Origin of the sequence: Caenimonas soli (assembly GCF_013155545.1) — a bacterium.
Taxonomy (GTDB): Bacteria; Pseudomonadota; Gammaproteobacteria; order Burkholderiales; family Burkholderiaceae_C; genus Ramlibacter; species Ramlibacter soli.
The window spans coordinates 55839-109645 of sequence record NZ_JABJVV010000016.1; the positions used below are offsets into that span (position 1 = coordinate 55839).

At 65.7% G+C, this 53807-nt stretch carries 60 protein-coding genes and 1 pseudogene (2 of these 61 cut by a window edge); 31 read left to right on the forward strand and 30 right to left on the reverse strand.

Features of this window, described 5'->3' with window-relative positions:
* The 4 genes in view from HNE04_RS21735 to HNE04_RS21745 are tightly spaced (at most 11 nt apart) and all read right to left on the reverse strand, a layout consistent with a single transcriptional unit that may run on beyond the window.
* Window positions 1-981: the 5' portion of an amidohydrolase family protein gene (locus HNE04_RS21735; protein ID WP_172223947.1), read on the reverse strand. 384 nt of this gene lie to the left of the window's left edge; only the first 981 of its 1365 coding nucleotides appear in the window; it begins with the start codon at window positions 979-981; its stop codon lies off the left edge, out of view.
* Between the two features lie 11 nt (window positions 982-992).
* The gene (locus HNE04_RS21740) at window positions 993-2411 is read right to left on the reverse strand and encodes an amidase (RefSeq protein ID WP_328700385.1); all 1419 of its coding nucleotides are present in this window, start codon (window positions 2409-2411) and stop codon (window positions 993-995) included.
* Window positions 2411-3367 carry a D-2-hydroxyacid dehydrogenase gene (locus HNE04_RS28180; RefSeq protein WP_235965286.1) on the reverse strand — a complete coding sequence of 319 codons (957 nt, stop codon included), beginning with the start codon at window positions 3365-3367 and terminating at the stop codon, window positions 2411-2413. Before HNE04_RS28180 ends, HNE04_RS21740 begins: the two co-directional genes overlap by 1 nt.
* On the reverse strand, window positions 3364-4089 hold the full coding sequence (locus HNE04_RS21745; protein ID WP_172223949.1) for a GntR family transcriptional regulator: 726 nt from the start codon (window positions 4087-4089) through the stop codon (window positions 3364-3366). The genes HNE04_RS28180 and HNE04_RS21745 overlap by 4 nt, the downstream gene beginning before the upstream one ends.
* A gap of 100 nt (window positions 4090-4189) precedes the next feature.
* Here HNE04_RS21745 and HNE04_RS21750 point away from each other — a divergent pair, with 100 nt between their 5' ends.
* Together HNE04_RS21750 and HNE04_RS21755 are read left to right on the forward strand one after the other, a co-directional pair.
* Window positions 4190-5554: a glycerate kinase gene (locus HNE04_RS21750; RefSeq protein ID WP_172223951.1), complete on the forward strand. Its 1365-nt coding sequence runs from the start codon at window positions 4190-4192 to the stop codon at window positions 5552-5554.
* A gap of 62 nt (window positions 5555-5616) precedes the next feature.
* Window positions 5617-7311 (forward strand): AMP-binding protein, encoded by a 1695-nt coding sequence (locus HNE04_RS21755; protein WP_172223953.1) that lies wholly within the window; start codon window positions 5617-5619, stop codon window positions 7309-7311.
* A gap of 24 nt (window positions 7312-7335) precedes the next feature.
* Here the strand turns inward: HNE04_RS21755 and HNE04_RS21760 are convergent, their stop codons facing one another.
* Window positions 7336-7716, reverse strand: coding sequence for a hypothetical protein (locus HNE04_RS21760; protein WP_172223956.1), 381 nt, complete (start codon window positions 7714-7716; stop codon window positions 7336-7338).
* Window positions 7717-7854: 138 nt separating this feature from the next.
* Window positions 7855-8480, reverse strand: a pseudogene (locus HNE04_RS21765) (zinc-binding dehydrogenase).
* A gap of 88 nt (window positions 8481-8568) precedes the next feature.
* On the opposite strand from HNE04_RS21765, the gene HNE04_RS21770 reads away from it, so the two are divergent.
* Complete coding sequence (locus HNE04_RS21770; RefSeq protein ID WP_172223959.1) at window positions 8569-9012, forward strand: acyl-CoA thioesterase; 444 nt, start codon at window positions 8569-8571, stop codon at window positions 9010-9012.
* Between the two features lie 13 nt (window positions 9013-9025).
* Here the strand turns inward: HNE04_RS21770 and HNE04_RS21775 are convergent, their stop codons facing one another.
* From HNE04_RS21775 to pyrF, 4 genes are all read right to left on the reverse strand, one after another.
* Entirely contained in the window at window positions 9026-10000 is a 975-nt protein-coding gene (locus HNE04_RS21775) for a M14 family metallopeptidase (RefSeq protein ID WP_172223962.1), read from the reverse strand.
* Window positions 9997-10986 carry a Bug family tripartite tricarboxylate transporter substrate binding protein gene (locus HNE04_RS21780; RefSeq protein WP_172223965.1) on the reverse strand — a complete coding sequence of 330 codons (990 nt, stop codon included), beginning with the start codon at window positions 10984-10986 and terminating at the stop codon, window positions 9997-9999. The genes HNE04_RS21775 and HNE04_RS21780 overlap by 4 nt, the downstream gene beginning before the upstream one ends.
* A gap of 99 nt (window positions 10987-11085) precedes the next feature.
* Complete coding sequence (locus HNE04_RS21785; RefSeq protein ID WP_172223968.1) at window positions 11086-11979, reverse strand: LysR family transcriptional regulator; 894 nt, start codon at window positions 11977-11979, stop codon at window positions 11086-11088.
* An 18-nt stretch (window positions 11980-11997) separates the two neighbouring features.
* Window positions 11998-12822 (reverse strand): orotidine-5'-phosphate decarboxylase, encoded by an 825-nt coding sequence (gene pyrF / locus HNE04_RS21790; RefSeq protein WP_172223971.1) that lies wholly within the window; start codon window positions 12820-12822, stop codon window positions 11998-12000.
* A gap of 52 nt (window positions 12823-12874) precedes the next feature.
* Here pyrF and HNE04_RS21795 point away from each other — a divergent pair, with 52 nt between their 5' ends.
* Complete coding sequence (locus HNE04_RS21795; protein ID WP_172223974.1) at window positions 12875-13759, forward strand: DMT family transporter; 885 nt, start codon at window positions 12875-12877, stop codon at window positions 13757-13759.
* 21 nt (window positions 13760-13780) lie between these two features.
* Window positions 13781-15103 carry a sialidase family protein gene (locus tag HNE04_RS21800; RefSeq protein WP_172223976.1) on the forward strand — a complete coding sequence of 441 codons (1323 nt, stop codon included), beginning with the start codon at window positions 13781-13783 and terminating at the stop codon, window positions 15101-15103.
* A 5-nt stretch (window positions 15104-15108) separates the two neighbouring features.
* Here the strand turns inward: HNE04_RS21800 and HNE04_RS21805 are convergent, their stop codons facing one another.
* Window positions 15109-15945: a M48 family metallopeptidase gene (locus tag HNE04_RS21805; protein WP_172223978.1), complete on the reverse strand. Its 837-nt coding sequence runs from the start codon at window positions 15943-15945 to the stop codon at window positions 15109-15111.
* Window positions 15946-15976: 31 nt separating this feature from the next.
* Here HNE04_RS21805 and HNE04_RS21810 point away from each other — a divergent pair, with 31 nt between their 5' ends.
* Window positions 15977-17335 carry an AmpG family muropeptide MFS transporter gene (locus HNE04_RS21810; RefSeq protein WP_172223981.1) on the forward strand — a complete coding sequence of 453 codons (1359 nt, stop codon included), beginning with the start codon at window positions 15977-15979 and terminating at the stop codon, window positions 17333-17335.
* A 76-nt stretch (window positions 17336-17411) separates the two neighbouring features.
* Complete coding sequence (locus HNE04_RS21815) at window positions 17412-17645, forward strand: hypothetical protein (RefSeq protein ID WP_172223983.1); 234 nt, start codon at window positions 17412-17414, stop codon at window positions 17643-17645.
* Between the two features lie 2 nt (window positions 17646-17647).
* Here the strand turns inward: HNE04_RS21815 and HNE04_RS21820 are convergent, their stop codons facing one another.
* From HNE04_RS21820 to HNE04_RS21830, 3 genes are all read right to left on the reverse strand, one after another.
* Window positions 17648-17833, reverse strand: a complete 186-nt coding sequence (locus HNE04_RS21820) for a hypothetical protein (protein WP_172223986.1) — start codon at window positions 17831-17833, stop codon at window positions 17648-17650.
* A gap of 85 nt (window positions 17834-17918) precedes the next feature.
* Window positions 17919-18125 (reverse strand): hypothetical protein, encoded by a 207-nt coding sequence (locus tag HNE04_RS21825; protein ID WP_172223988.1) that lies wholly within the window; start codon window positions 18123-18125, stop codon window positions 17919-17921.
* 86 nt (window positions 18126-18211) lie between these two features.
* Window positions 18212-19717 (reverse strand): class I adenylate-forming enzyme family protein, encoded by a 1506-nt coding sequence (locus tag HNE04_RS21830; protein WP_172223990.1) that lies wholly within the window; start codon window positions 19715-19717, stop codon window positions 18212-18214.
* Between the two features lie 80 nt (window positions 19718-19797).
* On the opposite strand from HNE04_RS21830, the gene HNE04_RS21835 reads away from it, so the two are divergent.
* Genes HNE04_RS21835 through HNE04_RS21845 form a run of 3 tightly spaced genes read left to right on the forward strand, consistent with a single transcriptional unit; the run spans window position 19798 to window position 22254 of the window.
* Window positions 19798-20286: a Spy/CpxP family protein refolding chaperone gene (locus HNE04_RS21835; RefSeq protein ID WP_172223993.1), complete on the forward strand. Its 489-nt coding sequence runs from the start codon at window positions 19798-19800 to the stop codon at window positions 20284-20286.
* Window positions 20287-20333: 47 nt separating this feature from the next.
* The gene (locus tag HNE04_RS21840; protein WP_172223995.1) at window positions 20334-21047 is read left to right on the forward strand and encodes a response regulator transcription factor; all 714 of its coding nucleotides are present in this window, start codon (window positions 20334-20336) and stop codon (window positions 21045-21047) included.
* A 16-nt stretch (window positions 21048-21063) separates the two neighbouring features.
* Window positions 21064-22254, forward strand: coding sequence for a sensor histidine kinase (locus tag HNE04_RS21845; RefSeq protein ID WP_172223997.1), 1191 nt, complete (start codon window positions 21064-21066; stop codon window positions 22252-22254).
* A 129-nt stretch (window positions 22255-22383) separates the two neighbouring features.
* On the opposite strand, the gene HNE04_RS21850 is transcribed toward HNE04_RS21845, so the two are convergent.
* Window positions 22384-22998 (reverse strand): carboxymuconolactone decarboxylase family protein, encoded by a 615-nt coding sequence (locus HNE04_RS21850; protein ID WP_172223999.1) that lies wholly within the window; start codon window positions 22996-22998, stop codon window positions 22384-22386.
* The gene (locus HNE04_RS21855) at window positions 22988-24193 is read right to left on the reverse strand and encodes a YbfB/YjiJ family MFS transporter (RefSeq protein ID WP_172224001.1); all 1206 of its coding nucleotides are present in this window, start codon (window positions 24191-24193) and stop codon (window positions 22988-22990) included. The genes HNE04_RS21850 and HNE04_RS21855 overlap by 11 nt, the downstream gene beginning before the upstream one ends.
* 66 nt (window positions 24194-24259) lie before the next feature.
* Here HNE04_RS21855 and HNE04_RS21860 point away from each other — a divergent pair, with 66 nt between their 5' ends.
* The gene (locus tag HNE04_RS21860; protein WP_172224003.1) at window positions 24260-25120 is read left to right on the forward strand and encodes a LysR family transcriptional regulator; all 861 of its coding nucleotides are present in this window, start codon (window positions 24260-24262) and stop codon (window positions 25118-25120) included.
* On the opposite strand, the gene waaF is transcribed toward HNE04_RS21860, so the two are convergent.
* From waaF to radA, 5 genes are all read right to left on the reverse strand, one after another.
* Window positions 25097-26104 carry a lipopolysaccharide heptosyltransferase II gene (gene waaF, locus HNE04_RS21865; RefSeq protein ID WP_172224005.1) on the reverse strand — a complete coding sequence of 336 codons (1008 nt, stop codon included), beginning with the start codon at window positions 26102-26104 and terminating at the stop codon, window positions 25097-25099. The two genes, HNE04_RS21860 and waaF, sit on opposite strands and share 24 nt — an antisense overlap.
* A gap of 9 nt (window positions 26105-26113) precedes the next feature.
* Entirely contained in the window at window positions 26114-26341 is a 228-nt protein-coding gene (locus tag HNE04_RS21870) for a zinc-finger domain-containing protein (RefSeq protein ID WP_172224006.1), read from the reverse strand.
* Between the two features lie 2 nt (window positions 26342-26343).
* The gene (locus HNE04_RS21875) at window positions 26344-27279 is read right to left on the reverse strand and encodes a branched-chain amino acid transaminase (protein WP_172224008.1); all 936 of its coding nucleotides are present in this window, start codon (window positions 27277-27279) and stop codon (window positions 26344-26346) included.
* Window positions 27280-27321: 42 nt separating this feature from the next.
* Complete coding sequence (locus HNE04_RS21880; RefSeq protein ID WP_172224011.1) at window positions 27322-27744, reverse strand: glycerate kinase; 423 nt, start codon at window positions 27742-27744, stop codon at window positions 27322-27324.
* A 64-nt stretch (window positions 27745-27808) separates the two neighbouring features.
* A complete protein-coding gene (gene radA / locus HNE04_RS21885) occupies window positions 27809-29185 on the reverse strand; it encodes a DNA repair protein RadA (RefSeq protein WP_172224013.1) in 1377 nt (458 codons plus the stop codon).
* Between the two features lie 80 nt (window positions 29186-29265).
* Here radA and hpaR point away from each other — a divergent pair, with 80 nt between their 5' ends.
* From hpaR to HNE04_RS21945, 12 genes are read left to right on the forward strand one after another with little or no spacing between them, the layout of a single operon-like run.
* Complete coding sequence (hpaR, locus tag HNE04_RS21890; protein WP_172224016.1) at window positions 29266-29697, forward strand: homoprotocatechuate degradation operon regulator HpaR; 432 nt, start codon at window positions 29266-29268, stop codon at window positions 29695-29697.
* Window positions 29694-30317: a fumarylacetoacetate hydrolase family protein gene (locus tag HNE04_RS21895; RefSeq protein ID WP_172224018.1), complete on the forward strand. Its 624-nt coding sequence runs from the start codon at window positions 29694-29696 to the stop codon at window positions 30315-30317. Before hpaR ends, HNE04_RS21895 begins: the two co-directional genes overlap by 4 nt.
* Window positions 30314-31060, forward strand: a complete 747-nt coding sequence (locus HNE04_RS21900; RefSeq protein WP_172224020.1) for a fumarylacetoacetate hydrolase family protein — start codon at window positions 30314-30316, stop codon at window positions 31058-31060. Before HNE04_RS21895 ends, HNE04_RS21900 begins: the two co-directional genes overlap by 4 nt.
* 2 nt (window positions 31061-31062) lie before the next feature.
* Window positions 31063-32520 (forward strand): 5-carboxymethyl-2-hydroxymuconate semialdehyde dehydrogenase, encoded by a 1458-nt coding sequence (hpaE, locus tag HNE04_RS21905; RefSeq protein WP_172224131.1) that lies wholly within the window; start codon window positions 31063-31065, stop codon window positions 32518-32520.
* A gap of 3 nt (window positions 32521-32523) precedes the next feature.
* On the forward strand, window positions 32524-33384 hold the full coding sequence (gene hpaD, locus HNE04_RS21910; protein WP_172224023.1) for a 3,4-dihydroxyphenylacetate 2,3-dioxygenase: 861 nt from the start codon (window positions 32524-32526) through the stop codon (window positions 33382-33384).
* 29 nt (window positions 33385-33413) lie between these two features.
* Window positions 33414-33818 carry a 5-carboxymethyl-2-hydroxymuconate Delta-isomerase gene (locus tag HNE04_RS21915; protein ID WP_172224025.1) on the forward strand — a complete coding sequence of 135 codons (405 nt, stop codon included), beginning with the start codon at window positions 33414-33416 and terminating at the stop codon, window positions 33816-33818.
* A gap of 4 nt (window positions 33819-33822) precedes the next feature.
* Window positions 33823-34623, forward strand: coding sequence for a 2-oxo-hept-4-ene-1,7-dioate hydratase (hpaH, locus tag HNE04_RS21920; RefSeq protein WP_172224028.1), 801 nt, complete (start codon window positions 33823-33825; stop codon window positions 34621-34623).
* Window positions 34624-34634: 11 nt separating this feature from the next.
* Window positions 34635-35444 carry a 4-hydroxy-2-oxoheptanedioate aldolase gene (gene hpaI / locus HNE04_RS21925; RefSeq protein WP_172224030.1) on the forward strand — a complete coding sequence of 270 codons (810 nt, stop codon included), beginning with the start codon at window positions 34635-34637 and terminating at the stop codon, window positions 35442-35444.
* 50 nt (window positions 35445-35494) lie between these two features.
* The gene (locus HNE04_RS21930) at window positions 35495-36238 is read left to right on the forward strand and encodes a class II aldolase/adducin family protein (protein WP_172224133.1); all 744 of its coding nucleotides are present in this window, start codon (window positions 35495-35497) and stop codon (window positions 36236-36238) included.
* Between the two features lie 3 nt (window positions 36239-36241).
* Entirely contained in the window at window positions 36242-37219 is a 978-nt protein-coding gene (locus HNE04_RS21935) for a 2-dehydropantoate 2-reductase (RefSeq protein WP_172224033.1), read from the forward strand.
* A gap of 12 nt (window positions 37220-37231) precedes the next feature.
* Entirely contained in the window at window positions 37232-38371 is a 1140-nt protein-coding gene (locus tag HNE04_RS21940) for a 3-deoxy-7-phosphoheptulonate synthase (protein WP_172224034.1), read from the forward strand.
* A 59-nt stretch (window positions 38372-38430) separates the two neighbouring features.
* Window positions 38431-39273 (forward strand): DMT family transporter, encoded by an 843-nt coding sequence (locus HNE04_RS21945; protein WP_172224136.1) that lies wholly within the window; start codon window positions 38431-38433, stop codon window positions 39271-39273.
* Between the two features lie 89 nt (window positions 39274-39362).
* On the opposite strand, the gene HNE04_RS21950 is transcribed toward HNE04_RS21945, so the two are convergent.
* The 3 genes from HNE04_RS21950 to HNE04_RS21960 are packed head-to-tail and all read right to left on the reverse strand — an operon-like array spanning window position 39363 to window position 43043.
* Window positions 39363-40856 (reverse strand): NAD-dependent succinate-semialdehyde dehydrogenase, encoded by a 1494-nt coding sequence (locus tag HNE04_RS21950; protein ID WP_172224037.1) that lies wholly within the window; start codon window positions 40854-40856, stop codon window positions 39363-39365.
* Window positions 40856-42205, reverse strand: coding sequence for a Rieske 2Fe-2S domain-containing protein (locus HNE04_RS21955; protein ID WP_172224039.1), 1350 nt, complete (start codon window positions 42203-42205; stop codon window positions 40856-40858). The genes HNE04_RS21950 and HNE04_RS21955 overlap by 1 nt, the downstream gene beginning before the upstream one ends.
* Entirely contained in the window at window positions 42147-43043 is an 897-nt protein-coding gene (locus tag HNE04_RS21960) for an SDR family NAD(P)-dependent oxidoreductase (protein ID WP_172224042.1), read from the reverse strand. The genes HNE04_RS21955 and HNE04_RS21960 overlap by 59 nt, the downstream gene beginning before the upstream one ends.
* Before the next feature lie 69 nt (window positions 43044-43112).
* On the opposite strand from HNE04_RS21960, the gene HNE04_RS21965 reads away from it, so the two are divergent.
* Window positions 43113-44378, forward strand: a complete 1266-nt coding sequence (locus HNE04_RS21965; RefSeq protein ID WP_172224044.1) for an alpha/beta fold hydrolase — start codon at window positions 43113-43115, stop codon at window positions 44376-44378.
* Between the two features lie 10 nt (window positions 44379-44388).
* The gene (locus HNE04_RS21970) at window positions 44389-45378 is read left to right on the forward strand and encodes a Bug family tripartite tricarboxylate transporter substrate binding protein (protein WP_235965287.1); all 990 of its coding nucleotides are present in this window, start codon (window positions 44389-44391) and stop codon (window positions 45376-45378) included.
* A gap of 10 nt (window positions 45379-45388) precedes the next feature.
* On the opposite strand, the gene HNE04_RS21975 is transcribed toward HNE04_RS21970, so the two are convergent.
* On the reverse strand, window positions 45389-46285 hold the full coding sequence (locus tag HNE04_RS21975) for a LysR family transcriptional regulator (protein ID WP_235965288.1): 897 nt from the start codon (window positions 46283-46285) through the stop codon (window positions 45389-45391).
* Window positions 46286-46447: 162 nt separating this feature from the next.
* Here HNE04_RS21975 and HNE04_RS28185 point away from each other — a divergent pair, with 162 nt between their 5' ends.
* From HNE04_RS28185 to HNE04_RS22005, 6 genes are read left to right on the forward strand one after another with little or no spacing between them, the layout of a single operon-like run.
* Window positions 46448-46861 (forward strand): carboxymuconolactone decarboxylase family protein, encoded by a 414-nt coding sequence (locus HNE04_RS28185; protein WP_235965289.1) that lies wholly within the window; start codon window positions 46448-46450, stop codon window positions 46859-46861.
* Between the two features lie 2 nt (window positions 46862-46863).
* Complete coding sequence (locus HNE04_RS21985) at window positions 46864-47769, forward strand: NAD(P)-dependent oxidoreductase (RefSeq protein WP_172224141.1); 906 nt, start codon at window positions 46864-46866, stop codon at window positions 47767-47769.
* Between the two features lie 46 nt (window positions 47770-47815).
* Window positions 47816-48262, forward strand: coding sequence for a bacteriohemerythrin (locus tag HNE04_RS21990; protein ID WP_172224051.1), 447 nt, complete (start codon window positions 47816-47818; stop codon window positions 48260-48262).
* A 3-nt stretch (window positions 48263-48265) separates the two neighbouring features.
* Entirely contained in the window at window positions 48266-49231 is a 966-nt protein-coding gene (locus HNE04_RS21995; RefSeq protein ID WP_172224054.1) for a PDR/VanB family oxidoreductase, read from the forward strand.
* A 17-nt stretch (window positions 49232-49248) separates the two neighbouring features.
* Window positions 49249-50541, forward strand: coding sequence for a Rieske 2Fe-2S domain-containing protein (locus HNE04_RS22000; RefSeq protein ID WP_172224056.1), 1293 nt, complete (start codon window positions 49249-49251; stop codon window positions 50539-50541).
* Window positions 50538-51365 carry an N-acyl homoserine lactonase family protein gene (locus HNE04_RS22005; RefSeq protein WP_172224059.1) on the forward strand — a complete coding sequence of 276 codons (828 nt, stop codon included), beginning with the start codon at window positions 50538-50540 and terminating at the stop codon, window positions 51363-51365. The genes HNE04_RS22000 and HNE04_RS22005 overlap by 4 nt, the downstream gene beginning before the upstream one ends.
* Window positions 51366-51688: 323 nt before the next feature.
* Here HNE04_RS22005 and HNE04_RS22010 read toward each other — a convergent pair whose 3' ends face one another.
* The 5 genes from HNE04_RS22010 to HNE04_RS22030 all read right to left on the reverse strand — a co-directional run.
* Window positions 51689-51877 (reverse strand): hypothetical protein, encoded by a 189-nt coding sequence (locus HNE04_RS22010; RefSeq protein ID WP_172224061.1) that lies wholly within the window; start codon window positions 51875-51877, stop codon window positions 51689-51691.
* Between the two features lie 215 nt (window positions 51878-52092).
* Window positions 52093-52476 carry a nitrile hydratase accessory protein gene (locus tag HNE04_RS22015; protein WP_328700388.1) on the reverse strand — a complete coding sequence of 128 codons (384 nt, stop codon included), beginning with the start codon at window positions 52474-52476 and terminating at the stop codon, window positions 52093-52095.
* Window positions 52473-53132 carry a nitrile hydratase subunit beta gene (gene nthB, locus HNE04_RS22020; protein WP_172224064.1) on the reverse strand — a complete coding sequence of 220 codons (660 nt, stop codon included), beginning with the start codon at window positions 53130-53132 and terminating at the stop codon, window positions 52473-52475. Before nthB ends, HNE04_RS22015 begins: the two co-directional genes overlap by 4 nt.
* A complete protein-coding gene (gene nthA / locus HNE04_RS22025) occupies window positions 53129-53755 on the reverse strand; it encodes a nitrile hydratase subunit alpha (protein ID WP_172224066.1) in 627 nt (208 codons plus the stop codon). The genes nthB and nthA overlap by 4 nt, the downstream gene beginning before the upstream one ends.
* Window positions 53752-53807 carry the end of a CbtA family protein gene (locus HNE04_RS22030; RefSeq protein WP_172224069.1) on the reverse strand. 616 nt of this gene lie beyond the right edge of the window, so the window shows 56 of its 672 coding nt (coding positions 617-672); the start codon falls outside the window, past its right edge — the gene reads right to left on this strand; it ends in the stop codon at window positions 53752-53754. Before HNE04_RS22030 ends, nthA begins: the two co-directional genes overlap by 4 nt.

Sequence of the window (53807 nt, forward strand, 5' to 3'; positions counted from 1 at the left end):
GAACTTCCACAGGTCGTTGGAACACCAGTCGGAGCCGAACGACACATTCACCCCGGCCTCGTAGACCTTCTCCATCGGCGGGAAGTAGCCGCGCTTGGGCACGTGGAAGGAGGTGTGCGAGAGGTGCGCCTGAGAGGACGCGAAGATCTCGATGTCGGAGTCCGACAGGAACACGCAGTGGAAGCCGATCGTGTTCGGACCCATGATGCCGAGCTTCTGGCCCAGCTCGATCGGACGCATGCCGTACTGCTTCAGCACGAACTCGGTCTCGCCCGGCACTTCGGCGATGTGGATGTTGAGGCCGACGCCCTGCGAGGCGGCGAGGTCGCGGCACTGCTCGATCGCATCGGCGGAACAGTACCCCGGGCCCGCCGGCGAGATGCGGGTGGTGATGCGGCCGTCGGCCTTGCCGTGCCAGTTCTCGAACAGTTCGCGCGCGTTGTCCAGGCCCCGCGCCACCATCCCCGTGTCCCAGGGGCGATCCATGACCGTGGCGCCCAGCTTGGAGGTGTCGGTCCCCCAGATCATCTCGCTCAGGATGCCGCGCGCGCCCAGGTCGACCAGTGCCGGCGCGGTGTGCTTCTCGTCGTTCCAGGTATTGCTGATGGTCGTGGTGCCTGTCATCACCATCTCCATCCCGTGCGTGAGCGCGGCCCAGTAGAGGTCTTCGCCCTCGGCCCGTGAGGCCACAGGCAACGCCCGCTTGTAGAGGCCGGCAGAATTGGCCTTGCCGGGCACGTCTTCGGTCAGCCCCTTGATATACGCGCCCACCAGGTGCGTATGCGTGTTCACCATGCCGGGGATGACGGCTTTGCCGCTGGCATCGACCGTGCGCTCGGCGCGGAACTGGGCGCGGTCGAAATCGCTCCCGTCACCGACGTAGGTGATGGTCGAGCCGTCGAACGCGACGACACCCTTCTCGATGACACGGTTTGTGTCCACCGGGATGACGTAACCCCCTTCAATCAGTACTCGTGTCATTTACTTCTCCTTCACACGCTTGTTGAAACCGGACGATTGGGCATGGCGAACGGTGCCGCGCTCTCGAAAGCGCGCGCGACGCGCAGGACCAGGTCTTCTCGGTATTTCGCCGCGACGATCTGCATCCCCACGGGCAATCCGCTCTTCGTGAAGCCGCAGGGCACCGAGGCCGCCGGCTGCTGCGTCAGGTTGAACGGATAGGTGAATGGCGACCAAGCGATCCACGCCTGCTGCTCGTCGGCGTAGGGGGTCACCCGGTTCACCTCGAATGGCGGGATCGCGACCGTCGGGGTGAGCAGCACGTCGTACTTCTCGTGGAACAGCGCCATGTGCGTGCCCAGGCTGCCGCAGGCGTCGATGGCCGCCAGGTATTCCATGTGGTCGAACTTCTGGCCGAGGTCGGCGAAGCGCTGCAGGCCGGGGTCCAGTAGGGCCCACTTCTCGCGCGGGATCGAGCGGCGCAGGTTGGCGGCGCCGCTCCACCAGAGCGCCTCGAAGTGGCGGGTGGGGTCCTCGAAGCCGGGGTCTACCTGTTCGACGATGGCGCCCAGGGCCGCCAGCTTTTCCGCGCCGGCCACGACCGCCGCGCGCACCTCCGGGTCCACACTCGCGTAGCCGAGGGTGGGACTGAGCGCGACCCGCAGGCCCGTGATGCCGGCGTCGATGCCGACGCGGTAGTCGATGGGGCGATGCGGCAGGCTGTGCCAGTCCCGGACGTCGGGCTGCGCCATCACCGTCAGCATCGCGGCCGCGTCCGTGACGGACCGCGTCATCGGGCCGAGGTGGGCAACTCGGCCGAACGGGCTCAACGGATAGGCGGGCACCAGGCCGAACGTTGGCTTCAGCCCGAACACGCCGCTAAAAGAAGATGGGATGCGGATCGAGCCGCCGCCGTCGGTGCCAATGTGCAGGCAGCCCATGCCGAGTGCGGCGGCGACGCCCGCGCCGCCGCTGGAGCCACCCGGCGTCATCGCCAGGTTCCACGGGTTGCGCGTGACGCCGTGCTGTGGCGAATCGCAGACGCCCTTCCAGCCGAACTCGGGCGTCGTCGTCTTGCCGAGAAGGATGGCCCCGTTCTCGCGCAACCGCGCGACGGCCGGGGCGTCCTCGGCCCACGGCTGCTTCGCGTCGATCGTCTTGGAGCCGCGCAGTGTAGGCCAGCCCCGCGCGAGGAGCAGATCCTTGACGGTGGTGGGAATGCCGTCGACCAGCCCCGCCGGCTGGCCTTTCGCCCAGCGCGCTTCGGAAGCAACCGCGTCGGCTTGCGCCGATTCGAGGTCAAGGTGACTGAATGCATTGACGGCGCCTTCGCACTGCTCGATGCGTTCCTTGACCGCCGCCAGAACTTCCACCGGTGAAACCTCCTTCCGGCGGTACAGCGTCAAGAGCGTCTGGGCATCGGTATCGGCGAGGGAGGTTCGGCTGTTCACTAGTATTGCCTTTGAGGATCGACCACGTTCTGCAGGGTGCCGCGTTCCAGGTAAGCCTGCAGGTTGCGCAGGAAGTGCGGCGCCACGTCCTCCGGGATCAGGGGCCCCGAGAGGTGCGGAGTCATGGAAACCTTGGGGTGATCCCAGAACGGATGCTCCGGGGGCAGGGGTTCGGTGGCGAAGACGTCCATGGTGGCGTGGCCGACACGGCCGCTGTCTAGCGCTTCCAGCAGCGCGGGCTCGTCGACCAGATCGCCGCGGCCGACGTTCACCAGATGCACGCCGGGGCGCACCGCAGCGAGCGCTTCGCGCCCGATCAGGCGACGCGTCTCGTCCGTCTTGGGCAGCACGAGCACCACTGTGCTCGCGCTGGACAGGAAGTCGCGAAGGCCCTCAGGGCCGACGAAGAGCCGGTCGACTTCCGGCGAGGGCGTGTCCGAGCGGCGCCAGCCGACCACCTTCGCGCCCAGGGCGCGGAAGGCCTTCGCCACTTCGGAGCCGATCTCACCGAGGCCGGCGATCCCTATCGTTTCCTGCCGCACGGAACCGAGTTCGACGTAGCCCCACTCGCGCCTTCGCCGCAGCGAATCGGTGGCTTCGGTCTTGAGCGTCCGGCGCAGGACGGCCGCCAGCACGTACTCCACCATGCGCGGTGCGATCAGCCGCCCGTCGGTCCGTGTGAGGATGACGGAGTCCTTGAACGGCCATTTGACGCCGGAGACGTCTTCCACGCCCGCGCCCATCTTCTGGATCCACTTCAGGCGGGGCATGGACTTCGTCATCGCGAGCGGAAAGCCCCAGCCGTACAGGATTTCCGTCGTCGGCAGATGCGGCGCGGCCTCCTCCGGGGTGGTCGCGAACGCGAAGTCGGCTTGCGCTGCGTCGGGCGAAAGCATCTCGACGAAGCGGGGAAGGTCGGTCGAGTACTTCGTGTACACCAGCACGCGGGGCTTCATGAGTCAGCCCCCGCTTTCCGACGCTCAGACACGGCATCGGCGCCCGGCCCCGCCTCGTGGCTCTGCAGGTTGGCGACGAGCAGCTTGCCTTCCTCGAGGTTGTGGCGTTGCGCCTCGCGCTCCGCCGCGTCGGGGTCTCCAGAGATCAGCGCCTGCACGATAGGCTCGTGCTGTTTCAGGATCGCGGCGCAGTCCACCGTCAGCGCGTTGGAACAGGCGATGTAGCGCCGCGTCTGCTGCTCGATGATCGTGTACTGCTGCTGCAGCCGGCGATGGTCGGCCAGCTTCACGATCAGTGAATGCAGCTCGGCATCGCGCTTATCGACGGCGCCCCGGTCATCCCGCTCAGCCGCATCTTGGATGCGCTGCAGCGCGCCCGACAACTCCGCCGCCTTGGCGGGCGTCATCCGCTCGGTGACCAGGCGTGCCGCCAGGCCTTCCAGCGAACTGCGCAGCGTGTAGAGCTCCCAGGCGTCCTTCGCGGACAAGTTCGGCACGGCCCAGCGCGTATAGGCCACCTGCTCTACCAAGCCTTCGTGAACCAGTAGGCTCAGCGCCGCGCGCACCGTGCCGCGGCTCAACTGGAATTGATCGGCCAGCCAAGTTTCGACCAGCCGGTAACCCGGCGGGAATTCGCCTGACAACACCTTGGCCCGCAGCGCGGCGGCTGCCTGGCGCTCCAGGGGTGCTTTCTTGATTTGCTGTGCGAGTCCGGTTTTCATGTTTGATATGTTTCAGGCCCTATTTTTAGTCAACTTTTGCTGATTGTCAACAATCAATCATTGATAATCGACACCGGAACATACATACCAGGGACACGCCTTGAAAACCACCAATTTCCGGTACGTGAAAAATGCGGATGAGCTGTTGTCGCACGGCCATCCTGAGCTGAGGCTCGATGCCCTGCGCATCCTGGAGCGGGTGCTTGGCGAGGTGAATCCCTACGCCCGGTCGCTGGCCTTGTTGCGGCTCGAGGAAGATGCACTGGTCGTCGGCGGCCGGCGTCATGCCTTGGCGCCGCATCAGCGGGTGTGGTTCATCGGCGCCGGCAAGGCGTCATTCCCGATCGCCAGGGCGGTGGAAGACATACTCGGCGCGCGCCTGGCGGGCGGGCTCGTCGTCTGCAAGGGCGAACAGGAGCGCGGGCTGGAACGCATAGCGATGCTGCGCGCGGATCACCCGGTTCCTTCCGCGGCAAGCGTCGCCGGCGCGAAGCAGGCACTGGCGCTGTGCGCCGGCGTCGCGGCGGGCGACATCGTCATCAGCGGCATCACCGGCGGCAGCTCCGCGCTGTTGACGCTGCCGTGCGAGGGCCTTGAACTGGATGACGTCCAGGAACTCACCAAGCTGCTGCTGACCTGCGGCGCCAACATAGTCGAGATCAACGCGGTCCGCAAGCATGCGTCGCAGGTGGGCGGCGGCCGCCTGGCGATGGCGCTGGATCCGCAGGTGCGCATCATTAACATCACGGCTTCGGACGTGATCGGCGACGCGCTTGACTACGTGACCGACCCGACCGTGCCGGACACTTCCACCGTTGCCGACGCTCGCGCCACCTTGACGCGCTACGCGCTGTGGGACCGGGTTCCGGCCCGCGTCGCCAGCTTCTTCGGCGAAGGCGGACCGGTGCGGGAAACGCCGAAGCAGCTGCCGCACCCCATCCAGAACGAACTGCTGCTGTCCGCCTCCAGTGCCGCTGACGCCGCGCTGATGGCGGCGTCGCAGCTAGGCTACAGCACCCTGCTGCTGTCCTCTTGCTTCGAGGGCGAGAGCTCCAGCCTTGGGCACGTATTCGCTTCCATCGCGCGCGAGATCGTCTACCGCGAGGGGCCTGTCCGCCCCCCCTGCGCCGTCATTGGCGGAGGCGAGACGATCGTGACGATGGGCGGCTTCGGCGGCCGCGGCGGCCCCAACCAGGAATTCGCGCTCGCGGGCGCGATGCACCTGCCGGACGCGCAGGTGGTCCTGCTCGGCGCCGACACCGACGGCACGGACGGCCCGACCGATCTGGCCGGCGGCTTGTGCGACGCGCTGACCCGCCAGGACGCCGCTGCCCGCCACATCGACGTGGCGAAGGCGCTGCTGGAGCACCGGGCCAGCGACGCGCTGCAGGCGCTATCGGACGCAGTGGTCACGGGCGCCACAGGGTCTAACGTGAACGACCTCAAGCTGATGCTCATTCGCTAGCCGCGCCGCGTTCCTCTAAGCTGCACGGATCAAAGACCGCAATTTACCCTCCAAGGAGAAGTATGCGAAAACTGGAGACCAGTCACGATGCAGGGAGCACGGCGGTGCCGCTCATCGAAGAGACGATCGGGCGCCACTTCGAGGCAATGGCCCGTCGCTTCCCCGACCGCGATGCGCTGGTGTCGCGACACCAGCGCAGGCGCTTCACGTATCGCGAGCTCGACACGGCATCGAGCCAATTGGCCAGCGGCCTGATGCGCTGCGGCCTTGCGGCCGGCGCCCGCGTCGGCATCTGGGCGCACAACAGCTATGAGTGGCTGCTCATGCAACTCGCGACGGCCAAGGCCGGCCTCATCCTCGTCAACATCAATCCCGCCTACCGCGTCACCGAGCTCGAGTACGCGCTGAATAAGGTGGGCTGCAAGCTGCTGGTGACGATGACGGCGTTCAAGACCAGCGACTACCTCGCCATCGTGCGCGAGCTGGCGCCTGAGCTGGCGACGGCGACGCCCGGCAGGCTCCACTGCGCACGCGCGCCGCAACTGCAATGGGTTGTGCAACTTGGGGAACGGCCCGAGCCGGGCATGCTCAGCTTCGCGGAGCTCATGGCCAAGGGGGATGAGGCGGACCCGGCGGTGAAAAAGGTCGGTGCAGCCTTGAAAGCGACCGACCCGATCAACATCCAGTTCACGAGCGGCACCACGGGATTCCCGAAGGGCGCGACCCTCACGCACCGCAACATCCTGAACAATGGCTTTTTCATCGGCGAGGCCATGAAGCTGTCGGAACACGACCGGCTCTGCATCCCGGTTCCGCTCTACCACTGCTTCGGCATGGTGCTCGGCAATCTTGCCTGCCTCACCCACGGCGCCGCCATTGTCTATCCCAATGACGGGTTCGATCCGCTGGCCGTGCTGGAAACGGTGCAGGCCGAGCGGTGCACGGGCCTGCACGGCGTGCCGACCATGTTCATCGCCGAGCTCGCGCACCCGCGGTTCGACGAGTTCGACCTGTCTTCGCTCCGAACCGGCATCATGGCCGGCTCCCCTTGCCCGATCGAAGTGATGAAGCAGGTGGTCAGCCGCATGCGCATGAGCGAAGTCACCATCGCCTACGGCATGACGGAAACGAGCCCCGTCAGCTGCCAGAGCACGACCGATACGCCGTTGGAGACGCGCGTTTCTACGGTCGGCCGGGTGCACCCGCACCTGGAGATCAAGGTGGTCGATCCAGAAACCCGTGCGCTGCTGCCGGTGGGCGCCACCGGAGAGTTCTGCACCAAGGGGTATTCCGTCATGCATGGCTACTGGGGCGATTCAGAGAAAACGGCCGAAGCCATCGATGACGAGGGCTGGATGCACACCGGTGACCTGGCGACCATGGATGGACGCGGCTACGTGAACATCGTGGGCCGCATCAAGGATATGGTGATCCGCGGCGGCGAGAACGTGTACCCGCGCGAGATCGAGGAATTCCTGTACTGTCATCCCGCCGTGTCCGACGTGCAGGTCGTCGGCGTCCCCGATGCCAAATACGGCGAGGAGCTGTGCGCCTGGATCGTGCTCAAGCCTGGTCACCACGTGGAGGCAGAGGACATACGCGCTTTCTGCAAGGGGCAGATTGCGCACTACAAGGTGCCGCGATACGTGAGGTTCGTGGACCGTTTTCCCATGACGATCACCGGGAAGATTCAGAAATTCGTCATGCGGGACATCATGAAGGCGGAGCTCAACATCGCCGAGCAGCGGACCGCGTAGCGGCAAGCGTCAGGGACCGCCACCTCAGCGGTTACACCCCAGGCGCGACTTGCGCGGCAACAGCAGCACCGGTATCAGGAGCAGCAGCGCCAGCGCGAGCAGCGTGGCGAACCCCGGCATGTGGCCGAAGCCGCGCCCGTGCACGTACGCGCTGGCGATCCGGAAGATCTGGTAACCCGCAGACGCGATGCCCAGCCACCAGGCCCAGGCATGGCGCTGCCACAAGCCGAAGGTCACCAGCGCGGCGATCAGCAGCGCGATCCACAGGGTGGGTTGCGCCAGGCTGTGCCCCAGGGCGCGGAAGCTGCCGGTGCGCTGGAAGTGGTAGACGGTACCGCTCACGAGCAGCGCACCATAGGCGGCGCAAGACAGGGAGGCGAGGCGGATCTGGGTATGGGCGGACATGCGGGCAATATAGTGGAGGCGCAGAGGGAAGTGAACCCAGCGCGGCCATTCGCTCGCTTGTTGTTGGAGAAACTCGACACCTCAGCCCCGCGCGTTCTCGCGCAACGGCGCAATCACAAACCGGTACTTCACATCGCTTCACAGCATGCGTTCGTAAGCCTCGTTGATCTGAGCCATCGCGATCGGTTCGATGTCGGCCACGATGCCGTGCTCGGCGCAGAAGTCGAGCATCTGCTGCGTCTCGGGGATGCCGCCGATCAGCGAGCCGGCCAGGCGGCGGCGCTTCATGATCAGGCCGAACACCCCGGGCCAGGGATGGGGCGAGGACGGCGCGCCCACCAGGGTCATGGTACCGTCCAGCTTCAAGAGGGTCAGGAACGGATCGAGGTCGTGCGGGGCGGCCACGGTGTTCAGGATGAAGTCGAAGCTGTTGAGGTGGGCGTTCATCTCATCGCTGTTCTTCGAGACCACCACCTCCTTGGCGCCGAGCCGGAGCGCGTCGTCCTTCTTGCCGGGCGAGGTGGTGAACAGCACCAAACGTCGTCGGCGACAGCCGTGACCCGGCCGACGATCTCATGGCCGGGCACGCAGGGATAGTTGGCCTGTCCCCATTCGCTGCGCACGGTGTGCAGGTCGGAATGGCAGACGCCGCAATGCAAGATTTGGATGGCCACGTCGCGCGCCTGCGGCGCCCGGCGCTCAAAAGTGAAGGGGGCGAGCGGCGTGGTCGCCGACCGCGCGGCGTAGCCGTAGGCGATGCTCATGCAGGGACTCCTCGGGGAAGAGCCCAGTCTAGGCCGCGGGGCGATCATCGGGGGGCCTTGACCCTATCCGTTACACGATAATTCAGCCATGTCTTCCATCACCCTGCGCTTTCTCGCCGAACCCAGCACCGTCAACTTCGGCGGCAACGTGCATGGCGGCACCGTCATGAAATGGATCGACGAGGCCGGCTACGCCTGCGCCACCAGCTGGGCCAAGCGCTACTGCGTCACGGTGTTCGTCGGCGGCATCCGCTTCCATCACCCGGTTCGCATCGGCCACCTGGTGGAAGTGGAGGCCCGCCTGGCCTACACCGGCTCCACCAGCATGAACATTTCGGTAGAGGTGCGCAGCGGCGACATGAAGGCGGGCCAGCTGCAGACCACCACCGAGTGCCTGATCGTCTTCGTCTCGGTCGACGAGAAGGGCAAGCCGGTGCCGGTGGCGCCCTGGAAACCCGAGACGCCCGCCGATGTGGCGCTGGCGCAGCGGGCGCGCGCCCAGCTCGACGCGTCGCGCGCAGCGGGCAAGTGACCGCGCGCGGCGCTCAGAGCGGGCGCCGCCGGGCCCAGCGCACGACGGTCACGCCGGACTGGGCTTGCCGGATGGAGGGCATGACCAGCACGCAGTCGTCGTAGGGCGTGAGCACGGGCTCGCCGTCGTTCCAGCCGATCACGGTGCCGGCGCGCGCGATCACTTCGAGACCGCTGAAGGGCTCGGCGAATCGGAAATTCGCGCTGCGCGCGACCACCGCGCCGGTCACTTCCAGTGCCCACTGGCGCGGTGCATCGGGCTGTCGCCAGCCCGGCAGCAGACGCTCGCACTGCGCCGCCTCCAGAACGCCGGAGGCCTGCAGAAAGCGCACGCAGAGGTCTTGCGCCACGGTACGGCTTTCGAGATGGCCATGAAAACCGCATTCGATCAGAAGCGATCGGGTGCCGTTGTCGCTTCCGTCGGCGCACAGGTCACCGAAGCGGCCGTAGTCGCGCATGCGCACACCGTCCTTGTGGCCGGGGTCCACCACGATGTGCTCGGGGCTGCGCAGTGTGCGCGCCAGCGCCAGGTTGCGCGCTTGCATGCCCGTGAGCAAAAGCGGCGCGGCGGGTTCGTGCATGCTGTGCAGATCGAGCAGCCAGTCGGCTTCGGCGACGAAGGGACGCAGCGCGGCCGCGCGCCGACGCTCCTGCGTGCCCCCGGCCTGGATGCGCTCGGGCGACCACTGGCGGTTGAGGTCCTCGTCCACGAAGCGCGAAGCGTCATGATTGCCGGGATCGAAGCGGTCGAACGCGGCGAGGTTGCAGAAGGCCAGAGTCAGCCGCCCCTGATGCGGCCGTACCTGCGCTTCCAACAATCCCTTGAGCGCCCAGGCACCGCACAGCTCGTTGCCGTGGATCAACGCGGTGATCAGCACATGACGGCCCGGTCGGCCCGAGTCGAACTGCCAGACGCCCTCGACCCCGGTGTTGCCGGCGCGCCAGGCGGCGATATCGGGCTTGGGTAACTGAAATTCCAGGCTGGTCATTCCTTGATCTTCGCGAAATCCACAATGCGCTTGTACTTGGCGGTTTCCTGGTTCAGGAACTTCGTCATGTCCACGTTCGGAGACGAGACGGTGGAGCCCGAGTCCTCTAGTTTCTTGCGCAACTCGGGCGTTTTCAGTGACTCGTTCAAGGCCGTCTTGAGCTTGGCCACCACCGGCTCGGGCAGGCGCGCCGGCCCCATCAGGGCAAACCAGATGTTGATGTCCAGGTTCTTGAGCTTGGGGTGTTCGGCAAGGGCGGGGATGTCGGCCGTCAGCGGCGAGCGTTTCGCCTCGGTTGTGCCAAGTGCCACCACCTTGCCGCTGCGGATATGCGGCAGGCCGCTGGACAGCACGAACACGCCGAAATCGATGTTGTTGCCCAGCAGGTCGTTGGCGAGCGGCGCCACGCCGCGGTAGGGAATATGGGTCATGAACAGGCCACCCTGGTCCTTGGCCATCTCGCCGGCCAGGTGCAGGGCCGTGCCCACGCCCGAGCTGCCGTAGCTGTACTTGCCGGGGTTCTGTTTAACCAGGCTGATGAACTGGTCCACGGTCTTGACGCCGGATTTTTGCGAGGCCACCAGCACCATGGGCTGGGCCGCGATCAGGCCGATCGGGGTGAAGTCCTTGAGGTCGTACCGGACTGCGCTCGACACCAGGCGGTTGATCGCGATCTCGTTGCTCGCGCCGACCAGCAGGGTGTAGCCGTCGGGTGCGGCGTTGGCCACCTTCTGCGCGCCGATCGCTCCGCCGGCGCCGCCCACGTTGTCGATGATCACCGGCACGCCGAGCTTGCGCGACAGCTCGGCGCCCAGGGTGCGGCCATTGAGGTCGGTGCTGCCGCCAGGCGGGTAACCGACCACGATGGTGATGGGCTTGCTGGGATAGGCATCGGGTTGCGCCGCACATGGCAGCGCCGCCAGCATCGGCAGGGCGGAGAGGGCGAACAGGCGAGCGGCGCGGCGCGCGGGAAAACAGGCAGGCATTGCAGCTCCTGAAAGCGATGTGAATGACTGGATTATTCCTCTCGAATCCTGGCACCCTGTGCCATTTCGGCACACTTCAGGACTTTTCCGGCACGCGGCTCAGCGCTGCTCGAGTATCTGCCACAAGCGCTCGGCCGGTGGACTCAGGCGACGCTTGGCACGATAGGCGCGGACTTCAAAGCCGACCTCTACGTGCGCGTCGCCCAGCACGACGAGCCGGCCGGCCTTGCAGGCGCCCGACACCATGGACCAGGGCAGCCATGCCACGCCCAGACCCTTGAGTGCGTATTCGAAGACGGCATCCGCCGAATCGCACTCGATCACGCGCTTCAGGCGCGGCGCATGCGGATTGTTCGCCAGGTGATCCTCGACCAGCCTGCCGAGCGCGAGCGTGCCGCCATAAGCCAGGTAGGGCGCGGCGGTCCTGGCTCCAAAGCCGTGCTGGCCTCGCCCCTGGGCATTGGCCCGCGACACGGGCACCAGTTTGTCCTGCGCCAGCGTGAGGTGCGCGTACTGTTTGGCGCTGAGCCGCAGCGCCAGCAGGGGGTGGTGGTAGATGAGCATGAAGTCGGCTTCGCCACGTTCCAGCATCTGCACCGTATCGGTCAGCGAACGGGTCAGGATGCGCAACTCGCCCTGTGCCAGCACCGGCCTCAGGTGCAGCAGCAGATCGGCCAGCAGGGTGCGCGCCAGCGTGCGTCCGGTGGCCAGGGTGACGGTGCCCGCCTGGCGCCCCGCGGCATCGAGCAGCGCATTGCGCGCGTGGCCCAGGCTGCCCAACATCTGCTGCGCGTTGTCCAGCAGACTTGCGCCCGCTGCGGTCAGGGTGACGGGCAGGCTGCCGCGCTCGATCAGCGGCGTGCCGGCCCAGGCCTCCAGCGCTTTGATGCGTCGCCCGAATGCCGGGTGCGTGACGTGACGCAGTTCGGCTGCACGTCCGAAGCTGCGCATCTGCGCCAGGGCCATGAAGTCTTCCAGCCATTTGAGCTGCATGGCGCCAGGCCTACCTGGTTAGGGACGCGCGGCCTGCAACAGATCCCGTGTCCTGCGCGCCTCGCGCCGCGCCGCCTCGGCGAAACCTTCCCCATCCGAGGCATAAAGAATCGCCCGAGAAGAACTCACAACGATCGGCGCATCTGCACGCCAGCCCGCTTTCACGGTGGCAATCGCATCCCCGCCTTGCGCGCCAATGCCGGGAATCAAGAGGGGCACGCTCGGCGCGACTTTGCGCACACCTTCGATTTCGGCCGGATAAGTCGCTCCGACCACCAGCCCCAACTGCCCGTTCAGGTTCCAGGGCCCTTGCGCCAGCCGCGCCACATGCTCGTACAGCAGCGGCTCGCCTGGAATCGACGACAGCCGCTGGTTCTGCAGGTCATCGCCACCGGGATTGGAGGTGCGGCACAGCAGGAACGCGCCCTTGCCCTCGAATCTGAGATAAGGCTGCACCGAATCGAAGCCCATGAAGGGCGACAAGGTCACCGCGTCGGCGCCATAGCGCTCGAAAGCCTCCTTGGCGTATTGCTCCGCGGTGGAACCGATGTCGCCGCGCTTGGCGTCCAGGATCACCGGGACATGGGGCGCATTGCGGCGCATGTGTTCCATCAACTGCTCGAGCTGGCCTTCGGCGCGGTGCGCGGCGAAGTACGCGATCTGCGGCTTGAAGGCGATGGCCAGGTCGGCCGTGGCATCGACGATGCGGGCGCAGAAGTCGTAGATCTTGCTGGCATCGCCCTTGAGGTGCGCCGGAAAGCGGGCGGGCTCGGGGTCCAGGCCCACGCAGAGCATGGAACCATTGCGGCGCTGTGCGTCCTGCAGCATTTCGATGAAGGTCATGGGTGGATTGTAGTAAGCGGGCTTTTGCTTATCAGTCCACAATGCGCAGCCTATGCAACGGCTGACCCAACAACAACTCGTCACCCTCATCGTTCTCACCGTGGTCTGGGGCTTCAACTGGCCCGTGATGAAGCAGGGCGTCAGCGTCTTTCCCCCCTTGAGTTTTCGCGCGCTGTCGATCCTGCTGGGCATTCCCGTGCTGGGCTTGGCGCTGGTGTTGCTCAAGGTCCCATTCCGGGTGCCGCGGCGCCACTGGCCCGAGTTGGCCTTGCTCACCGTGAGCAACATGCTGATCTGGCATGTCTGCATCATCCTGGCCGTCAAAGCCCTGTCCAGCGGACGCGCTGCCATCCTGGGCTACACCATGCCGATCTTCTCGGCCCTCATCGGAGCCATGGTCTTCTCGGCCGTGATGTCCAAGCGCACCTGGCTGGGCGTGGCGGCTGCGGCGCTTGGCGTCAGTCTGCTGCTGTGGCACGAATTCACCGGCCTGGCCGGTCGCCCCGGTGCCGTGGCGCTGGCATTGTTCGCGGCCGCCGTCTGGGCGCTGGGCACGCAGCTGCTACGGCGCAGCAAGATCGGCTTGCCGACGCTCACGCTGTCGTTCTGGATGACCGTGGCCGCCGGCCTGGTGCTGAGCGTGCTGGCCGCGGTGTTCGAGCGCGACCAGTGGCAGGTGCCGAGCGCGCCGGCGGCCTGGTCCATCGGTTACAACGCCGTGCTGATCTTCGGCTATGCCCACGCCGCCTGGTTCTATCTGGCCCGCTCGCTGCCGCCGGTCGCATCCACGCTGAGCGTGATGTTCATCCCCGTGCTCGGCGTGTTCAGCGGCGCCCTGTGGCTGGGCGAAGTGCTGAACTGGCAGGACTGGGCCGCGGTGCTGCTGATGGTGATTGCCATCGCTTCCGTGCTGTGGCCGGCCAAGGAAACTGCCTAGCCCTTTGCCGGTCCAAGGGCCATGCACGCACTAGCACTGCGCCGGCTTCTCGCAATCGTTCTGCTGCTGCCGGCGATATCGAGCGCGTGGGCGGCGGCGCCCCTGGTGTGGCAAGCCAGCACGGAGATCGCCAGGGGCGGCGGCGTGCGCGGGCCCTGGCAGCAGAACGATTCGCGTTATGACTTCGTGGACGACCCGTCGGTCGCCATCAACGGCCGGGGTGAGGTGGCGGTGGTCTGGGTAGACCAGGCCAGCAAGGCCGTGCTGTTCCAGCGTTTCTCGGCGGACGGCAAGAAGCAGCTGGAACGGGCTAGCGATGTGTCGCGCCTGCCGCTGACTTTTTCCTGGCTGCCGCGCGTTGCGATCGCGCCCGACGCGCCGGATGCGGTCTTCGTGTTGTGGCAGGAGATCATTTTCTCGGGCGGCTCGCACGGCGGCGACATCCTGTTCGCGAAGTCCGATGACGGCGGCAGATCGTTTTCGAAAGCCGTGAACCTTTCAAGATCGCTGGGCGGCGACGGCAAGGGGCGCATCAACCGCGAGATCTGGCACAACGGCAGCCTGGATCTGGTGGCAGGCCCACATGGAATGCTCTACGCAGCGTGGACCGAATACGACGGCCCCTTGTGGTTGAGCCGTTCCGCCGATGGGGGCCGCAGCTTCTCGCCCCCGCAACGCATCGCCGCCGGCGGCAAGCCCGCAAGGGCACCGTCGCTGGCGCTGGGGCCCGATCGCGCCGTGTACTTGACCTGGACGACCGGCGAGGACGCGGGCGCGGATATCCATTTGGCGAAGTCCTTGGATGGCGGCGCCAGCTTCAGCCGGCCCGAGCGGGTGGCGCCCAGCAAGAACTATTCGGATGCGCCCAAGCTGGCCATGGGCCCGGGCGGAGTGTTGCACTTGGTCTATGCTGAAAGCTCGGGCGGCCCCTTCGGCCGCTATCACATCCGTTACACACGGTCCACGGACGGCGGGCGCAGTTTCGAAGCGCCGCGCGAGATCTCCAGTCCGATGCCAGGATCGTTTACCGGCGCGGCCTTCCCGGGGCTGAGCGTCGATGCGCAGGGACGGGTCTATGTCTTGTGGGAGCTCTATGCCGACGAGCGGCAACCGCCGCGCGGCTTGGCGCTTGCAACATCGGGCGACGGTGGACGTAGTTTTTCGAATCCCACCCTGGTACCGGACAGCGCGGACGCGGCCGGCGGTTTCAATGGCAGCAGCCAAGGCTTGCTGATGAGAAAAATCGCGGTGAGCGCCGGCGGCCAGTTGGCGATCGTCAACAGCAGCCTCAAGCAGGGATCGCACAGCCGCGTCTGGCTGATGCGTGGCTCCCTGCCGCGCTGAGTCGCTTAGCGCCGGGCGATCGCCTGCTGGTACAGGGCGCGCACCTTCGGCACGTTTTCCTGCAGGCGCTTGATGCGGTCGGGCCCGGTCGGGTGGGTGGACAGGAAAGTCGGGCCGCCGTTGCCGCCTTTGGCCTGGCTCATCTTCTCCCACAGCCTGATGGAGGCGTCGGGATTGAAGCCGGCTCGCGCCGCCAGTTCCAGCCCCACCAGATCGGCATCGATCTCGTCCTCGCGGCTGAACCTCAAGGTGAGCAGCTGCGTGCCGATGCTGGCCGCAACGTCGCCCAGCTGGCCCAGGCCCAGCAGCGCGGCGCCCAGCGACAGGAACGCACCCGTGCCCTGGCTCTTGGCGATGCGTGCCCGCGCGTGCTCGCGCAGCGCGTGTGCCATCTCATGCCCCACCACCATGGCCGTCTCGTCGTCGGTCAACTGGAGCTGGTCCAGGATGCCGGTGAACACGGCGATCTTGCCGCCCGGCATGCAAAAGGCATTGATTTGCTTGCTGCCGATCAGGTTGACCTCCCAGCGCCACTGCCGCGCGCGGTCGTTCCACTTGGCGGTGTGTGCGATCAGGCGCGAAGAAATCGCGCGCAACCGCTGGAGCTGGGGGTGGCTCTCCGGCGCCAGGGCCTTTTGTGCGCGGGCCTTTTCCATCATCTGGGTGTATTGCTGGGTCGCTACGGCCTCGATCTCAGCCGCAGGAACCAGGCTGCGCATGCGGGATGCATCGCCCACATCGACCTGGCCGAACACCGGCGTGACGGCGGCCGCACTGGCGGCCAATAAAAAGCCGCGGCGCGGCATCCAGGCAGATGACTTGGCGTAGCAGTGCTGGCACATGAACCCATCATAATGACGCACCCTTTCGCCCATGTCAGACAAGACCAATACACTGCCTCAGACCGAGCCCCCAAGCTGGGGCGAGACATTTCGGGTTTACCTCGAGCCCGCCACGCTGCGCATGTTGTTCCTGGGCTTCTCGGCCGGGCTGCCGCTGCTGCTGGTGCTGGGCACGCTGAGCTTCTGGTTGCGCGAAGCCGGCATCGATCGCACCACCATCGGTTTTCTCTCCTGGGTCGGACTGGCCTATGCCTTCAAGTGGGCCTGGGCGCCGCTGGTGGACCGGCTGCCCATTCCCATCCTGTCGCGCTTGCTCGGCCGGCGGCGCGCCTGGCTGCTGCTGGCGCAGGCCATGATCGTCACCGGCCTGATCGGCATGGCGCTCTCCGATCCCAAGCTCTCGCTGGAGACCATCGTGTGGTGCGCCCTGCTGGTGGCTTTCGGCTCCGCCACACAGGACATCGCGCTGGATGCCTTCCGCATCGAGTCGGCCGACATGCAGCGCCAGGCCGCACTGGCGGCGGCCTACCAGACCGGCTACCGGCTGGCGATGATCTGGGCCGGCGCGGGCGTGCTATGGATCGCGGCCCGCGCCGAAGTCGTCAGCGCCGCAAGCTACCAGCACACAGCCTGGCAAACGGCGTATTTCGTGATGGCGGCCTCGATGGCGGTGGGCGTCCTGACGGTGCTGCTGTCGCCGGAACCGCTGCGCAAGATCCTGCCGCCTTCGCGCAACGCCGCGGCCTGGCTGCGCGAAGTATTGGTCGAGCCCTTCGCCGACTTCCTGCGCCGCTACCGCTGGCAGGCAGCGCTGATCCTGGCATTGATCGCCGTGTATCGCATCAGCGACGTGGTGATGGGCATCATGGCCAACCCGTTCTACGTGGACATGGGCTACACCAAGGACGAGGTTGCGGCCGTCACCAAGATCTACGGCGTGATCATGACGCTGGCCGGCGCCTTCCTCGGCGGCGCACTGGCCATCCGCTTTGGCGTGATGCGGGTGCTGATGCTGGGCGCGGTGCTGAGCGCGGCGAGCAACCTGCTGTTCGCCTGGCTGGGCTCGCGCGGCCACGATGTGCAGTCGCTAGTGTTCGTGATCTCGGCGGACAACCTGTCCAGCGGCATCGCCTCGGCCGCCTTCATCGCGTACCTGTCGAGCCTCACCAACGTCAACTACTCGGCCACGCAGTACGCGTTGTTCAGCTCGATGATGCTGTTGCTGCCCAAGTTCCTGGCCGGCTACTCGGGCAAGTATGTCGACGCCTTCGGCTACGGCAACTTCTTCACGGCCACCGCTTGCCTGGGCGCTCCGGTGCTGCTGCTGGTGTGGCTGGCCTCGCGCATGAAAACGCCGGCCCGTACAGTGGATGGGCAGCAGCAGGAATAGGCAAGCTCCTACCGCCTGCTTCGCGCGAACCCTACACCGCAAGCCGGTGCCATCCCCTAGTCTCGGTGCTGAACCCATGAAGCCCAAGCCGACAAGCGACACCGACAAGACGCCCTCGCGTGATGAGAAGCGCCAGGATGCGCCGGCGCGCCAGCAGCAAACGGGTGGTGGGGCGCCGGCGGGCAGCGAACGCCGGGGACGTCACAGGGTCGCCGACGACCAGCAGTCGGGCAACGGCTCGCAGAGCGCGTTGTCGAAACTCATGATGCTGGAGCGCAAGCGGGCGGCGCTGCTGCCACCCAAGGAATGACGCTAGTCGGCTGCTTCGGGACGCTCTTCGCTCGGCTGTAGCCGGATGCGGCTGGTTTCCACCTTCTTCAAGGCCTTGAGCGCGCTCGCCGCTCCTTCACCTGAGGCGGCACCGTCCCAGGACAGCTCCGGCTCGCCTGGGGTGCCAGGATCTTCTGGATTCTGCGCAAGCTGGGTCTGTTGCTGCATGAGCGCAGTTTCGGCCGCTTGAATGGTTGAGCGTGTCAGTCGCTGCTGAGCTCCACTGTAGGACGCGGTCGCGTCACGGCCGGGCTCAAGGCAGCTTGGGCTCGTCGGTACGGAGTTTTTCCCGCTCGATCAGGTGCAGCAAGGCGGCATCGGCACCTTCACCGGAGAGACGCGGACGCGAATTCTTGTGCGTGATCGGTTGAGGCGGCTGTACCGCGGCTTCGCCCTGCTGCGTTGCTTGCGGAGGATGGTTGCCCTCGGCTGGTGATTTTTTGGGTTTCTGCGCGTTCATCGATATCCAGGCGCGTCGACAGGACGCAATGCTGGGCTGAACGCACATTAGATGTTAATTGCTCGACCTCATGTAGGACAAGGTCGCTAGCCTGTAGGACTAGCCTGACCGTCTGCAGCATCACTTCGGATCAGCTGAGCAAGAGCTTGCCGCTGGACCTTCCCTAGCGCTGTCTTGGGCAGCCCCGCCAGCCAGAGCCAGTGGCGCGGCAGTTTGTAGCGCGCCAGCCGCCCGGTCAGGTAGGAGCGCAATTCCTGTTCGGACACCGCCTGCCCCGGCTTGAGCACAACGGCCGCCGCAACCACTTCACCCCACTCATCGTCGGGCAGGCCGAACGCCGCGCATTCGGCGACGGCGGGGTGTTCGGCCAGCAAGCTCTCGATCTCGGCGGGGTGGATGTTCTCGCCGCCCGAGATGATCAGGTCCTTGGCGCGTCCCACCACCGTGTAGGCACCATCTCTTGCCCGGGTCGCCAGGTCGCCGGTATGGAACCAGCCCTGCGGATCGCAAGCCGGCAGGTCCGGCCAATAGCGGCTGATCACATTCGGTCCACGGATGAGCAACTCGCCCACTCCGGCCTGTTCGTCGCCCAGCCGCACTTCCACACCGGGAGCCGGCCACCCGCACGACCCCGGGTGGCTGCGGGCCTGCTCGGGCGCAAGGGCAATCGAGAACGGCCCGGTCTCGGTGGCGCCGTAGACATTGCACACCGTCAGCCCGCGCGCGTGGAAAGCCTGGACCAGGCCGGCGGGCAGCAGGCTGGAGCCGGCCCAGACCGCGCGCAGGCTGGCCAGGTCGGCGCTGTCCCAGCGCGGCTGCTCGATCAAGGCCTTCATCGTGGCGGGCACCTGCAGCGTCAGCGTCGGGCGGTCGCGTTCGAAGCAGTCCAGCGCCGCCTCTGCCGCGAACCGCGCGTGCAGGATCACCCGGGCGCCCACGTACAAGGCCGGCAGCGTCTGGATGCACAGGCCTCCGACATGGAACAGCGGGAGCATGGTGGCAACGACGTCCTGCGCCGTCATCTTCTGCACCTGCGCGGCGATCGCCATGTTCGCCAGCAGATTGGCCTGCGTATGGACCGCGGCCTTGGCGCGGCTGGTGGTGCCCGAGGTGTAGACCAGCAGGACCGGCGAGCGACTTTCGGCCCCGCACGGTGGGCTCGGCCAATCGCCCTCGTCCGTCAACGCTTCCGCCGGATGCACGGCCAGGCCATGCCGCGCCGCCAGCTCCTGCGCGGCGGCAGCCCAGGCATCGTCGTGCACCAGATGAGCAGGCGCGCAGTCCACCATCAGGGCATCCCATTCGCCCGGGGACAGCCGGAAGTTCAGGGGCAGCAGGATGGCGCCGATGCGGGCCAGCGCGAACAGCAGCACGAGCTGGCCGGGATGATTGGCCCCCAGCCAAGCCACCCGGTCGCCGGGGCGCACGCCCCAGCCATGCCACAGCTGGGCAGCCAAGCGCTCGCAGCGGCGGCAAAGCTCGCCATAGCGCAGCTGCCCGCCTTCGAAACTCAGGGCCACGGCATCGGCTCGCGCCGCAGCGTGGGCCGCCAGTACGTCGGCGAGCACCAAGGGGGGTGAAGGCACAGCCATTTACCTAACTTTACCGCCGCTTCAAGCTCGGGTGATGGGCGCTTGCCACTATCGATGCAATCCCCCGACAGGAGATCGCCATGAACCCCACCCCCCCTCCCGACAACTCCCGCCGCCGCTGGTTTTCCGGCCTCGCCGCCCTGGGCGGCCTTAGCTTGCTGGGCGCAAAGGCCCATGCCCATGGCTGGCGACGGGGCGAAGCACTGGACCCCGAAGAAATGGCGCGTCGGCTGGATTGGCGTATCGGCCGCATGGTCAAGGATGCAGGCGGCACGCCGCAGCAGAAAGACCGCCTGGTCGCCATCGCCGCCGCCGCCCTGGCCGACCTCAAGCCGCTGCGCGAACAGGCCCGCACCGCGCGCCGTCGCGGCCTCGAGCTGCTGGCCGCGCCTTCCGTGGACAGGAACGGCCTGGAACAACTGCGTGTCACCCAGATGCAGCTTGCCGACACCAGCAGTCGCCGCGTGCTGCAGGCCATGGCCGATGCCGCCGACGTGTTGACGCCGGAACAGCGGACCAAAGTGGCCGAGCGCCTGAAGCAGCGCATGGACCGCCGCTGGCGCGGTTGAGCGGGCCGACGGCCCCCGCCGGACCGCGAAGTCATTACCATGCTCAGATGCAGCAACTCCTGATGATCGAAGACGACGCCCGCCTGGCCCAGATGGTGGGCGAGTACCTGGAACGGTCCGGCTTCGGCGTGACCCACGCCATCGATGCGAAGGCAGGCCTGGCGCTCTTGCAGGATCCGCCCACCGGCGCGAACCCCGACCTGGTAATCCTGGACTTGATGCTGCCCGACATGGACGGGCTGGAAGTGTGCAGGCGCGTACGTGCCCTGCCCGGCGAGATGGGTCAGGTTCCGGTGCTGATGCTCACCGCCAAAGGCGACCCGATGGATCGCATCGTGGGCCTGGAGCTGGGCGCCGACGACTACCTGCCCAAGCCGTTCGAGCCGCGCGAGCTGCTGGCGCGCATCCGCGCGATCCTGCGGCGCCGCAGCGAAGGCACGCCGCCGGCGGCCAAGCTGATGCGCTTCGGCTCGCTGGAAATCGACCGCGACGCCCGCAGCGTGACGGTGGGCGGCAAGCCCTGCGAACTCACCTCTTACCAGTTCGACCTGCTGATCACGCTGGCGGAACGTGCCGGGCGCGTACTGACCCGCGACCAGATCATGGAGGCGGTGCGCGGCCGCGAACTCGAGGCCTTCGACCGCTCCATCGACGTCCACATGGGACGCATCCGGGCGGCGATCGAAGTCGATGCCAAGAACCCCAAGCGCATCCTCACGGTGCGCGGCGTCGGCTACGTCTTCGCCAAGCAGCAAGACTGAACACTGGAACAAACCCATGGTGTCCTGGCACGCGCGCTTCCGCGTACCCCTTTACTTCCGCATCTGGCTGGCCGTGGTGCTGGCCGTAGCGGTGCTGACGCTCGCCTTCGGCTGGCTCTGGCGCCTCAACAACGAGCAGATACCCGAGCGCGAGGTGATCATCCGCAATCAGGCCGGCGAAGTGATCGGGCAGGACAAAACGCGGCCGGCGCGCGACCCGATCCGCGGGCTGGAGTTCACTGTGGACATGATGGACGGCAGCCAGCTGATCGTGCAGTTGCCGCCGCGCCGCCGCTCGCCCGGCGAACTGCCGGCCGGGGGACGGTCCTGGACCCGCGGGCCGGGCGGATTGCTTTGGATGCTGGGAATCGTTGCGCTCGCGGTGGCGGTGGGCAGCTACCCGATCATCCGGCGGCTGACGCTGCGCCTGGACCATCTGCGCCAAGGTGTCGAGCGCTGGGGCGAAGGCGACCTGTCCACGCGCATCGAGGAGTCGGGCTCCGACGAACTGGCCTTCCTGGCGCAGCGCTTTAACCACGCGGCCGAGCGGGTCGAAACGCTGCTCAAGTCGCACAAGTCGCTGCTGGCCAACGCCTCGCACGAGCTGCGCTCGCCGCTCGCGCGCATCCGCATGGGACTGGAGCTGATGGAGCCGCAGGCCTCGCCGGCTTTCAAGGAAGAGATCCTGCGTAACATTGCCGAGCTCGACCAGCTGGTGGACGAGATCCTGCTGGCCAGCCGGCTGGACACCAAGGAAAGCGACATTGGCACCATCGAGCCGGTGGATCTCACCGGCCTGGCCGCCGAGGAATGCGCGCGGGCGGGCGCGGAGCTGGTGCCCACCGATGACGGCAAGCCGTTGGTCGTGCAAGGCGTCGCCAAATTGCTGCGGCGCGCGGTGCGCAATCTGCTGGAAAACGCTCGCCGCTACAGTAACGGCCCTGTCACGGTCGAACTGCGGCGGGAAGGCGAGCATGCGGTCGTGCGCGTGCGCGACGAGGGGCCCGGCGTGCCGGCGGAAGAGCGCGAGCGCATCTTCGAGCCCTTCTATCGCCTGGCCGGCGCCAGCGAGCGCTACGGCGGCGTCGGCCTGGGCTTGGCGCTGGTGCGCTCGATCACCCAGCGCCACCACGGCTCGGTGCAGTGTGAGGACCAGGATGGAGTGGGTGCCTGCTTCGTGGTGCGCATCCCCTGCCACCAGATGTAGCCGTCCTGCGGCTCCTCCTCCGATTGGGGGATGCCAAGATGGGCTGGGACGCTTAAAGTTAAGCCTCCCAACGACGTCCTTCCGAGGACTTTCACACAGCCACCGCAAGGTGGCTGTTTTTTTGGGTGCTCACAAAGGGAAGGCCTCCAGCGGCGCTGCCGCATTCGCCTGCGCGGGCGTATGGGCCACGTTCATCAACCAGGACACCATGACGAAGTAGCCCACCAGCGTGGTCAGCTCCACCACCCCTTGCTCGCCGAACCGGGCAACGGCAGCGAGGTAGGTGGCCTCGCTGGTGCCGTGCCTGTTCAGCAGTTCGGCCGTGAAGTCGAGCGCAGCCTCTTCGTCCGCCGGCAGGCCTTTCGGCCGGGCACCGGCGCGCAAGGCGTCCAACGTCGCCTCGGAAACGCCGGCCTTGAGGGCGAGCGGCGCGTGCATCAGCCACTCGAACTGATTGGTCACGTGGCGCGCGGCGGCGCAGGTCACCAGCTCGCGGATCCGGGCCTCGAGCACGCTCTCGAAACGCAGGTACTCGCCCAGCTTGGCCACCCGGTCCAGCAGCTGCGGGCTGCGCAGCAGCGGCAGGAACGGTCCGTAGACACCTTTGCGCGGTCCGGCGATCAGCGCCTGGGCGGCTTCGCGCTGTTCCGGGCTCATGGCATCGGCCGCCGGCATGGGAAGGCGTTCGCGCCAGGGCTCACTGAAGCCCTGGCGGGCGCCGGAGACGGTTGTGTCAGCGGGCATGGGAAATCTCCTTTTCAAGCACGGGTTGATGGGTCTGGCGCCATAGCCACGCTGCACTGAGCAGCAGCGCCACAGCACCCGCCTGCAGAGCCAGATTCAGGCCGTTGGCCGCGAACGCGGGCACGCGCAACAACAGGGAGGACGCTATCGGCCCGGCGATCTGCCCCAGGGCGAAAGCGGCCGTCATGCGGCCGACCAGCACCGTCGGGTCGCCGATCGCACGGGCCCGGATTTCCTGCAAGCCGGCCATGGTGATGATCATGAAGGTGCCGCCGACCAGCAACGCCGACAGCGCGACCGTGAGGCCGCTGAGCCAAAGGCCGGGCAGCAGCACGCCGATGCCCATCAGCAGATGGGAGGCGGCCCAGACCTGCAGCCGCGAAGCCCGGCGCATCCACCACCCAGCCATGAAGGTCGAGAGCGCCGCCGTGAGGCCGAACAGCGGCCAGGCCAGGCCGAAGAGCCTGGGGTCTTCCACGACCGAGCGCGCCAGCACCGGCAGGAACGTTGCGGGCAGGATGTAGCCGAAGCCCAGCACGCCGTAGCAGACCACCAGGCCCGTCGTTCGCGCCGGCGCTTTGCCGCTGACCGCCGGTGCCGCAACCGGGCTGGCCAGGCCGAGGCTGCGCAGGACTGGGGCGACTGGGACCAACAGGACGAGGGCCAGCACAGCGAGCATCAGCCACAGGGCCGGCGCCGAAACACCGGCGGCCGCACCGGCCAGGCAGAAGAGCCCGGCAAGCGCGATCCCCGCGCCCACCCCGGCGTACAGGCCGCTGCCCCACGACGGACGTTGCAGGCGGGACAGTGCGCCCAGGCACCACACGCTCGTGCCGACGAAGGCCCAGGCGCTGCTGATGCCGGCGGCCAGCCGCAGGACGAGCCAGAGCCACGTCGGCCCCGGCAACGCCATCGCGGCGGTGAGGCCGGCCGTCAGCAGCAGCGCAACGGCCGCCAGGCGCGGCGCCGGCCAGCCCATGCGTGACGCCGTCATTGCGCCCAGCAGGTAGCCCGCATAGTTGGCGGCAGCCAGCCAGCCGCCGGCCGCGACGTCGAGCTGCCCGCCCTGGATCATCAGCGGCAGCATGGGCGTGAAGGCGAATCGCCCTATGCCCATGGCCACGGCCAGCGACAGGGCGCCCGCCAGGCAAACCGTGATCGGCGAAGGTCCGGATGGGTGGTTGTCGATTGCCATGGGGAATGATTAGACCGAGAATGGCACCAACCGACAAATGAATTATTCTGAATCTTCATTCTCGCCATGAGAACCATTGATCTGGACTCGCTGGAGATATTCCGCGCCGTGGTGCAGGAGGGCGGCATCGTTCGGGCGGCCGGCAAGCTCAACCGCGTGCAGTCCAACGTCACGACCCGCATCAAGCAGCTCGAGGAGCGCCTGGGTCTGCAGCTGTTCCGCCGGCAGGGACGATCGCTGGTGCTCTCGCCCGAGGGCGAACTGCTGCTGTCGTATGCGCAGCGGCTTTTCCGGCTGGCCGACGAGGCCGAGAGCGAGCTGCGCAACGGCAAGCCCATGGGCGTGTTCCGCATCGGCTCGCTGGAGAGCACGGCCGGCAGCCGGCTGGCGCCCATCCTGTCGCGCTTCCACAAGCTCTACCCGGGTGTGGTGGTCGAGCTGGTGACCGGCACGACGGGCGCACTGGTCCAGCGCGTCACCAACTTTGAAATCGAAGCGGCATTCATCTCCGAGCCATTCACCGCGCCGGGCCTCGAGGCGCTCAAGGTGTTCGAGGAGGAGCTGGTGCTGATCACCGCCAAGGATGCGCCGGAGGTGACGCGTCCGGGCGATCTGGCCGGCTCGACCCTGATCGCCTTCGCCAACGGCTGCTCGTATCGCAAGCGGATGGAAGAATGGCTCGGCACTTCCGGCGTCATGCCGGCACGCACGCTGGAATTTGCTTCGTACCAGGCGATGATCGCCTGCGTGGCAGCGGGCACGGGCTTCGCCATGGTTCCCAAGTCGCTGCTGTTCGCGCTGCGCGCAGCCAGCGATGTGAAGCAGCATGAGCTTCCGGCCCGGGTTCGCCGCAACCACACCCACCTGGTGTGGAACGGCACTCCCTCCACCGCGCTGCTGCGCCTACAAAGCCTGGTCGCGCCTTAGCGCCGCCAGCACAAGCTCGGGCGTGATGTCGTAGAGGCAGCGGGTGTGGCCCAGCGGGCATTCGCGCTGGAAGCAGGGCGCGCAGTCCAGCGGCGGCTGGTAGGAAGCATCGTCCTTGAGCCACAGCACCCGCGCCTGGTCGTTCAACGGCGGCGTGTGCAGCGGGCTCGACGAGCCGAACACCGCCACCTGGGGCACGCCGAAAGCCGCGGCCACGTGCATCAAGCCGGAGTCGTTGCTGATCACGGCCTGGGCTGCCGCGATCAGCGCAAAGGCATCCATGAGGGAAGTCTTGCCGGCCAGGTTGATGCACTTGTCCGGCCCTGCCGCACCGGCGATCTCCTCGCACAGCTCGGCCTCCTTGCCCGAGCCCAGCAGCACCGCCGGCCGATCGAGGGCGCGCGCCAGTTCGGCGAAATGGATGGCGGGCCAGCGCTTGGCGGGGCCGTACTCTGCGCCCGGCGCGAAGACGTAATAGCCGCCGGCTTGCAGGCCAAGTGCTGCCAAGGCTGCGTCGGTTTGTGCCGGCGCCAACCGCAGCTGCGGGCGGTCGGCCTCCAGGCCTTCCTTGTCCCCGCTGAGCGCGGAATAGAAGGCCACCATCGGCGGCTTATTCTTGGGATTTTTCAGGCGGTGCGTGAGCAGGCCCACGCGCGCCTCGCCCAGGTAGCCGACCCGCTTGGGGATGCTGGCCAGGAAAGGCAGCAGTGCACTCTTGAGCGAATTGGGCAGCACGTAGGCCGTGTCGAAGCGCCCTTCCACTTTCTTGGCGATGGAACGGCGGGCCTTGAATTGCAGGCCGCCATGCTGGAAGGGAAACTCGATGACCTCATCGACCTGCGGCATGGCGCGGTACACCGGCGCCACCCAGGGCAGCGCGCCCACCGCCAGCCGCTCACCGCGCGAGTGCAGCCGCCGCAGCAGCGGCTCGGTCATCACCGCATCGCCGATCCACTGCGGCGCGATGATCAGCGAACTAGACATCGACAGGCCCTAGTGGCCCCCACCGAAGTGCTCGCCCTCTTTGAGGCGGTACACCGTGCCGCAATAGGCGCATTTGGCTTCGCCGGTACGCGCCACGTCCAGGTAGATGCGCGGGTGGCTGTTCCACAGCTTCATGCCGGCGCTGGGGCTGGGGCAGAACACCTGGCCGTTGGCGTTCAGGTCCTTGGCGAGCAACTCGACGACGGATTCTTTTCTTGCGGGCGCGTTGGGGGCCATGTTCAAACCTTGGTGAGCCAGTGGGCGTACTTGGGGTTGCGGCCGTTGACGATGTCGAAGAAGGCGCTCTGGATCTTCTCGGTGATGGGGCCGCGCGAACCGGCGCCGATCTCGATGCGGTCGAGTTCGCGGATGGGCGTGACTTCGGCGGCGGTGCCGGTGAAGAAGGCCTCGTCGGAGATATAGACCTCGTCGCGGGTGATGCGCTTTTGCACGATCTCGATGCCGAGATCCTTGCAGATGTGGAACACCGTGTTGCGGGTGATGCCGTTGAGGGCGCCTGCCGACAGGTCGGGGGTGTAGATCACGCCGTCCTTGATAACGAAGATGTTCTCGCCCGCGCCTTCGCTGACGAAGCCCGAGCTGTCCAGCAGCAGCGCCTCGTCGTAGCCGTCGTCCAGCGCTTCCATGTTCGCCAGGATGGAGTTGGTGTAGTTGCTCACCGCCTTGGCCTGCGTCATGGTGATGTTGACGTGGTGGCGGGTGTAGCTGGAGGTCTTGACGCGGATGCCGCGCTTCATGCCCTCCTCGCCCAGGTAGGCGCCCCAGGCCCAGGCCGCGACCATCAGGTGGATCTGGTTGCCCTTGGGGCTGACGCCCAGCTTCTGCGAACCGATCCAGGTGAGCGGGCGCAGGTAGCAGCTTTCCAGCTTGTTGGCCTTCACCACGGCGCGCTGCGCCTCGTTGACCTGTTCCTTGGAGAACGGAATGTTCATGCGCAGGATCTTGGCGCTGTTGAACAGGCGGTCGGTGTGCTCCTGCAGCCGGAAGATGGCCGTGCCGTTGGCCGTGTTGTAGGCGCGGACGCCCTCGAATGCGCCACAGCCGTAGTGGAGGGTGTGGGTCAGCACGTGGATCTTGGCGTCGCGCCATTCCACCATCTCGCCATCCATCCAGATCTTGCCGTCGCGGTCGGCCATGCTCGGTACAGCGCTCATGAATTTTCCTTTGGAGTCGTGGGTTCGCTCGAACCCGCGATTTTAAGGCGTGGGCGCGGCGCCGCCCTCGTCCGGGGCCGGCGGCCGGAAAAGCGTCCATTTCACCAGCTTGCCGTTGGCAAACTCGCAGGTGACATGGGAGTCGGTGCCGTCGGTCCAGCGGTAGACCTCCGGCTGCTCGTCCTTGGGCGAAAGCAGCTCGCCCAGGGCCCCCGTCATGGCGATCACGTGCAGCAGGTTGACTCCGGGTTTGAGCTTGGCATTGAACATCACGGCGCTGCCCACATAGCCCTTGGGCCGGTTGGCCGCGCGCTTGAGCACGTGCGTAAGCCGCGTGAAATGCAGCAGCGCCCACATCACGATCCCGGTGACCGCGACGGCAATGCCGGCCCACCCGTAAGCGCGCCAGGCCGCCGCCACGACGACCACGCCCAGGATGGGCACGATGATTTTCTGCAGATTCATGCGGCGATTGTCGCGGGTTCGGCGGGCATGCCGCCTGCGGCAAGTGCGTAGCTCGATCGGCTCATCATGCCAGGCTGCGCACCACTTCCATGGCTTCCTCGATGCGTTCGACCGGGTGGATGGTGAGCCCTTCGATCTCGCGGCTGCCCTTCTTGGGCGCGTTGGCCTTGGGAACCACCGCCACCGAAAAGCCCAGCTTGGCAGCCTCACGCAGCCGCTCCTGGCCGCGCGGCGCGGGCCGCACTTCGCCCGCCAGTCCCACTTCGCCGAAGGCGATGAAGCCCTTGGGCAAGGGCTTGCCGCGCAGGCTGGAGGTGATCGCCAGCATCACCGCCAGGTCGGCCGCCGGCTCGCTGATGCGCACGCCGCCTACCGCGTTGACGAACACATCCTGGTCCATGCAGGCAATGCCGGCATGACGGTGCAGTACGGCCAGCAGCATGGCGAGGCGGTCGCGGTCCAAGCCCACCGACAAACGCCGCGGGCTGGGGCCGCCGCTGTCGACCAGCGCCTGGATCTCCACCAGCATGGGGCGCGTTCCTTCCAGCGTCACCAGCACGCAGCTGCCCGGCACCGGCTCGCTGTGCTGCGACAGGAAGATCGCGCTCGGATTGGACACGCCCTTCAGGCCCTTCTCGGTCATCGCGAAGACGCCGATCTCGTTGACGGCGCCGAAGCGGTTCTTGATGGCGCGCACCAGGCGGAAACTCGAATGGGTATCGCCCTCGAAATACAGCACCGTGTCCACCATGTGCTCCAGCACGCGCGGGCCGGCCAGCGCGCCTTCCTTGGTGACATGGCCGACCAGCACGATGCAGGTTCCGCCGGCCTTGGCCGCGCGCGTGAGATGGGCTGCGCATTCGCGCACCTGCGCCACCGACCCCGGCGCGGAAGTGAGCTGGTCCGAGTACACGGTCTGGATCGAGTCGATCACCGCCACGGCCGGTTGGGTGGCCGCAATGGTGGACAGGATCTTGTCGAGCTGGATCTCCGCCAGCACCTTCACCTGCGAGTTGTCCAGGCCGAGGCGGCGCGAGCGCAGCGCCACCTGGGCGCCGCTTTCCTCGCCGGTCACGTAAAGCGTGGGCACCTGAAGCCGCTGCAGCCCATCCAGGGCCTGCAGCAGCAAGGTGGACTTGCCGATGCCCGGATCGCCGCCGATCAGCACCACCCCACCTTCGACGATGCCGCCGCCGAGCACACGGTCGAGCTCGCCGATACCGGTGGGCGTGCGTTCGATCTCGCTGGCTTCGATGTCGGCCAGCGCCGCCACTTCGGCGGTTTTGGCCAGGGAGGCAAAGCGGTTGCGCACGGGCGCGGCCGACTCCACCACCGTTTCGATGAGGGTGTTCCACGCCTCGCAATGAGGGCATTTGCCCAGCCATCGCGGACTGGTGCCACCGCATTCGGTGCAGGAGTAGCTGGTCTTTTCCTTGGCCATGAGCGGCCGACTATAGCCGGGCAGCCGATGCGGGTTTGCGGCGAACCGCCAAATCATTTAATATATTAACTAATTAAGCCATGAGCACGACATTCATCCACCGCAACCTGCCGCGGCTGCTGCTGCAAGCCCGCGAATCGGTCATGGCCCATACGCGCCCCAGCCTGCGCGAGCATGGGCTGTCGGATCAGCAATGGCGTGTGTTGCGTGTGCTCGGCGAGCACGGCACGGTGGAAACCGGCCGCGTCGCGCGCGAGGCCTACATCCTGGGACCCAGCCTCACCGGCGTGCTGGCGCGGATGGAGCGCGACGGCCTGATCCGGCGCGAGCGCGACCCGGCGGACCAGCGCCGCACGGTGGTCGAGGCCACGCCCAAGGGCCTGAAGCTGGTGGAAAAACTGTCGCGCACGGTCGAGGCGCACTATGAATGGATGGAGAAGTCGCTGGGCAAGCAGAAGCTCGCCGAGCTCTATGAATTGCTCGACCAAGTGATCGACCTGGAGCAACCATGAGTTTTGTCCCGACGGGCACGGTCTACGGCACGCTGCTGAACTTCCGCGGCGAGTGGAAGGCCTGGGCGCCGAAGATGAACGAGGCGCCGTACAAGGCGCCGCCGAAGGCGCCGGTGCTGTACATCAAGCCGGCCAACACCTGGAGCGCCGACGGCGCCGATATCCCCGTCCCGGCGCGCGTACCCGAGGTCGAGGTGGGCGCGACGATCGCAATCGTGATGAAGGCCGCCGGCGAGGTGGCCGGCTATGTGCTGATGAACGATCTCTCGATTCCGCATGCCAGCTTCTTCCGCCCGCCCGTCAAGTTCAAGTGCCTGGACGGCTTCCTCGGCGTGGGCAATGCGCTCCTGCCCGCAGGCCCGAGCATCGATCCGTCGCAATTCCAGCTCGAGGTCCGCGTGAACGGTGACCTGAAACAGCGCCTGGACTTTGCCGAGCTGGTCCGACCGGCGGCGCAACTGCTTGCCGACGTGAGCGAGTTCATGACGCTGGGCGCGGGCGACGCGCTGATGCTGGGCTGCGACATCGGCCGGCCGCTGGCCCGAGTCGGCGACCGGATCGATATCAGTGCGAAAGGACTGGGCACGCTGAGCAACATGCTGGTGGGAGAGGCATCATGAAGCGCGCCCGCATCCTCCACCAGGGCGTAACGCAAGGCGCTGCCGAACGCGACGGCCAGCTGCTCCTCGACGACGGCCGGCTGGTGCCTTTCGACGCGGTGACATGGCTGCCCCCGCTGGAACCCACGCCACAGCCGCGCACCATCCTGGCCCTGGGCCTGAACTACGCCGACCATGCCAAGGAGCTGGAGTTCAAGGCGCCGGAAGAGCCCCTGGTTTTCCTCAAGGGCGAGAGCGCGTTGACCGGGCACCGCCGCTTCACCCGCCGGCCGGAGGGCGTGCAGTTCATGCACTACGAATGCGAGCTGACCGTGATCGTCGGCAAGACCGCTCGCAATGTGAAGCGCGGCGACGCCTATGACTTCGTCGCCGGCTATACCGTCGCCAACGACTACGCCGTGCGCGACTACCTGGAAAACTGGTACCGGCCCAACCTGCGCGTGAAGAACCGCGACAGCACTACGCCCCTCGGGCCCTGGTTCGCCCCGGCCCGCGATGTGCCGAACCCGATGGCGCTGGCCTTGCAGACGACGGTGAACGGCAAGCTCACGCAGTCGGGCAACACCCGCGACATGATTTTCGACGTGCCCTTTCTCATCGAATATTTCTCCAGCTTCATGCAACTTCGCCCCGGCGACCTGATCCTGACCGGCACGCCGGATGGGGTGGTGGACTGCCGGCCCGGCGACGTGATCGTGACCGAGATCGAGGGCCTGGGCGCCCTCATGAACACCATCGAATGAATATGCGAATCGATCACCTCATCAACGGCAAGCCGGTCGCCGGCCGCGACTATCTGGAAACCGTGAACCCGGCGACACAGGAGGTACTGGCCGAGGTCGCCTCAGGCGGCGAAGCCGAGGTCAACGCCGCGGTCGCGGCGGCCAAGGCGGCCTTTCCGAAGTGGGCTGCCACGCCCGCGCCCCAGCGCGCCAAACTCATCCGCAAGCTGGGCGACCTGATCGCAGCCCATGTGCCCGAGCTGGCGCAGACCGAGACCAACGACACGGGGCAGGTGATCGCGCAAACTGGCAAGCAGCTGGTGCCGCGCGCGGCCGACAACTTCTACTACTTCGCCGAGATGTGCACCCGCGTCGACGGCCACACCTACCCGACCGAGACGCACCTGAACTACACACTGTTCCATCCGGTGGGCGTGTGCGCGCTGATCTCGCCGTGGAACGTGCCGTTCATGACCGCCACCTGGAAGGTCGCGCCCTGCCTGGCGTTCGGCAACACCGCGGTGCTGAAGATGAGCGAGCTCTCGCCCATGACGGCAGCGAGGCTGGGCGAGCTCGCATTGGAAGCGGGCATTCCGCCGGGCGTGCTCAACCTGGTCCATGGCTATGGCAAGGACGCGGGCGAGCCCTTGGTGAAGCATCCGGACGTTCGCGCCATTTCCTTCACCGGTTCCACGGCGACGGGCAATCGCATCGTGCAGCAAGCCGGGCTGAAGAAGTTCAGCATGGAACTGGGCGGCAAATCGCCGTTCGTGATCTTCGAGGATGCCGACCTGGACCGCGCGCTCGATGCGGCCGTGTTCATGATCTTCTCCAACAACGGCGAGCGCTGCACGGCCGGCAGCCGCATCCTGGTGCAGCAGTCGATCTATGCCGACTTCGCCCAGAAGTTCGCCGAACGGGCAAAGCGGATTGCCGTGGGCGACCCGCTGGACGAGAAGACCATCATCGGCCCGATGATCTCGCAGGCCCACCTGGCTAAGGTCCGCAGCTATATCGAGCTCGGCCCCAAGGAAGGCGCGACGCTGCTGTGCGGCGGGCTGGATGCGCCTTCACTGCCGGGTCGCGTGAAGAAAGGCAACTACGTGATGCCGACGGTTTTTGCCGACGTCGACAACCGCATGCGCATCGCCCAGGAGGAAATCTTCGGCCCGGTGGCCTGCCTGATCCCGTTCAAGGATGAGGCCGACGCGATTCGCCTGGCCAACGACATCCAGTACGGGCTTTCCAGCTACGTGTGGACGGAGAACATAGGCCGGGCCCATCGCGTGGCCGCCGCCGTCGAGGCCGGCATGTGCTTCGTCAACAGCCAGAACGTGCGCGACCTGCGCCAGCCCTTCGGCGGCACCAAGGCCTCGGGCACCGGCCGCGAAGGCGGGACCTGGAGCTACGAGGTGTTCTGCGAACCGAAGAACGTCGCGGTCTCGCTCGGTTCGCACCACATCCCTCACTGGGGAGTCTGAACCATGGGAAAGCTCGCGCTCGCTGCCAAGATCACGCATGTACCGTCGATGTACCTGTCGGAGTTTCCCGGACCGAACTTCGGCTGCCGCGAAGCCGCCATCAACGGCCACAAGGAAATCGACCGCCGCTGCCGCGCGCTGGGTGTCGACACCATCGTGGTGTTCGACGTGCATTGGCAGGTCAACAGCGAATACCACATCAACTGCGGGCCGAAGTTCGAGGGGGTCTACACCAGCAACGAACTGCCCCACTTCATCAAGAACATGCCTTTTGCCTATCCGGGCAACCCGGCGCTGGGGCACATGATCGGCGACATGGCCAACGCCATGGGCGTGAAGAGTCGTGCACATTCCGACACCACGCTGGAGCTGGAGTACGGCACGCTGGTGCCCATGCGCTACATGAACGCCGACCAGCACTACAAGGTGATCAGCATCAGCGGCTGGTGCGACTGGCACGATCTCAACGAGTCGGGCCGCTTCGGGCTGGCCGTGCGCCGCGCGATCGAGGAAAAGTACGACGGCACCGTGGCGGTGTTCGCCAGCGGTTCGCTGTCGCACCACTTCGCCGACAACGGCCGCGCGCCGGAGTTCATGCACAAGGTGTACGACCCCTTCCTGGAACAGGTGGACCGGCGGGTGGTGGAACTGTGGAAGCAGGGCGACTGGAAGACCTTCATCGGCATGCTGCCGATGTACGCCGAGAAATGCTGGGGCGAAGGCGACATGCACGACACGGCCATGCTGCTGGGCCTGCTGGGCTGGGACAAGTACACGGCGCCCGCCGACATCGTGACGCCCTACTTCGGCAGTTCCGGCACGGGCCAGATCAACGCCGTCCTCCCGGTCACGCCGCTCGATTAATTGGAATCTGACCCCGATTTGGAATCCTCATGCCACACGCCGTCATTCAATACACGCTCAACCTAGAACCCCGGGTGGACATTCCGGCCCTTTGCCGGGATGTTGCCGACGCGCTGATCGAGCAGCGGGACGAGAACGGCGGGCCGCTGTTTCCGGTCGGCGGCACCCGGGTGCTGGCGTACCCGGCGCAGGTTTACGCGGTGGCCGACGGCAAGGACGACTATGGCTTTTGCTACATCAACATCCGCATCGCCGCGGGACGCAGCGATGCCAAGAAGAAGCAGACCGGCGACGCGGTGCTGGCACGGGTCCAGGCCCGCTTCGCCTCGGCGTTCGAGACGAAGCATGTGGGGGTAACGATCCAGATCGACGAGAGCCCGGGCCAGGTTTACGATGCCAAGCACAGCAACCTGCATTCGCTGTTCAGCAAGTAGCCCCATGTTCTCGCAAGACCTCATCTCCCAGCTCGCGTCGGAACTGCACCAGAGTGAGAAGTCGCGCGTGCAGGTCGAGCATTTCTCCAAGCGCTTCCCCGGCATGACCGTCGAGGACGGCTACGCCGTGTCGCGCGCCTGGGTGAAGATGAAGATCGCGGAGGGCCGCGTGGCGCGCGGCCACAAGATCGGCCTGACCTCGCGCGCCATGCAGCAGGCCAGCCAGATCGACGAGCCGGACTACGGCACGCTGCTGGATGACATGTTCTTCGAGCCGGGGGACATACCGGCCGATCGCTTCATCGCGCCTCGCGTCGAGGTGGAGCTGGCCTTCGTGCTCAAGCGCAAGCTGGAAGGCGCCAGCATCAGCGTGGATGAGGTGCTGGAAGCCACGGATTACGTGACACCGGCCATCGAAATCATCGACGCGCGCATCGAGCAGTTCGACCGCCACACCAAGGCCATGCGCCGGGTGCAGGACACGATCAGCGACAACGCGGCCAATGCCGGCATCGTGCTGGGCGGGCGCAAAATGAATCCGCGCGAGCTGGACCTGCCTTGGTGCGGCGCGATTCTGCGTCAGAACGGCGCGGTCGAAGAGACCGGCCTGGCGGCCGGGGTGCAAGGGCACCCCGCCATCGGCGTGGCCTGGCTGGCGATGAAACTGGCGCCCTGGGGCGAATGCCTGCAAGCCGGTGAGGTCGTGCTGGCCGGCTCGTTCACCCGACCGGTCGCCGCCAAGAAGGGCGATGTGTTCGACGCCGATTACGGCCGCCTCGGCCGCTTCGAGTTCCGTTTTGTCTGAAGGAAAGAATCATGCATACCCCCATCAATCCTTTCAAGCAAGCCCTCGCCGAGAACCGCCCGCAGATCGGGCTGTGGTTGGGCCTGGCCGATCACTACACCACCGAGATCTGCGCCGGCGCCGGCTTCGACTGGCTGTTGATCGACGGCGAACATTCGCCGAACGACCTGCGCAGCATCCTGCAGCAGGCCCAGGTGATCGCGGCCTACCCGCATTCGCACGCGATCGCCCGCGTTCCCGTGGGCCACGGCAACATCGGCACGGCACTGATCAAGCAGTACCTGGACCTGGGCATCCAGACCTTGCTGGTGCCGATGGTGGACACGGCGCAGCAGGCGCAGGACCTGGTGCGTGCCGCCCGCTATCCGCCCGACGGCATTCGCGGCATGGGCGGCGCGCGGGCCTCGCGCTGGGGCCGCCTGCCCAACTACGCTAAAGAGGCAAACGAGCAGGTCTGCCTGCTGGTGCAGGCGGAGACGCGCGAAGCCCTCAAGAACCTGGACGCCATCGCTGCCACCGAAGGCGTCGACGGCGTGTTCATCGGGCCGGCCGACCTGTCCGCCGCCCTCGGCCACGTCGGCAACCCCATGCATCCCGAAGTGCAGGCGGCCATCGAGGATGCCATCCACCGCATCAAGCAGTCCGGCAAGGCGGCGGGCATCCTCACGCCTGATGAAACGCTGGCCCGCAAGTACCTCGATCTCGGCGCTGTCTTCGTCGCCGTCGGCCTGGATACCAACCTGCTGATGAAGGCGACCTCGCTGCTCGCCTCGCGCTTCAAGACGCTGGCGGCGGAGGTCCCCGCCAGCAAGACCTATTGAATGGAACAACTGCCGTGAACGCCCTCCTCAAGCCCAGCGCCGCAACCAGCATGCATCCCGACGAATGGAAGGCGCGCGTGCAGCTCGCCGCCTGCTATCGCGTCTTCGACATGCTCGGCTGGACCGAGATGATCTACAACCACATCACGATCCGCCTGCCCGAGAGCGTCAGCGGCGGCGATAAACAATTCCTGATCAACCCCTTCGGCCTGCACTACAGCGAAGTCACGGCCAGCAACCTGCTCAAGATCGACCTCAAGGGCAACAAGCTGGACGACAACCCCTGGCCGGTCAACCCGGCCGGCTTCACGGTGCACTCCGCCATCCACGACAGCATCGCCGACGCGCATTGCGTGATGCATACGCACACCACGGCGGGGCTGGCGGTGGCCTGCACGCAGGGCGGCCTGGCGCAGAACAATTTCTATTCAGCCCAGCTGCATGGCCTGGTGGCCTATCACGACTTCGAAGGCATCACCATCCATGCCGACGAGGCGCCGCGCCTGCTGAAGAACATCGGCGACAAGCCGGCCGTCATCCTGCGCAACCATGGCCTCTTGTCCTGGGGCCCGACGTTGCCGATGGCCTTCGTGCGGCTGTGGACCCTGCAGCGGGCCTGCGAGGTGCAGGCGGGGCAGGCGGCACTGGGCCCGGCGATTCCGGTGCCGGAGGCCGTGGCCGCGCAGACCGTGGCCGACTCGTTCCAGTGGGACCAGCGTTTCGGCGCCGGCCAGGACGTGTTCGATGCACTGGTGCGGCGCGTCGACCGCATCGACGCCAGCTACAAGAACTGAGCGATGAAAGTCTGCATCTACGGCGCCGGCGCCATCGGCGGATGGATGGGCGTGAAGCTGGCCCAGGCGGGCTGCGATCTCAGCGTGGTCGCTCGCGGCGCAACGCTGCAAGCCCTGCAACGCGACGGCCTGCGCCTGCAGCAGCAAGGCGGAGAGGCGGCTTCGGTCAAGGTGCGCGCCAGCGCCAGTCCGGCCGACTTCGGCGTGCAGGATCTCGTGATCGTGGCCGTGAAGGCGCCGGCCATGGCCGAGGTCGCCAAGGCCATCGCGCCGCTGCTGGGCCCGAACACCGTCGTGCTCACCGCCATGAACGGCGTGCCCTGGTGGTTCTTCGAAGGGTTCGGCGGGCGCTACGCCGGCACCCGCCTGAAGTCCGTCGACGCGGACGGCAGCATTGCGCAGGCGGTTCCCGCCAAGCACATCATTGGCTGCGTGGTCCATGCCAGCTGCTCACTCGATGGCCCGGGCCAGGTGCGCCAGCACTTCGGCAACAAGCTGATCATCGGCGAACCCTCCGGCGAAAAGACGGCGCGGGTGCGCGAGCTGGCGGCGCTGCTGGAGAAAGCCGGCTTCGAGGTCGTGCTCTCCGACCAGATCCAGAAGGACGCCTGGTACAAGCTCTGGGGCAACATGACGATGAACCCCATCAGCGCGATCACCGGCGCCACCACCGACCGGGTGCTGGACGACGAGCTGGTGCGCGGCTTCATCCACAGTGTGATGCTGGAGGCCAAGGAGATCGGTGGCCGCATCGGCATCCCGATCGACCAGGTCCCGGAGGACCGGCATGTGGTCACGCGCAAGCTGGGCGCCTTCAAGACTTCCATGCTGCAGGACGTGGAAGCCGGCAAGACGGTGGAGCTCGACGCCCTGGTCACAGTGGTGAAGGAACTGGGCGAGCTGACGGCAGTCCCCACGCCCTTCACCGATGCACTGCTGGGCCTGGCGCGGCTGCATGCGAAGGTGCGCGGCTTGTATTAAGCTGCGCGGGACATGACCACCCGCATCTCCGACTTGCACATCGCGCGCGAAGACGCGCTGCCCAGCCCCGAATCGCTGCACCAGGCCCTGCCCTGCGCCGAGCCGCAGGCGGCCTTCATCGCCCGCTCCCGCGAAGCCGTGCGCCGCATCCTGCGCGGCGAGGACGACCGGCTGCTCGTCATCGTCGGGCCCTGCTCCATCCACGACCCGCAGGCCGCCGTGGAGTACGCCACGCGGCTGCGCGACGCGGCGATGCAACGCCAGGACACTCTGCTGCCGGTGATGCGCGTGTACTTCGAAAAGCCACGCACCCGCATGGGATGGAAGGGCCTGATCTACGACCCGGACCTGGATGGCGAGGGCGACATCGCCAAGGGTCTGCGCGCCGCGCGGGGGCTGCTGCTGGAATGCGCCGCTCTCGGCGTGCCCGCCGCCAGCGAGATCCTGGACCTGGTGACGCCGCAATACTACGCCGAGCTCTTGAGCTGGGGCGCCATCGGCGCGCGCACCGTGGAAAGTCCGCTGCACCGGCAGATGGCATCGGCCCTGTCCGCGCCGGTGGGATTCAAGAACGCCACGCATGGCGGCATCGACGTGGCCATCGACGCCATCCATGTAGCGCAACAGGCGCACCGCTTCCCCAGCATCTCGATGGAGGGGCGCGCCATCGTGGTCAGCACCACTGGCAACCCCGACGGGCACCTGGTGCTGCGCGGCGCCTCCAGTGCCCCCACGGGCTTCGCCCTGCCCCCCGAGGGGGCTCAGTCACCTTGGGGCGGCCCTGCGGTGACTGGCGGCCCCAACCACGATGCGGCCAGCGTGGCCAAGGCCGCGCAGGCGCTGGTCAGCGCCGGACTGGCGCCGCGCCTGCTGATCGACTGCAGCCACGGCAACAGCGCCAAGGACTACCGGCGCCAGCCGCTGGTGGCGGCCGAAGTGGCGGCGCAGGTGGCGGGCGGCAGCCAGGCCATCGCGGGCGTGCTGCTCGAAAGCCATCTCTTCGAAGGCAAACAGGAGATCGTGAACGGCCGCCAGGGCCTGACTTACGGGCAGAGCGTCACTGACGGCTGCATCGGCTGGGATCAGACGGTGGGCGTGCTGGACGCACTGGCCGCCGCGGTGATGCAGCGGCGCCGCGCGCTCGGCACGTGACCGAACCCGGCAAAGCCATCACCGGCACGGCGTTTGCCACCCTGCTGTTGATCGCGCTGATGATGGGCGCCAATCACGTGGCGGCCCGCGTTGCGTTCAATCACGGCGTCGACGTCGCCACCGCCGTGGTGTTCCGCAGCACCGCTACGGCGCTGGTCATCGTGGCCCTGCTCGCCATGCAGGGCGTGCGGGTGAGCTTCACCGCCCGCCAGAAGCGCATGCTGCCCGCGATCGGGCTCTTGATCGGCGTCCAGAGCCTGTTCCTGTATTCGGCCGTGGCGCGGCTGCCGGTGGCCCTGGCGCTGCTCGCGTTCAACACTTATCCGATCTGGACTGCCCTGTGGGCACGGGTGATTTACGGGCAACGTCCCGAGCGGGCGCTGCTGGTCGCCATGCCGGTGATCCTGCTGGGCCTGGCCTTGGCGCTCGACGTTTTCGGCGCCGCTTCGGGCCTGGGCGCCGCCGGCCAATGGTCGCGCATAGGCGCAGGCGTCGCCTTCGCGCTCGGCGCCGCCGGCACCTTCGGACTGGCGCTGGTGATCACCCAGCATGAAGCCGCCGATGTGGATGGCCGGGTGCGCACCGCCACCACCATGGGCATCGCGGGCCTGGTGGCGCTGGCGACCGTCGGCGTGCAGGGCGGGTTTCATCTGCCCGATGCCGGGGCCGGCTGGGGCGGGCTGGCCGCTCTCACCTTCCTGTACGGCACGGCCTTCACCATCATGTTCACCGTGTTGCCCAAGCTCGGTGTGGTGGGCAATTCGGCCATCATGAACGTGGAGCCCGTGTTCGCCCTGGTGCTGGCCTGGCTGATCCTGGGGCAGGCGATTGCGCCGGCACAAGTTGCAGGCGCGCTGGTGGTTGTGGGGGCGGTGGTGGGGTTGGGATTGAGGAAGCGGTAGGGGACGACTGCTTCTGGCCCCGAAGCAGTCGTTCACTAACCGCAGACTCGCCTACACGAGATTGTTTCCAGCCCTTCGGGTTACCTGGTTTACTTCAACACGTCACCCAAGCACAAGTACTTGATTTCGACGTACTCGTCCATACCGTGCCGCGAACCCTCGCGGCCCAGACCTGATTGCTTCACGCCGCCGAACGGCACGTGCTCGGTAGAAATCAGCCCTGTGTTGATGCCGACCATACCGTACTCCAGCGCCTCGCTCACCCGAAAGATTCGGCCCACGTCTCGGCTGTAGAAGTAGCTGGCCAGGCCGAACTCGGTATTGTTCGCGGCGTCGACAGCTTCTTGCTCGGTCGTGAACTTGAACACGGGCGCTAACGGGCCGAAGGTCTCCTGCCTCGCACACAGCATGTCGCCGGTGGCACCCGCCAACACCGTCGGCTCGAAGAACCGACCCTGCAGCTTGTTGCCGCCGGCGACCACCGTCGCACCTCTCTTCACCGCATCATCCAGGTGGTGCCGCACCTTCTGTACCGCGGCATCATCGATCAGAGGACCCAGCGCCACGTCGTCCTCGAAGCCGTGGCCCACCTTCAGGGTTCGGACCCTGGCGGCGAGTTTCCGGACAAACTGGTCGTACACGCCATCCTGGACGTAGATACGGTTGACACAAACGCAGGTCTGGCCAGCATTGCGGAATTTGCTCGCGATTGCGCCCTCGACTGCCGAGTCCATGTCGGCGTCGTCAAACACAAGGAAAGGCGCGTTGCCCCCCAGCTCCAACGAGAGCTTCTTGATGGTCGGCGCGCTCTGAGCCATCAGGATGCGACCTACCTCGGTAGACCCGGTAAAGCTGATGTGGCGGACAGTTTCGCTAGCGCAAAACACCTTGCCTATGGCGACACTGTTGGAAGCATCGGCGGTGAGCACGTTGATGACACCCGCCGGCACGCCGGCGCGGATTGCGAGTTCGGTCGCGGCCAATGCCGTAAGAGGCGTGAGTTCGGCCGGCTTGAGCACTACCGTGCAGCCCGCGGCCAGCGCAGGCGCCACCTTTCGAGTCATCATCGCCAGCGGAAAGTTCCATGGCGTGATGGCGGCACAGACGCCGATCGCTTGGCGGATAACCATCAAGCGACGGTTGTTGTCGAACGCAGGAAGAGTCTCGCCGTTGACCCGCTTCGCTTCCTCGGCAAACCACTCGACGAAGCTCGCGCCGTAGGCGACTTCGCCCTTCGCCTCGCGGAACGGCTTGCCCTGCTCGGCCGTCATGATGCGGCCAAGGTCGTCCTGGTTCGCCATCAGCAGCTCGTACCACCTGCGAAGGATATTGCTGCGCTCCTTGGCAGTTCTCGTCCTCCAAGCCGGCCAGGCTGCGCTTGCGGCAGCGATCGCGCGCTCGGCCTCGACTGGACCCAGATTGGCCACATCGGTCAGCTTGGCCCCGCTACTGGGGTCATGCACGTCGAAACGCGCGACCCCCTCGACCCAACGCCCATCGATCAGTGCATCGCACTTCAGCAGTGTGGCGTCATGCAGCCCGGCTAGCGGCGAAAGCGATACGTTCCATGCTTCGCGCGCCATCACGCCGGATAGGACTCGTTATGCGGCTGCGCCAAGCGCTTCCACGAATCAGCCGGTTCGAGATCGCAGTCCCAGGCCCGCACCTTTTTCATGTCGGCCACGTTGACACCGAGCGGGTCTCCCCCGGACTCACACGCGTCCACGGCATCCAGAAGTCGGCGCCGAAGCCGCACGATCGCCGCATCCGCGGCCACCAGATGTTCGGTACTGCGGTCATAAACGGGCCCCATCGACACCGTGATCGTGGCATCTTCCTGCGTCAGCCCGTCCAGTCCGCTCCAGCTGCGCCTCTCGCGCATCGCCGCCCGGTCCTGGCCGTAGTGGTTCTCAGGATCGATCAGGAAGTTGCGGTTGCGATAGTTGTGTTCGGCGAATCCCGACCGCTTGAGCCGAGCCTTCTCCTCCAGAGGCTCCCCCTCGCTGGCGTCTACGAGATAGGTCGACGTGGTGTGGTCATCGATCGGCACTTCGAAGATCGTCGATGAGAAACCGGGCAGCGGAATGATCCGTCCGTACGGAAGGAAGATCGGCACCAATCGCGCGTTGACTGCGTCCGAGCCCGGGAGCCGCCGCAGCCCCGCGTAGTGGTAACCGAATCCCGTGTTCTCGATCTCCAGCTTCGGCGACATGTCGTCCCACGACTGCTTCACAAAGTCGTTGATGTCGCCCTCATTGGCCGTGCGATTGCTGCCGGACAACCAGCCTGGTCGTGTCACGTTGCTGTGCAGGATGCTGACATGCGACGTGTCCGTACCGCCCTCCCAGTTCTGCAAAAAGTTGGAAGGGATATTGACCCGGATCACCGTTCGATGCGTGGCCGGGACCTCGTCGAAATGAAACTCGCGAAACGGCGGTTGCTTCTCGCGCGGCCCGATGTACGTCCAGATCAGGCCTGACTGCTCGCGGACCGGATAAGCATTGGCCTTCAGCCGCTCCTTCACGCGCGCATCCGCGTGGTTGGGCGTGTCGAGCAGCGCGCCCGTCACCGAAAACTTCCAGCCATGGTAGATGCAGCGAATGCCACCCTCTTCGACGCGGCCGAGAGCCATCGAGGCGCCACGGTGCAGGCATGCTTCGTCTATCACGCCCACGAGGCCCTCGGTGTTGCGGAATAGTACGAAGCGTTCACCCAGCAGTTTTCTCACGATCGGGTCACCATCGCAGTCCGGCAGTTCCGCCGAAATCGCGATGGGGTGCCAGTAGCGCCGCATCATTTCGCCCATGGGCGTGCCCTTGCCGACGCGAGTCAGCTTGTCATTCTCTTCTTTGGTAAGCATTGAAAATATCCCTTCATTGACGATTGGGTTTGGGAACGTAAGACGATTCGCCCAATAGGTGCGCGCCGCCATCGATGGCCAACACAGTGCCTGTCACGTGGCGCGACATGCCGCTGCTGTAAAACAGGACGGAAGCGATGACGTCCGAGATCTCTCCCGGCCGACCCATTGGAATTTCGCCGCCTTGTGCGGCCCAGAATTCCGGGCCGTTCGCATCTACAAGCCTGGGCGTTCGGGTCAGCCCCGGAGCGACGACGTTCATGCGCACGCCCGCAGCAGCCCATTGCTTCGCGCTTCCGCGCACGAGCTGGTTCAACGCCGCTTTGGCAGTTGCATAGGGAAGCATGCGGCCAGTGCGCACACCGAGACCCGCGATCGATCCGATGAACACCATGCTGCCCCCGCCATTGGCGGCGATCAGTGGAGCCGCGTACTGGATGGCGAGGTACGCGTGCTTGAAGACGAGACCGAACTGGCGGTCCCAATCCGCATCTTCCATGTCTGTAATATCTTTCGCGTGCACCATGCCAACGATGTCGACCACGCCTCGCAAGGATTCACCGAACAATTTTCTGGCCTCGTCGAACACCTTGCGCATGTCGGCACGCACCGTCACGTCAGCTGCCATGCAATGCCCGTCGCAAGCGGCGGCAACGCGCTCCGCGGCTGAGGCGTTCAGGTCCACGCAGAGAACGTTTGCGCCCTGCTGGCAAAGGGCGATTGCAGTTTGCTCACCCATTCCCTGCCCGGCGCCGAGCACAACGAAGCCCTGCCCTCGCAGGGAGAGCATGTCCGCTAATTCCTGCGTCTGGTTATCTGAAGTCAACTTGGTCTCCTCACAAGCATCGACAGTCCCGGAGTCTATGGACGCACGTCGATTGAACAAACCAACGCTTTTCGATGCCGCCATCGTTTTTTCCTGGAGTCCCAGCCATAGGACAAACCGATGCCGTCATCGGGAGATGTTGGTAGACCGCGCATGCTGACGCAGGAAGAATCGACGGCGATGCAGATTGACTCACTTATCCATCGGGTCCGACAGGGCGTCGTCGCAGCGCGTGCAGACGGGGAAATGGCTGCCGCGCTCGTAGGCGTGCCATGCGGAATCCGGTTGGTCGTCCACCACGGCGACCCCGGGCAAGCCATCACCGTGCATGAGCAGGCATCCGGAAACTGGTTGTCCCTGGTCGCCCAGCCCGAGCACTGGATTCGCTTCCTGCAACCCCGACCAGACTTCGGCTGGCACTCATTTAATGCGGCGCGCCGTCAAGGCATCCTGACCGTGGATTGCGACGAGCTTTGGATTGCCCAATGCCTGCACGCTCTTGAGCGACTGTTCGAGATTCTTCGGGGACAGCTTGATACGAGTGAGGCTGCGCACCTCGATTTGACGGGGATCGTGGGACGCTATGTCAGCGTGCCGTTGAGCGATGGTGACCGCACGATCCACGTCGAATTCGCCGGCAATACTGATGCACCGGCCCTTGTCATGCTGCATACCGCGGGTGCGGATTCACGGCAGTTCCACGCAGTCATGGCGGACCCGGAGCTGTGCATGCAGTGGCACATGATCGCCTTTGACATGCCCGGCCACGGCAGATCCGACATGGCACCCGACGCGTGGATCGGCTACAGGTTGAGCCGGGAGCGTTACCTGAACGTTGTCAGCGGCGTGCTCGAAACGCTAACCGCGGGCCGCAAGGCCGTGCTGCTGGGATGTTCCATGGGCGCAGCAATGGCGCTGCATGGCGCGCGACAACTTCCGCACCTCGTGCATGGAGCCGTCGCGCTTGAGGCGCCATTCCGCTCTCCCGGTCGGCGCACCGCTCACCTCGCGCATGCTCAGGTGAATCAAGCGGCTCACAATTCGAGCTATGTAAGAGGCCTGATGGGACCTGGCAGCCCGTTAGCGGACCGTAGGCGCGCCGCATGGATCTATTCGCAGGGGGGCTTCGGCACCTACGCGGGCGATCTCTGGTTCTACAGCGACGACTTCGATGCGGAGCGCGACGTCGCGGGGCTGGACGGAACCCGGCTGCCCGTGGAGCTGCTGACCGGGACGTACGACTTCTCCGCCACGCCAGCGGATTCGATCCGTGTGGCAGCACTCGTGCCCGGCGCAGAGTTCCGCGAAATGCAGGAGTTGGGCCATTTTCCGATGACGGAAAACCCCCGACTGTTTCTCGATTACCTTCAACCGTGCCTGGCGCGAATCTCAGCGCGGCTGCACACCCCTTCCCCATAGGAGACAAGAAATGACGAACTCTGGCAAGTTTTCCCGCCGCCTTTTTCTGGGCGGATCCCTGGCCGTGGCTTCGTCCATGGGCTTCGCGCAGAGAGACGCCGCATACCCCACCCGGCCCATCCGCCTGGTCGTTGTGTTTCCCCCCGGCGGAGGTACCGACGTCGCGGCTCGCATCGTGGCTCCCAAGCTTGCCGAGCGTCTCGGCCAGCCGGTGATCGTGGACAACAAGCCCGGGATGGGCGGTGGCATCGGCATCGACTATGTTGTCAAGTCGCCCGCTGACGGGTACACCCTCGTCCTTGCGTCTTCCGGCGGCCTCACGGCGCTGCCTCATCTGTACAAGAAACTGCCCTTCAATCCGCAAACGGACCTGGCGCCGATCAGCACATTCTGTGTAAGTCCGCTCGTGCTCGTCGCCGGTCCCGGCTTTCAGGGCAAGAACGTCAGGGACCTGATCGCGCTTGCGAAGCAGAATCCCGGCAAGATCGCGTACGGTTCAGGCGGCAACGGCACCGCCACACATCTGGCCGGCGAACTCTTCGAGGCGATGAGCAAAACGGACCTGCTGCATATCCCCTACAAGGGCAGCGGCCCCGCGCTCGTGGCAGCCATTGGCGGGGAGACTGCCCTTGTCTTCGGCGACATGGGAACCGTACGTCCCCATCTGGCTTCGGGACGATTGCGCGCGCTCGCCGTGCTCGGGAAGTCGCGAACCTCTACGGCTCCAGAGATTCCGACGCTTGCCGAGGCGGGCCTGCCGGGGTACGAGGCCGAGGGATGGTTCGCTGTAATGGCTCCGGCAGGAACGCCGGACGCCATTGTTAACAAGCTCAATGCCGCCCTCGTGTCAGTACTTGACTCTACAGAGGTCAAGGCACGCCTGTCGACTGCTGCGCTGGAGACAGCATTCTCGACCCCGGCCGAATTGCGCAAGAAGATGGAGAAAGATTCGGCAAAGTGGGGCAAGCTGATCCGCGAGTACAACATCGTCGCGGACTGAAGGGCGTCCGCTAGGCCCGCGTCAGGTGATCGCGCAGCATCCCGAGGAACACCTGAGCGGGTCGCGTCATTTCGTGGCCTTTGCGGGTCTGGATGATCAGGCTTTTCTCCGCAATGGGGTCATACAGCTTCTTCAGCATGAGTCCCTTCATGTGCGGATTGCCCTCCACCAGAAAGCTCTGAACGATGACCACTCCCAAGCCTTCGGCGGCCAAGGCCAGAGCTGTGTGGATGAATCCAATCTCAAAGGCGGGCTTGTAGCTGCGTGTCGCATCGGGAAAGTATTCGCGAATCTGCTGCTGCAACGACGAGCCCTTGGACAGGTGAATGATGGGCTGACCAACCAGGTCCGCCCACGTGACCCGCTTCAGCCTGGCCAGGGGCGACGACTTTGCACAAGCCACACCGAGATAGCCCACCACCAGTGGAATCTGTGCCAGAGCCTCGGGATCCTGCTCGAAAGTGCTCACGCTGAATTCGCATTCGCCTGAGCACACCCTCTCCATCAGGGCAGCGTCGCCGTCGTCGAACACGACCGGACGCACACCCGGCATCGCCTTGCGGAATTGATTCAGCACTGTCGGAATAACCGTCGAGGCCAATGACGGTACACAGCTGAAAGAAAGCAACGTCTCCGCCCCTTTGGCGCGATCCTTCATGCCAGCCTGCAAGGTGCCCACGCGCGAAAGAATCTCGACCGACTGTGGATAGGCATCGTCGGCGGCGGGCGTCGGCTTCAGGACACGGGGAGTTCGTTCAAACAGCTGCATCCCCAGCGAATCTTCCAGCTGCTTGATGAGAGCGCTCATGGCCGACTGTGTCATGTGCAGGGAGTCCGCCGCATGCGTGAGGTTGCGCAACCGGTACGCGGCTTCGAATGCGCGGAGTTGCCGCAGGGTGACGTGCAAGGGAGAAGCCATCGTGAGAGAAGCCATCCTGAGATTGTGCATCGCCCTCTTGCCCCTGCCCCAAGACAAACCGATGGCGCCCTTGGAATTCGTCGTTTTTCATTGGCAACTGCACTGCCTAGACTGAGCGCCATCCACCCACCATCTTGTCGGAGACCCATCTTGAATTCCCCTGAAACTACCACCGTCCAGGATCTGTATGAACGCGGCCTCCAGCTCAGGCGGGAGGTGCTGGGCGCCGAGTACGTCGACTCTTCCATCGCGAATGCCGACGACTTCATGCGCAGCTTCCAGCGCATCACGACCGAGTGGTGCTGGGGCTACGCCTGGGGCCGCGACGGCCTGGACCGCAGGACCCGCAGCTTGCTGAACCTGGCGATGCTCACCGCCATGAACCGGCCCGGCGAGATCAAGCTGCACGTCAAGGGTGCGCTGGCCAATGGCGTATCCGTAGAGGAGGTCAAGGAGGTGCTGCTCCACGCAACGGTGTATTGCGGCATTCCGGCAGGCCTCGATGCTTTCAAGGTAGCGCACGCGGTATTGGTCGCAGAGGGCGCGATCCCCGACAAGGCTTGAGCATGGCCGCCACGGAAGCAATCGCATTCATTGGCATTGGCAACATGGGCTGGCCTATGGCCGAACGCCTATTGCGCCTGGGACACCTGTTGGTCGTCAGCGATGCATCTCAGGAGCGCGCGGCGCGCTTCGCGCAAGAACATGGCTGTCGATCGGCCACAGCAGGCGATGCGCTCCCACTTGCCGACGTGATCGTTACGATGCTGCCCACGAGTGCGGTCGTTGAGGAAGTCCTTTGCCGCAGGTCGCCGGCGCTTCGTCCCGGCGCGCTGGTCATCGAGATGAGCTCCGGCGTTCCCGCAAGCACCCGTGCGATCGCGGAACAGCTCACTGCTCGTGGCGTGCGGCTGATAGACGCGCCCGTCTCCGGCGGCGTCAAGCGAGCCATGACGGGCGAGCTCGCCATCATGTGTGGAGGCGCGCCGGAGGACGTCGACCGCGCCACGCCCTTGCTGCGGCTACTCGGCTCGTCCATCGTACGAACCGGTGCTGTCGGCAGCGCACACGCGATGAAAGCCCTGAACAACCTGGTCTCTGCGGTCGGCTTCGTCGCCGGCATCGAAGCGTTGCTCATCGGCCGCAAGTTCGGGCTTGATCCTGCGCTCATGGTGGATGTGCTTAACGCCTCATCGGGCATGAACAATTCCACCCAGAAGAAGTTCAAGCAGTTCGTACTGTCATCCACCTTCGACTCCGGCTTTGGATTGGACCTGATGGCCAAGGACATCTCCATAGCCCTTGACCTTGCGCAAGGGACGAAGACGGCGGCGCCACTGTCGGCCGCGTGCCGCGAACTCTGGTCTGCCGCCGCGGCGGTGCTGGGCCCGGGCCGTGACCACACCGAGATGGCGCGGCTCAGCGAAATGCTGGCAGGGGTCAGCTTGGCCGCGAAAGGAGGCACGGCATGAATCGCGGGCCCGCTACATGCCTGCCGGGAAACCTTGAGGAGTAGCTGTGAACGATCGTCGACTCAACACGGAACTGCGTGAGCTCGGAGAGCAAAGGTTCGATACGTGTCACGAAGAGCTCGCCCAGATGATGGCCGAGCTGGCGGTTGCCCCAGACCACGCCGTGCAGAAATCGCTAGAGCGCCTAACGGTGCTTTCAACCGCGCATTTCGCTGAAGAAGATGTGGATTTGCGGGCGTTGGGCGGGCCTGCAAATCAATGTCACCTGGACGAGCACGTGGCCGTCTTGGGCTCCATCGCGGAAGTGGCAGCGCTGGTGCGTGTCGGTTCCGGCTTTGATGTTGCGCGAAGGCTGGGCCGCGACTTGGCGGACTGGCTGCCGCGGCACATTGACGAATTAGACCAGCGGCTTGCGCAGTCGCTGTTCCTGCGGCGTACCGGCGGCGCCCGGATCGCCCTTGCGCGGCCAACACTTGTCACAGTGAAAGGCTAGCCCATGGCCCATCCGCTTTTGAACTTGCGCGTGATGGCCATGTCGCTCCGCGCAGAAGGCGTGTTCGAGTTTGACTTGCGCGATCAGTCGGGAGACGCGCTGCCGCCATTCACCGCCGGCTGCCATATCGACCTGCACGTCGAAGGTGGCCTGGTTCGCAGCTATTCGCTCTGCAACGATCCGCGCGAATCGCATCGGTACGTCATCGCGGTGGGGTTGGACCCCGCAAGCCGTGGTGGATCCCGGTACCTGCACGAGAAGCTTCGTGTCGGGGCGATGATCGATGTGGAAGCGCCGCGCAACACTTTTGCGCTGAACGAGGACGCCAGTCATTCCCTGCTGGTCGCAGGCGGCATCGGAATCACGCCCTTGTGGTGCATGGCCCAACGCTTGACCCAGCTCGGGCGCGGTTGGGAGATGCTCTATGCGGCCCGCAGCCGGCGCAACGCTGCGTACCTGGCTGAGATTCAGCAGTTGGCCGCGGAGTCCGGCAACCGGTTGCGGCTGCATTTCTCGGATGAGGCCGGGGGACGGGCAGACCTTCGCGCCGCGCTTGGCAGCTTGAGCCCTGATACACACGCCTACTGCTGCGGCCCGGCAAGCATGATCGAGACCTTCCGTGAATCGGCCGGCGAACGCCTGGGCGCCGCCAACATCCACGTTGAATTCTTCAAGGCCGCAGCGCCGCCGGACCTGTCCGGCGGCAGCTTCGTCATCAACCTGGACCGCAGCAAAAGAAGGCTGGAGGTGGCGGCCGACAAGAGCATCCTCGACACTTTGCTCGATGCGGGAATCGAGGTGCCGCACTCGTGCATGGAGGGTATCTGCGGCTCCTGCCAGGTCAAGGTGCTCTCTGGCACGCCGGACCACCGCGACTCGGTCTTGTCGGACCGCGAGAAGGCTGCCAACACCGTGGTGATGGCCTGCTGTTCCCGATCGAAGAGCCATACGCTGGTCCTCGATCTCTGAATACCCATCAAACCAATATGCTTTCCACTGAACTGAATGAGCGCCTCACCCGTGTCGGCCGCGGCACCTCCATGGGCGAGATGATGCGGCGCTACTGGCACCCCATCGCGACATCTGCTGAGCTCGAAGGGCCTGACTGCGACCCGATCGTGCGAAAACTCCTGGGACAGAAGTTCGTGCTGTTCCGCGACACGGCAGGCACGGTGGGCGTCATGGATGAACATTGCCTGCATCGCGGAGCCTCCATGGCATTGGGTCGCGTCGAGGAAGGCGGCATCCGCTGCATTTACCACGGCTGGAAATTCTCGGTCGACGGGACGATACTCGACACTCCCAACCACGCGGACCCCAGGTTGCGCGAACGGCTGAAGGCCAACACATACCTTGTTCGGGAACAGTCCGGGTTGATCTGGACGTATATCGGGCCGAAAAACAAAGTTCCTCCTTTCCGCCGATTCGCGTATGACGACGTGCCCGCCGAACGCAAGCGCGTCATGCGCGTCAATGTGCGGGCGAACTACCTGCAGGTGTGGGAGGCCGGGACCGACAGTTCTCACGTCGGCATCTTGCACAGCAATGTGACCCGCCCCGGCTGGCTCAAATCAGAGGACGCACAGGTCGACGAGTTCGCGATCAAGGACATGGTGAGTGACGCATGGGACGACATGGCGCCCAAGCTGGAGCTGGAGAACACGGGGTTCGGCTACCACTACGTGGGCATCCGCAAGCTGGGTGCGAGCGGGGAGCAGGTCAATGTGCGGCTCACGCCGGTTTTTCTTCCAACTGGCAGGATGATCATCCACCCTGACTTCTATGCGACGGTGTTCGACACGCCTATGGACGACGAGATGACTGCGACCTTTATCGTCGATGCCAGTGACGTGAAGCCGCTCGGCCTCCAGGAACGCCTCGAGCGCTCTGGTCTCACCGATCCACGCTTCTACAAAGACCAGGATTTTGTCGCCACCGAGGACACGGGCTACTTCCAGGACCGCGAGGCCATGCGGCAAAAGCGCAGCTGGAGTGGCTTCCAGGGACTCACTCAGGAAGATTCGGTTGTGTGCCTGTCCATGGGTCCGGTGTTCGACCGAGCAACCGAGCACCTCGTCGCTGCGGATGCCGGCGTGGTCCGCCTGAGGCAGCGGCTTCAGCAGTCACTCGAAGTGTTTGAGCGTGGCGGCGAGCCGTTCGGCGTCCGCTACGAAGACATGAGCAAGGTTCGTGGATTTGACAAGAACTTGCCTGGGGCGGCGTCCTGGAAGGACCACGCCCGGGACCACACAACCTATTACCCCGCTGACGCCGAATGACCGCGCCGAAACATCGCGTCTACGCGATCCGTTATGGGCGCCATGATCGCATCGCGCGCGCGAACTTCATCAACCCCCCTGGCGACCATGACGCGGCGATGCCGATGGAGTACTTTGTGTGGCTCGTAGTTTGCGAAAGCGGCCGGAAAATCGTCGTGGACACCGGATTCAACGAGAAGACCGCCATCCGACGTGGCCGTACGATGTTGCGTTGCCCGACTGAGGGTCTGGCGCTTCTCGGCGCACCCGCCGAGAGCGTCACCGACGTGGTCATCACGCACCTCCACTACGACCATGCGGGCAACGCGGCGGCGTTCCCGAGCGCGCGGTTCTGGCTGCAGGAAAAGGAAATGCAGTTCGCGACCGGCAAGTACATGTGCCGCGATTTTTTCCGGCTCGCGTACGAGCGCGACGACATCACTCACATGGTGGGTGCGCTCTTCGACAACAGGCTCGAACTGGTCAATGGGGACGCTGAGCTGGAGCCCGGCGTCTCGCTGCACTGGGTTGGCGGGCACACGGCAGGTCTGCAGGTCGTGCGGGTGTCCACAGAGAACGGCTGCGTGGTGCTGGCGTCCGACCTATTCCACTATTACGCAAATTTCTCGGAAGCCTCCCCCTTCCCGATCGTGTTCCACCCAGCGGAGATGCTGGACGGATTCCGTCGAGCCGAAGCGCTGGCCGGCAGACTGGGCTGGACGGTACCTGGTCACGACCCGGAGGTGATGAACCGATTTCAGCCAGAGCCCTCCGATCCGGAGCACACGGTGAGGCTTTGGGAGCCCTTGAGCGACCAATCGTTGCACGCCAGGCCGGCACCCTAAGCCCAGGAATTACTTGATGACGGGAGCTTCTGGCCCCAAAAGCAGTCGTGAGGATTGCGGATCAGGAAGGTAGCAGTGCCGATACTGCCATCGGCAGGTTACGGTGGAGCAATAGAAGTGGCAGGGGCCGACTGCTTGCTTTGGCGAAATTCCCACGGCGGGACCGGGCTGGGCATGGACCACAGACCCCCTAGCGTCTACGAAGAGCCCGACGAAGTTGCCGTTGGGCCGAGCACTTTGCTACTGCAGGGCCAAAAGATGGTGCTTAACAACCATTCTGGAGAACGGCTAGCCAGAAGGCGCACTCTCGAGGGAGAGCAGGATCATTCGCTGAACGGATCAACCCAGGAACCGGGGCGGACATCGCAAACCAGCATGTAGAGCGTGTCGCGCTCGGATGAGTCGTCGAACACGTCCACCTCGAAGTCATCGGGCAGCAAGACCTTGCTGGACTCGGCGTAGACGCAACGATCTTTCAGGGCGGAAGGCAGGGTGCGGAGGGAAGCGGGCATGGCGAACTCCTTCGGAAAGTTAGTGGAAGTTGGCCAGCCTGATGTCCTGGCCTGCCCGTGAGTTGCATTCCTCGACAAAGCGGTTCAAACGCCACCACCCCAAAATGCCTTTTTTTCACCGCAGGGCCACTTCTGGCCGAAACCAGCCCTCACCTGCTGCCTGCTGCCTGCTGCCTGCTGAGAGATACCAACGACTGCCGTGAACCCGCCCGAGCTCAGAAGAAATCGTCTGCCGACAACTCGATCGGCTGGCCGTGCGGCGTGCGATGAGCCGCGCGGTCCCACGCATCTCGGTAGCGGCCCAGGCCTTCCGCACTCATCAGGCCTTTTTGTACCACCAGGCGTTCCAGCGCGGCGAGCCAATGCAAGTAGTACGTTGCACCGGTGCCGGCATCACCGGCGGCCTGCGCCCTCTTGATTTCTTCCCCCAGCGTCGCCGCCCACTCGGACCAGGTGAACATGCCGCGCTCGTGCAGCGCCAGCGCGATAGCGAAGGCTTGGCCTTCCCACGGCGCGCGGAATACGGGCCCGTGATCGTCGCGCGGGATGCCCGGAACCGATTCCGTCTCGCGCAACCCGCCAACAGCGTCGATCTTCACGTCGCACCCTCCAGGTACGGTTCGAAGGCTTCGATCGAGACCTTCAGGCTGGGATCGGCTTGCGGTCCCCACAGTTCACGGGCGTCGAACACCACCGTGTAGAGCCACTGCGGATCCTCGCCGCCGCCGCTGGTCACCGCATCTGGGTACACGTGGCAGCCGCGCACCGCTTCGATGAGGCCTGTGCGATCACGGGCGTAACGCGGCAAGCGTGTGTGCCCCTGGGGATGGATGTTCCTCGTGCGCACCCGGTCGCCCGGACGGAAGCGGGCCTCCGCGTACGCCGGACGACTGAAGGAGCCACGATCGAAGGTCTGGACGATGTTGTCCTTGGTGGCGACGCGGGCGACAGGTTTGCCCGGACGCAGCATGTGGCCTGCCTGAAGTTCGTCGGGGAACACCAGGCCCTGTTCAAGGACGCAGCGCTCCATGCCCAGCAACCAGCGCTGGTAATAGGAGGCCAGCAGGTACGTAGGCGCCGGCAAGCGCTCCTGGGCGAAGCGCGACATGTCGATGTTCCAGGCGCGCGTCACGCGCATTGCGCGCTGCATTGCCAGCACACGACCTTCCCAGGGCGCATGAAAGATCGGCTCATGGGGCTCGGACTCCACCCTGCCGAACCCGTGCATTCCGCCCATGTCGTGCACGCCATTCATACCGGCACTTCCTGCGGCGGCTTCGGCAGCCCCGTTCCGATCATGCAGTCGCGCGTGACGAGGCGCGCAAGGCGCTCCTCGCTCCAGCCTTCGGTGCCGGCAGGTCGCAGTGGCACGACCAGGAAGCGGGTCTCGGCCGTGGAGTCCCACACGCGGATCCCCGTGCTGGCCGGCAGCGTCACCCCGAAATCCGCCAGCACGCCGCGCGGATCCATCACGGTGCGCGAACGATAGGGCGCGGACTTGTACCAGACCGGCGGTAGGCCAAGCACATCCCAGGGATAGCACGAGCAAAGCGTGCACACCACCACGTTGTGCTGCTCGCCCGTGTTCTCGACCGCGATCAAATGCTCGCCCACCCGATCGAAGAGGCCCAGGGCGTTGATCGCCTTGCTTGCGTCTTCCAGCAACGCAGCCTTGAACGCCGGGTCGACCCACGCGCGTGCGATCACGCGTGCGCCGATGTGGGGACCGGTTCTGGTCTCGTAGTGCTCCACGATCAGGTCGAGGGCGGCGGGATCGACATAGCCCTTCTCGACCAGAATGGTTTCCAACGCCCGCACGCGCAGCTGCGTGTCGGACAGCTCGGAGTGCTCGTCCTCGTGGCTGGCGTGATCGTTCATGGTCGGCTGTCCTCCTGCATCCGGGCCTGGAAGAAGCCCGTGAGCCCGCCCA

Coding starts and splice junctions, on each gene's coding strand:
- HNE04_RS28180 (WP_235965286.1), bottom strand. CDS start 3,367: ATGAAGCCCCGCGTGCTGGTGTACACGAAGTACTCGACCGACCTTCCC.
- HNE04_RS21745 (WP_172223949.1), bottom strand. CDS start 4,089: ATGAAAACCGGACTCGCACAGCAAATCAAGAAAGCACCCCTGGAGCGC.
- HNE04_RS21755 (WP_172223953.1), top strand. CDS start 5,617: ATGCGAAAACTGGAGACCAGTCACGATGCAGGGAGCACGGCGGTGCCG.
- HNE04_RS21760 (WP_172223956.1), bottom strand. CDS start 7,716: ATGTCCGCCCATACCCAGATCCGCCTCGCCTCCCTGTCTTGCGCCGCC.
- HNE04_RS21770 (WP_172223959.1), top strand. CDS start 8,569: ATGTCTTCCATCACCCTGCGCTTTCTCGCCGAACCCAGCACCGTCAAC.
- HNE04_RS21775 (WP_172223962.1), bottom strand. CDS start 10,000: ATGACCAGCCTGGAATTTCAGTTACCCAAGCCCGATATCGCCGCCTGG.
- HNE04_RS21780 (WP_172223965.1), bottom strand. CDS start 10,986: ATGCCTGCCTGTTTTCCCGCGCGCCGCGCCGCTCGCCTGTTCGCCCTC.
- HNE04_RS21785 (WP_172223968.1), bottom strand. CDS start 11,979: ATGCAGCTCAAATGGCTGGAAGACTTCATGGCCCTGGCGCAGATGCGC.
- pyrF (WP_172223971.1), bottom strand. CDS start 12,822: ATGACCTTCATCGAAATGCTGCAGGACGCACAGCGCCGCAATGGTTCC.
- HNE04_RS21795 (WP_172223974.1), top strand. CDS start 12,875: ATGCAACGGCTGACCCAACAACAACTCGTCACCCTCATCGTTCTCACC.
- HNE04_RS21800 (WP_172223976.1), top strand. CDS start 13,781: ATGCACGCACTAGCACTGCGCCGGCTTCTCGCAATCGTTCTGCTGCTG.
- HNE04_RS21805 (WP_172223978.1), bottom strand. CDS start 15,945: ATGTGCCAGCACTGCTACGCCAAGTCATCTGCCTGGATGCCGCGCCGC.
- HNE04_RS21810 (WP_172223981.1), top strand. CDS start 15,977: ATGTCAGACAAGACCAATACACTGCCTCAGACCGAGCCCCCAAGCTGG.
- HNE04_RS21815 (WP_172223983.1), top strand. CDS start 17,412: ATGAAGCCCAAGCCGACAAGCGACACCGACAAGACGCCCTCGCGTGAT.
- HNE04_RS21820 (WP_172223986.1), bottom strand. CDS start 17,833: ATGCAGCAACAGACCCAGCTTGCGCAGAATCCAGAAGATCCTGGCACC.
- HNE04_RS21825 (WP_172223988.1), bottom strand. CDS start 18,125: ATGAACGCGCAGAAACCCAAAAAATCACCAGCCGAGGGCAACCATCCT.
- HNE04_RS21830 (WP_172223990.1), bottom strand. CDS start 19,717: ATGGCTGTGCCTTCACCCCCCTTGGTGCTCGCCGACGTACTGGCGGCC.
- HNE04_RS21835 (WP_172223993.1), top strand. CDS start 19,798: ATGAACCCCACCCCCCCTCCCGACAACTCCCGCCGCCGCTGGTTTTCC.
- HNE04_RS21840 (WP_172223995.1), top strand. CDS start 20,334: ATGCAGCAACTCCTGATGATCGAAGACGACGCCCGCCTGGCCCAGATG.
- HNE04_RS21845 (WP_172223997.1), top strand. CDS start 21,064: ATGGTGTCCTGGCACGCGCGCTTCCGCGTACCCCTTTACTTCCGCATC.
- HNE04_RS21850 (WP_172223999.1), bottom strand. CDS start 22,998: ATGCCCGCTGACACAACCGTCTCCGGCGCCCGCCAGGGCTTCAGTGAG.
- HNE04_RS21855 (WP_172224001.1), bottom strand. CDS start 24,193: ATGGCAATCGACAACCACCCATCCGGACCTTCGCCGATCACGGTTTGC.
- HNE04_RS21860 (WP_172224003.1), top strand. CDS start 24,260: ATGAGAACCATTGATCTGGACTCGCTGGAGATATTCCGCGCCGTGGTG.
- waaF (WP_172224005.1), bottom strand. CDS start 26,104: ATGTCTAGTTCGCTGATCATCGCGCCGCAGTGGATCGGCGATGCGGTG.
- HNE04_RS21870 (WP_172224006.1), bottom strand. CDS start 26,341: ATGGCCCCCAACGCGCCCGCAAGAAAAGAATCCGTCGTCGAGTTGCTC.
- HNE04_RS21875 (WP_172224008.1), bottom strand. CDS start 27,279: ATGAGCGCTGTACCGAGCATGGCCGACCGCGACGGCAAGATCTGGATG.
- HNE04_RS21880 (WP_172224011.1), bottom strand. CDS start 27,744: ATGAATCTGCAGAAAATCATCGTGCCCATCCTGGGCGTGGTCGTCGTG.
- radA (WP_172224013.1), bottom strand. CDS start 29,185: ATGGCCAAGGAAAAGACCAGCTACTCCTGCACCGAATGCGGTGGCACC.
- hpaR (WP_172224016.1), top strand. CDS start 29,266: ATGAGCACGACATTCATCCACCGCAACCTGCCGCGGCTGCTGCTGCAA.
- HNE04_RS21895 (WP_172224018.1), top strand. CDS start 29,694: ATGAGTTTTGTCCCGACGGGCACGGTCTACGGCACGCTGCTGAACTTC.
- HNE04_RS21900 (WP_172224020.1), top strand. CDS start 30,314: ATGAAGCGCGCCCGCATCCTCCACCAGGGCGTAACGCAAGGCGCTGCC.
- hpaE (WP_172224131.1), top strand. CDS start 31,063: ATGCGAATCGATCACCTCATCAACGGCAAGCCGGTCGCCGGCCGCGAC.
- hpaD (WP_172224023.1), top strand. CDS start 32,524: ATGGGAAAGCTCGCGCTCGCTGCCAAGATCACGCATGTACCGTCGATG.
- HNE04_RS21915 (WP_172224025.1), top strand. CDS start 33,414: ATGCCACACGCCGTCATTCAATACACGCTCAACCTAGAACCCCGGGTG.
- hpaH (WP_172224028.1), top strand. CDS start 33,823: ATGTTCTCGCAAGACCTCATCTCCCAGCTCGCGTCGGAACTGCACCAG.
- hpaI (WP_172224030.1), top strand. CDS start 34,635: ATGCATACCCCCATCAATCCTTTCAAGCAAGCCCTCGCCGAGAACCGC.
- HNE04_RS21930 (WP_172224133.1), top strand. CDS start 35,495: ATGCATCCCGACGAATGGAAGGCGCGCGTGCAGCTCGCCGCCTGCTAT.
- HNE04_RS21935 (WP_172224033.1), top strand. CDS start 36,242: ATGAAAGTCTGCATCTACGGCGCCGGCGCCATCGGCGGATGGATGGGC.
- HNE04_RS21940 (WP_172224034.1), top strand. CDS start 37,232: ATGACCACCCGCATCTCCGACTTGCACATCGCGCGCGAAGACGCGCTG.
- HNE04_RS21945 (WP_172224136.1), top strand. CDS start 38,431: ATGATGGGCGCCAATCACGTGGCGGCCCGCGTTGCGTTCAATCACGGC.
- HNE04_RS21950 (WP_172224037.1), bottom strand. CDS start 40,856: ATGGCGCGCGAAGCATGGAACGTATCGCTTTCGCCGCTAGCCGGGCTG.
- HNE04_RS21955 (WP_172224039.1), bottom strand. CDS start 42,205: ATGGCGGCGCGCACCTATTGGGCGAATCGTCTTACGTTCCCAAACCCA.
- HNE04_RS21960 (WP_172224042.1), bottom strand. CDS start 43,043: ATGGCGGCATCGAAAAGCGTTGGTTTGTTCAATCGACGTGCGTCCATA.
- HNE04_RS21965 (WP_172224044.1), top strand. CDS start 43,113: ATGCTGACGCAGGAAGAATCGACGGCGATGCAGATTGACTCACTTATC.
- HNE04_RS21970 (WP_235965287.1), top strand. CDS start 44,389: ATGACGAACTCTGGCAAGTTTTCCCGCCGCCTTTTTCTGGGCGGATCC.
- HNE04_RS21985 (WP_172224141.1), top strand. CDS start 46,864: ATGGCCGCCACGGAAGCAATCGCATTCATTGGCATTGGCAACATGGGC.
- HNE04_RS21995 (WP_172224054.1), top strand. CDS start 48,266: ATGGCCCATCCGCTTTTGAACTTGCGCGTGATGGCCATGTCGCTCCGC.
- HNE04_RS22000 (WP_172224056.1), top strand. CDS start 49,249: ATGCTTTCCACTGAACTGAATGAGCGCCTCACCCGTGTCGGCCGCGGC.
- HNE04_RS22005 (WP_172224059.1), top strand. CDS start 50,538: ATGACCGCGCCGAAACATCGCGTCTACGCGATCCGTTATGGGCGCCAT.
- HNE04_RS22010 (WP_172224061.1), bottom strand. CDS start 51,877: ATGCCCGCTTCCCTCCGCACCCTGCCTTCCGCCCTGAAAGATCGTTGC.
- nthB (WP_172224064.1), bottom strand. CDS start 53,132: ATGAATGGCGTGCACGACATGGGCGGAATGCACGGGTTCGGCAGGGTG.
- nthA (WP_172224066.1), bottom strand. CDS start 53,755: ATGAACGATCACGCCAGCCACGAGGACGAGCACTCCGAGCTGTCCGAC.